The 57,671-nt window shown below is 49.2% G+C and carries 47 protein-coding genes (2 of these 47 cut by a window edge); 35 read left to right on the forward strand and 12 right to left on the reverse strand.

The annotated features are described in order from the left end of the window. From MKY42_RS02755 to MKY42_RS02775, 5 genes are all read left to right on the forward strand, one after another. A protein-coding gene (locus MKY42_RS02755; protein WP_179261944.1) for a hypothetical protein crosses the window boundary here: on the forward strand, positions 1-646 show its 3' portion. It extends 155 nt beyond the left edge of the window; only the last 646 of its 801 coding nucleotides appear in the window; its start codon lies beyond the left edge, outside the window; the stop codon is at positions 644-646. Next, entirely contained in the window at positions 643-2,103 is a 1,461-nt protein-coding gene (locus tag MKY42_RS02760) for a hypothetical protein (protein ID WP_090904172.1), read from the forward strand. Before MKY42_RS02755 ends, MKY42_RS02760 begins: the two co-directional genes overlap by 4 nt. After that, complete coding sequence (locus tag MKY42_RS02765; RefSeq protein WP_339848390.1) at positions 2,085-3,854, forward strand: alpha/beta fold hydrolase; 1,770 nt, start codon at positions 2,085-2,087, stop codon at positions 3,852-3,854. Before MKY42_RS02760 ends, MKY42_RS02765 begins: the two co-directional genes overlap by 19 nt. 256 nt (positions 3,855-4,110) lie before the next feature. Next, positions 4,111-4,743 (forward strand): NAD(P)H-binding protein, encoded by a 633-nt coding sequence (locus MKY42_RS02770; protein WP_090904174.1) that lies wholly within the window; start codon positions 4,111-4,113, stop codon positions 4,741-4,743. Between the two features lie 102 nt (positions 4,744-4,845). Further along, complete coding sequence (locus MKY42_RS02775; RefSeq protein WP_339848392.1) at positions 4,846-6,516, forward strand: NAD(P)H-hydrate dehydratase; 1,671 nt, start codon at positions 4,846-4,848, stop codon at positions 6,514-6,516. 512 nt (positions 6,517-7,028) lie between these two features. On the opposite strand, the gene MKY42_RS02780 is transcribed toward MKY42_RS02775, so the two are convergent. The 4 genes from MKY42_RS02780 to MKY42_RS02795 all read right to left on the reverse strand — a co-directional run bounded on the left by MKY42_RS02780 (position 7,029) and on the right by MKY42_RS02795 (position 12,850). Further along, positions 7,029-8,681, reverse strand: a complete 1,653-nt coding sequence (locus MKY42_RS02780; protein WP_339848394.1) for a methyl-accepting chemotaxis protein — start codon at positions 8,679-8,681, stop codon at positions 7,029-7,031. Between the two features lie 27 nt (positions 8,682-8,708). After that, on the reverse strand, positions 8,709-9,716 hold the full coding sequence (locus MKY42_RS02785; RefSeq protein WP_179261938.1) for a BMP family ABC transporter substrate-binding protein: 1,008 nt from the start codon (positions 9,714-9,716) through the stop codon (positions 8,709-8,711). A gap of 419 nt (positions 9,717-10,135) precedes the next feature. Next, entirely contained in the window at positions 10,136-11,746 is a 1,611-nt protein-coding gene (locus tag MKY42_RS02790) for a gamma-glutamyltransferase family protein (RefSeq protein WP_339848397.1), read from the reverse strand. Positions 11,747-11,950: 204 nt separating this feature from the next. After that, positions 11,951-12,850 (reverse strand): glucose 1-dehydrogenase, encoded by a 900-nt coding sequence (locus tag MKY42_RS02795; RefSeq protein WP_339848398.1) that lies wholly within the window; start codon positions 12,848-12,850, stop codon positions 11,951-11,953. A gap of 168 nt (positions 12,851-13,018) precedes the next feature. Here MKY42_RS02795 and fosB point away from each other — a divergent pair, with 168 nt between their 5' ends. Then, entirely contained in the window at positions 13,019-13,438 is a 420-nt protein-coding gene (gene fosB, locus MKY42_RS02800) for a metallothiol transferase FosB (RefSeq protein ID WP_090904181.1), read from the forward strand. A gap of 129 nt (positions 13,439-13,567) precedes the next feature. Further along, entirely contained in the window at positions 13,568-15,379 is a 1,812-nt protein-coding gene (locus tag MKY42_RS02805; RefSeq protein WP_339848399.1) for a S9 family peptidase, read from the forward strand. A 160-nt stretch (positions 15,380-15,539) separates the two neighbouring features. Here the strand turns inward: MKY42_RS02805 and MKY42_RS02810 are convergent, their stop codons facing one another. The 4 genes from MKY42_RS02810 to MKY42_RS02825 all read right to left on the reverse strand — a co-directional run bounded on the left by MKY42_RS02810 (position 15,540) and on the right by MKY42_RS02825 (position 21,312). Next, the gene (locus tag MKY42_RS02810) at positions 15,540-16,577 is read right to left on the reverse strand and encodes an aminoglycoside phosphotransferase family protein (RefSeq protein ID WP_179261932.1); all 1,038 of its coding nucleotides are present in this window, start codon (positions 16,575-16,577) and stop codon (positions 15,540-15,542) included. A 20-nt stretch (positions 16,578-16,597) separates the two neighbouring features. Beyond that, positions 16,598-17,572: an SMI1/KNR4 family protein gene (locus MKY42_RS02815; protein WP_339848401.1), complete on the reverse strand. Its 975-nt coding sequence runs from the start codon at positions 17,570-17,572 to the stop codon at positions 16,598-16,600. A 166-nt stretch (positions 17,573-17,738) separates the two neighbouring features. Continuing rightward, positions 17,739-18,770, reverse strand: coding sequence for a ribonucleotide-diphosphate reductase subunit beta (locus MKY42_RS02820; RefSeq protein ID WP_024632189.1), 1,032 nt, complete (start codon positions 18,768-18,770; stop codon positions 17,739-17,741). Positions 18,771-18,978: 208 nt separating this feature from the next. Then, positions 18,979-21,312 carry a ribonucleoside-diphosphate reductase subunit alpha gene (locus tag MKY42_RS02825; RefSeq protein ID WP_179261930.1) on the reverse strand — a complete coding sequence of 778 codons (2,334 nt, stop codon included), beginning with the start codon at positions 21,310-21,312 and terminating at the stop codon, positions 18,979-18,981. 762 nt (positions 21,313-22,074) lie between these two features. On the opposite strand from MKY42_RS02825, the gene MKY42_RS02830 reads away from it, so the two are divergent. The 7 genes from MKY42_RS02830 (at position 22,075) to MKY42_RS02860 (ending at position 27,258) form a co-directional block, all read left to right on the forward strand. After that, positions 22,075-22,401 (forward strand): MTH1187 family thiamine-binding protein, encoded by a 327-nt coding sequence (locus MKY42_RS02830; RefSeq protein ID WP_339848406.1) that lies wholly within the window; start codon positions 22,075-22,077, stop codon positions 22,399-22,401. Between the two features lie 207 nt (positions 22,402-22,608). Further along, positions 22,609-22,725 (forward strand): YjcZ family sporulation protein, encoded by a 117-nt coding sequence (locus MKY42_RS02835; RefSeq protein WP_208642743.1) that lies wholly within the window; start codon positions 22,609-22,611, stop codon positions 22,723-22,725. Between the two features lie 44 nt (positions 22,726-22,769). Next, complete coding sequence (locus MKY42_RS02840; RefSeq protein ID WP_212677023.1) at positions 22,770-22,874, forward strand: YjcZ family sporulation protein; 105 nt, start codon at positions 22,770-22,772, stop codon at positions 22,872-22,874. 164 nt (positions 22,875-23,038) lie between these two features. Continuing rightward, positions 23,039-23,344, forward strand: coding sequence for a hypothetical protein (locus tag MKY42_RS02845; RefSeq protein WP_339848410.1), 306 nt, complete (start codon positions 23,039-23,041; stop codon positions 23,342-23,344). A gap of 575 nt (positions 23,345-23,919) precedes the next feature. Further along, entirely contained in the window at positions 23,920-24,516 is a 597-nt protein-coding gene (locus MKY42_RS02850) for a sigma-70 family RNA polymerase sigma factor (RefSeq protein WP_339848412.1), read from the forward strand. Next, positions 24,513-25,493 carry an anti-sigma factor gene (locus tag MKY42_RS02855; RefSeq protein ID WP_339848414.1) on the forward strand — a complete coding sequence of 327 codons (981 nt, stop codon included), beginning with the start codon at positions 24,513-24,515 and terminating at the stop codon, positions 25,491-25,493. The genes MKY42_RS02850 and MKY42_RS02855 overlap by 4 nt, the downstream gene beginning before the upstream one ends. Before the next feature lie 241 nt (positions 25,494-25,734). Further along, the gene (locus MKY42_RS02860; protein ID WP_090904189.1) at positions 25,735-27,258 is read left to right on the forward strand and encodes an HD domain-containing phosphohydrolase; all 1,524 of its coding nucleotides are present in this window, start codon (positions 25,735-25,737) and stop codon (positions 27,256-27,258) included. Here MKY42_RS02860 and MKY42_RS02865 read toward each other — a convergent pair. After that, positions 27,251-27,904, reverse strand: a complete 654-nt coding sequence (locus MKY42_RS02865; RefSeq protein WP_090904190.1) for a phosphatase PAP2 family protein — start codon at positions 27,902-27,904, stop codon at positions 27,251-27,253. The two genes, MKY42_RS02860 and MKY42_RS02865, sit on opposite strands and share 8 nt — an antisense overlap. A 232-nt stretch (positions 27,905-28,136) precedes the next feature. Between MKY42_RS02865 and MKY42_RS02870 the strand changes: the two genes are divergently transcribed. From MKY42_RS02870 to MKY42_RS02885, 4 genes are all read left to right on the forward strand, one after another. Further along, positions 28,137-29,552, forward strand: a complete 1,416-nt coding sequence (locus MKY42_RS02870) for an ATP-binding protein (RefSeq protein ID WP_339848417.1) — start codon at positions 28,137-28,139, stop codon at positions 29,550-29,552. 208 nt (positions 29,553-29,760) lie between these two features. Further along, complete coding sequence (locus MKY42_RS02875) at positions 29,761-30,918, forward strand: MFS transporter (protein WP_256222440.1); 1,158 nt, start codon at positions 29,761-29,763, stop codon at positions 30,916-30,918. A 20-nt stretch (positions 30,919-30,938) separates the two neighbouring features. Next, the gene (locus MKY42_RS02880) at positions 30,939-31,619 is read left to right on the forward strand and encodes an oxidoreductase (RefSeq protein ID WP_256222415.1); all 681 of its coding nucleotides are present in this window, start codon (positions 30,939-30,941) and stop codon (positions 31,617-31,619) included. Positions 31,620-31,767: 148 nt separating this feature from the next. Further along, positions 31,768-32,142, forward strand: a complete 375-nt coding sequence (locus MKY42_RS02885; RefSeq protein WP_024632179.1) for a RidA family protein — start codon at positions 31,768-31,770, stop codon at positions 32,140-32,142. Between the two features lie 99 nt (positions 32,143-32,241). Here the strand turns inward: MKY42_RS02885 and MKY42_RS02890 are convergent, their stop codons facing one another. Then, positions 32,242-33,000: a tryptophan-rich sensory protein gene (locus tag MKY42_RS02890; protein ID WP_090904194.1), complete on the reverse strand. Its 759-nt coding sequence runs from the start codon at positions 32,998-33,000 to the stop codon at positions 32,242-32,244. Positions 33,001-33,655: 655 nt separating this feature from the next. Between MKY42_RS02890 and MKY42_RS02895 the strand changes: the two genes are divergently transcribed. After that, positions 33,656-34,651, forward strand: a complete 996-nt coding sequence (locus tag MKY42_RS02895; RefSeq protein WP_177185873.1) for an arsenic resistance protein — start codon at positions 33,656-33,658, stop codon at positions 34,649-34,651. A 165-nt stretch (positions 34,652-34,816) separates the two neighbouring features. Here MKY42_RS02895 and MKY42_RS02900 read toward each other — a convergent pair whose 3' ends face one another. Together MKY42_RS02900 and MKY42_RS02905 are read right to left on the reverse strand one after the other, a co-directional pair. Further along, positions 34,817-36,448: a response regulator gene (locus MKY42_RS02900; RefSeq protein ID WP_339848423.1), complete on the reverse strand. Its 1,632-nt coding sequence runs from the start codon at positions 36,446-36,448 to the stop codon at positions 34,817-34,819. A 5-nt stretch (positions 36,449-36,453) separates the two neighbouring features. Then, the gene (locus MKY42_RS02905; RefSeq protein ID WP_339848425.1) at positions 36,454-38,280 is read right to left on the reverse strand and encodes a sensor histidine kinase; all 1,827 of its coding nucleotides are present in this window, start codon (positions 38,278-38,280) and stop codon (positions 36,454-36,456) included. Positions 38,281-38,423: 143 nt separating this feature from the next. On the opposite strand from MKY42_RS02905, the gene MKY42_RS02910 reads away from it, so the two are divergent. The 16 genes from MKY42_RS02910 to MKY42_RS02985 all read left to right on the forward strand — a co-directional run. Beyond that, the gene (locus tag MKY42_RS02910) at positions 38,424-39,305 is read left to right on the forward strand and encodes a sugar ABC transporter permease (RefSeq protein WP_063567994.1); all 882 of its coding nucleotides are present in this window, start codon (positions 38,424-38,426) and stop codon (positions 39,303-39,305) included. Beyond that, positions 39,306-40,142 (forward strand): carbohydrate ABC transporter permease, encoded by an 837-nt coding sequence (locus MKY42_RS02915; RefSeq protein ID WP_076290578.1) that lies wholly within the window; start codon positions 39,306-39,308, stop codon positions 40,140-40,142. A gap of 606 nt (positions 40,143-40,748) precedes the next feature. After that, on the forward strand, positions 40,749-42,047 hold the full coding sequence (locus MKY42_RS02920) for an ABC transporter substrate-binding protein (RefSeq protein WP_090904199.1): 1,299 nt from the start codon (positions 40,749-40,751) through the stop codon (positions 42,045-42,047). A 486-nt stretch (positions 42,048-42,533) separates the two neighbouring features. Further along, entirely contained in the window at positions 42,534-43,124 is a 591-nt protein-coding gene (locus MKY42_RS02925) for a TetR/AcrR family transcriptional regulator (protein ID WP_339848428.1), read from the forward strand. Between the two features lie 78 nt (positions 43,125-43,202). After that, positions 43,203-45,224: an alpha/beta fold hydrolase gene (locus MKY42_RS02930; RefSeq protein ID WP_339848430.1), complete on the forward strand. Its 2,022-nt coding sequence runs from the start codon at positions 43,203-43,205 to the stop codon at positions 45,222-45,224. Positions 45,225-45,452: 228 nt separating this feature from the next. Beyond that, a complete protein-coding gene (locus MKY42_RS02935) occupies positions 45,453-46,403 on the forward strand; it encodes a DUF1177 domain-containing protein (RefSeq protein WP_090904202.1) in 951 nt (316 codons plus the stop codon). 96 nt (positions 46,404-46,499) lie between these two features. Continuing rightward, entirely contained in the window at positions 46,500-47,171 is a 672-nt protein-coding gene (locus MKY42_RS02940; protein WP_339848431.1) for an AroM family protein, read from the forward strand. Positions 47,172-47,190: 19 nt separating this feature from the next. Beyond that, positions 47,191-48,141 (forward strand): aminopeptidase, encoded by a 951-nt coding sequence (locus MKY42_RS02945; RefSeq protein WP_179261914.1) that lies wholly within the window; start codon positions 47,191-47,193, stop codon positions 48,139-48,141. A gap of 229 nt (positions 48,142-48,370) precedes the next feature. After that, a complete protein-coding gene (locus MKY42_RS02950; protein WP_090904204.1) occupies positions 48,371-49,003 on the forward strand; it encodes an aspartate/glutamate racemase family protein in 633 nt (210 codons plus the stop codon). Between the two features lie 396 nt (positions 49,004-49,399). Further along, positions 49,400-50,932, forward strand: coding sequence for a PucR family transcriptional regulator ligand-binding domain-containing protein (locus MKY42_RS02955; RefSeq protein ID WP_339848433.1), 1,533 nt, complete (start codon positions 49,400-49,402; stop codon positions 50,930-50,932). Between the two features lie 312 nt (positions 50,933-51,244). Then, positions 51,245-52,255 (forward strand): ABC transporter permease, encoded by a 1,011-nt coding sequence (locus tag MKY42_RS02960; RefSeq protein ID WP_170867904.1) that lies wholly within the window; start codon positions 51,245-51,247, stop codon positions 52,253-52,255. Between the two features lie 51 nt (positions 52,256-52,306). Beyond that, positions 52,307-53,182 (forward strand): ABC transporter permease, encoded by an 876-nt coding sequence (locus MKY42_RS02965; RefSeq protein ID WP_063568004.1) that lies wholly within the window; start codon positions 52,307-52,309, stop codon positions 53,180-53,182. 263 nt (positions 53,183-53,445) lie between these two features. Further along, entirely contained in the window at positions 53,446-55,029 is a 1,584-nt protein-coding gene (locus MKY42_RS02970; RefSeq protein ID WP_090904207.1) for an ABC transporter substrate-binding protein, read from the forward strand. A 95-nt stretch (positions 55,030-55,124) separates the two neighbouring features. Beyond that, complete coding sequence (locus MKY42_RS02975; protein ID WP_257031636.1) at positions 55,125-56,462, forward strand: ArgE/DapE family deacylase; 1,338 nt, start codon at positions 55,125-55,127, stop codon at positions 56,460-56,462. A gap of 59 nt (positions 56,463-56,521) precedes the next feature. Further along, positions 56,522-57,499 (forward strand): ABC transporter ATP-binding protein, encoded by a 978-nt coding sequence (locus tag MKY42_RS02980; RefSeq protein WP_339848437.1) that lies wholly within the window; start codon positions 56,522-56,524, stop codon positions 57,497-57,499. After that, a protein-coding gene (locus MKY42_RS02985; RefSeq protein WP_090904209.1) for a dipeptide ABC transporter ATP-binding protein crosses the window boundary here: on the forward strand, positions 57,496-57,671 show its 5' portion. It continues 787 nt past the right edge of the window; the window shows 176 of its 963 coding nt (coding positions 1-176); the start codon lies at positions 57,496-57,498; its stop codon lies off the right edge, out of view. Before MKY42_RS02980 ends, MKY42_RS02985 begins: the two co-directional genes overlap by 4 nt.

The following is a 57,671-nucleotide window of genomic DNA, read 5'->3' on the forward strand; positions in this document are numbered from 1 at the left end:
ATGGAGTGATGCAGGTTCCATGACGTATTGGAAGGATCGGATTCAACCCATACTTGAGTCACTCGAATGGGATGCTCTATATGCAACGTTTCCTGTCTCATTTCCATGGGAAAAACTTGGATTACGGGTGGATGTTCTTGCGCATAGGCATCGATTTATCGGTAAGTTGAAGGATATCCCGGCTTCTGATATTCCTGATGATGCTGCAACATGGATTTCTACACTGGGACAGGCGGAGGGGGTAGCGCAGATTCTTTTGGAAAGCGATCCCTCCTGTCCCGGCTTGGAAGCTGCACGTCAGGCAGTCAAAGATATCTATAGAGGAGCATATGGAACTTTGCTGAAGGGGTCCGGATTGGTTGAATTAGAGGGGCAACAGATGGGAGCTTGCTTACTCAGTGATGAGTTCGGATCTGTATTGATTGCTCATATATGCACAGTACCTAATGTGAAACGTAAGGGCTGGGCGCGCTGGCTTGCTGCTTACGGTCTTCAACGATGTATAACAGAACAATATGAAACGGTAAAAGCTTCGCTCGATGCGAACAATATCGGCAGTTATCGATTAATGGCTTCACTGAATTTGCAGCAGATTCCCGAGCCTGCACAGGTATGCCGGATTACGAAAGAGCGTGATTGCTCATGATCCCTGTATTACTTGAGAGTACGCAATATCGTGATCTGCGAAGCAATTGGCTTCGTTCGAGTCATGAGCCTGGGCTGTTTGTCGCTCAAGGGGAGCCGGACGCAGTGAAGCATGAGGTCCAAAAGCTGCACACTCACTGGCAGGATCAGGCTATTGTAATATCGGTGGATCATCCGTATTATTCTCTTCCCATCATCTATCAGCTAAATGCAATTCAGCCTTCCGGCGATCTTGTGGCCTGCAAAAACGCCTTATTAAGATTCAAAACAGCGGGCTGGGCTCCGGGTAATAGGAAATGGGTATTGGTGGAGGTAGCGTCCCATTTACATGCATCTGATCTCGGGGCTATCCACCATCTTCTGTATCGTCAGAAACTAAGAGGGGTCAGTGTACTGGTATTTTTCCACCGATATCCTTCCAAAATGCCGACACGCGGTGAGATGCACTGGCTTCCAATTTCGCTTGTCAGAGAAACACCGGACCATACCCGAAGTTCATTGGATAAACATCTTGCCATGGCGAGAAAAAAAGGCGGACAAGAGAAAACATTGGCGCTCTACAACAGGATGGCCTGGATTTTGCTGTCCAAGTCGGATGATCCGGTCCGGTATAAGGCTTGTTTGCATTTTTTTAAACAGAATACATTATTTCAACGTTTGTCAGCGGCTCAGCAAGCGGTTTTATGGTTCGAATTGGCACAGCTGCTAACCAAAAAAGGCAGGGATTATTCGGGAGCACGATACTGTTATTCAGAAGCTCGAAAGCTGCTCTCACATAAGGAATTAACCGAGTCTTTCCGGGTTGGGAAATGCTGTGCGCTGGATAATGGTGAAGCATTGATTGAACTGCAGGAAGGCAATGCTGATCGTGCAATTGAGCTGGAACGGCAGGCCAGTCGGCGTATTCAGTTGCTTCCTGATGGTCCTGAGCAGCGTACTTTTCAGATTCAGACTGCGTTAAATATTGCAGGGTTGCAGCTTAGATCAGGCCAATGGGCTGAGGCTCATACAACTCTGCTGGCAGCGGAGAAACTGTGCACTGAGCAGTATGTCGATTGGCTCAGTCCCATACTCGATTTAAGAATGGAAATACATCGGCAGTGTGGTGAAGAAGAGAAGGAGTACCAACTGCTGATTCGGTTGCTTCGATTAAAGACTGCCTCCGTCAATGCCAAGCGGCTCCGTCGTGCGGTGGAGATTGCTGGAGAACAAGTACGCCGAGGGTCAACCGACCTGGCTACCGAGGTTTATCACCTATTAATGATGTCCCTTCCTGCTGCCAATCTGCCACAAATTGAGAAGATCCAGCAGGCCATAAGAGAGCTTGAAACAGATGTCTCACCTGAAACTTCTGTCCTGGATCAATACATCAACAGATTACGTAGCCAGTTGGAGGAGTGGGAGCAACTGAAGCTCTGGAATGAGAGGAGGGAATCCAGTTGCGTCGTACCTTCCTGACTCGAATGAGCATTAATCGGGAGCGGACTGGAATGCTGTTGTCCTATGATAATGGTCATACAGAATGGTGCACACTTGATGAGACAGGTCAGACAAAAGACAGGCATTGGCTGTATGAACATACGTCAGATTCAATGGATCGGACGGAGCATATTCAGTTTATTGCACCTAATCAGGTTCTGATAATCACTCAAGGAGATGCCGGGAAACGGCTGCATCTGTATGAAATGCAAGCTCAAGTGAAGCTTGTCCATACCTGTGCGCTGCAATTACCTTTTGCTGTTCTACAGGCGGCTTGGCAAGACGAAAAGTTGCAGTTGCTTTTTGCCATCCGAAATAAAGGGGGTTCTGTTCGATTAGGGCTTTACGATACGAAACGAGATGAGGCTAGATGGATTACAGCTAATCTGAATCATCCGCAATTGGCTTTCTGGTCGGGAATTGAACAGGAAATCGGTCTGAATGTTGATGGACAGGGGAGAGTGTATTCATACAGGGACAAAGTCGTTCAAAGTGCAGAATGGATGTATACGGCATATCCGTATCCAGTCATGGACAAACAGGGGGATATCATTGCGGTATCCATCCCTTCAGAGCAGGGATTCAAACCGGGATGGCTGAAACAGGGTGAGGATGTTGTGCACGAATTGTTCCCACAGTGTGAAGCGTTCTCTGAACTGGTAAGGGTACAGATTGATCTAGATACACAGAAAATCCTGTGTGAAGGTATAACTTGTGGCAGATGGCATTATGTGCAATATGCATTACAGGAGAAAAAGGAAGTATTTCAGCTGCGAGATTATCCAGGGACGCTGACACAGGCTGTTCTCAGCAGGGACAAGCAGGGGCTGGTGGGCAAATACGAGACTATCGCGACAGCTCCGAGACCAGGTCTATTTCGTTTTCAAGATCAAACCAACACCATTCCTTGGGTTCAAGGGCAGCAGGAAGTTATAACTAACGGTCGCAACGGTGGAGAACTGAAGGTGGAATACGGGGAAGCCTCCTATCGGTCCGAGATCATTCCCTATCTGGATATCCATCCAAAAGGTGCTGTACAGGCCGTCATTTACCTGCACGGAGGCCCACATAACTGTCTGTTCGACAGTTATAGTCCAGTAATGAAGAGGTTATCCGAGGCTGGTGTACGGGTGATCGGGCTCAACTATCCGGGCAGCTCCGGCTTTACTGGTGGATACAGGAGTCGTAATGAGAACGATTGGGGCGGTGTGGACGCAGATGTGGTCCGGTTTATTCGGGAACAGGTCTTATCCTCCTATTCAGACGTAGCTCTGTATGGCGTCAGTTATGGCGCCTATCTTGCATTGCTGGCTGCGGGCAGAGACCCAGTACTGTGGAGTGCTGTGGTAGCGTGTGCCCCCTTTACGGATTTGGGCAAGCTGTATACAGGAGGAGGGGCAAAGCTCAGATCTTTTTTGCAAAAAGAGATCGGTGAACTTCTTGAGGATGAATCCGCGCTGAGGACCCGAAGCCCGGTAGCCTACGCTTCTGCGCTAAGCGGAAGTGATATCTTGTTTATTCATGGGCAAGCAGATCAACTTTGTCCGGTGGAGCAGACGGAACAAATCTATCAGGAAATATTGAAATACAAGCTGGCTCTGGACGAACCCTCAGGCAGACTGGAACTTCATATCATTAAAGACTTAGAGCATGAAATTTATTCGGAACGGTTCTGGGCCCAGAAAGCAGTCGATTTTTTAACCTTTACCAAGGTGGGACAGGCAAAATAGAGGTAAGCTGCCAAAGCCGCTTTGCGGCTTTTTTGGCATGGGTTGGGGTGTCTTTTTGAACGGAAAAGGGAGTTGTGATTCCTTGTTTTAATAACGAATGTACCCGGGAATGGGGAGATGAGCTAGACTCATGGTTTACAAGAGAGTGAAGACGGTTTAAGATGGCGTGAGCCGTTTAAGGTATATAACAATGGGATTAAGTATTAAAATAACGGTAAGTTGACAAGATGATATCTACTGAAAAGAGGGATTTGATATGAAAGTTGCCATTTTTGGAGCAACCGGAGCGATTGGAAAGACGATACTGTGGGAGTTGATGGACCGCGGACATGAGGTAACGGCGATTGTTCGTGATCCTTCGAAGGTTGAGATGGAGCATGAACGTTTGCGTGTGGTAGAGGGGGATTTGCTTAACCCGGACCAGGTTGCCGATTTTACAGCCGGACAGGAAGCTGTTGTGAGTGCCTATGGACCGAAGTTTGGTGCGGAGGAAGAGATGCTGGAAGTTACACGTTCATTAATTGAGGGTGTTCGCCGTGCAAAAGCAGGACGTTTGGTTGTCGTTGGCGGAGCAGGAAGCTTACTTACGGATTCTGGAGAAATGCTGATGGACACACCAGGATTCCCTGAGGAGGTTAAACCATTGGCGAAAGCTCATGTTGATGCGTATAACCTGATCGAGGCATCGGATATCCACTGGACTTACATGAGTCCTGCCGCTACGATCACAACAGGAAGACGGACAGGCCTGTTCCGGGTTGGCATGAATCGTGTGATTACCGATGATCTGGGTGAGAGTTCGATTTCCGTTGGTGATTTTGCAGCCGCTTTGGTGGATGAACTGGATGATCCGCAATTTATTCAATCCCGGTTTACGGTGGGCTATTAATCGTTATTTGTTTAAACCAGATCGATGAAACGGAAACTCAATAGTTAAGGCTTGCTAGGCAGAAATATTTCGAAAAGGGTTGTCACCGGGGAGGGATGAACGTTGTTTATCGTAACCGCTGAACAGATGAGAGCTGTGGATGAGCATACGATTCAGACGCTTGGCATTCCTGCTGCCAGTCTGATGGAGAACGCAGGCAGAGCCATCGCCGAGGAGGTTATCCGGCTGTGCCGGGAAGGCGATGTTGACCATCGTTCGGAGCAGAATGCCTGCTGGAACGATGTAAACGGGAAGTGGGCGCACACCGGGCCCGGTGATCGGCCTGCTCATGGTGGCGACATCATCGCCGATCCGGCGCTCGTGATGGAGCAGCCCGGCGATCAGCAGTGGTACATGCTGATCGGCAAGGGTAATAATGGCGGCGACGGGCTGGTTGCGGCGCGCCATTTGGTTGAAGCTGGGCTCGGCGTGACTTTAGTCTACGCCGATGCGCCTGATGCATTGCGGGGCGAAGCCGCAGTGCAGCGGGATGCCGCCGCGCAGCTCGGCATCCCTGCTCTGGTCCACGGGCGCGAAGCCGTGGACTTCAGCCGGTGCACAGGCATCGTAGATGCGCTGTTGGGCACCGGCTCGCGTGGGGCGCCGCGCGGAGCATATGCGGCGCTGATTGCGGCGGCGAACGACAGCGGCAAGCTGGTCGTGTCCGCCGATGTGCCAAGCGGGCTGAATGCCGACACCGGGGAGGTATATGAGCCCTGCATTCAGGCCAGGGTAACTGTATGTCTCGCGCTGCTTAAGCGCGGACTCGTGCAGTACCCGGGTGCCTCTGCCGTGGGGCGCATCGTGGTGCGCTCCATCGGCATTCCCGCGCGGCTTGCGCCGCAGCATGGCCCCTCGGTCCGTCTGCTGACGGAAGAGGTGCTGCGCAGCGCGCTGCGCGTGGACACGGGCCGCCTCCGGGCACCGGACGGCCACAAGGGCACTTACGGCCATGTGCTGCTGGCCGCAGGAAGTCTGCCGATGAGCGGCGCAGGCCTGCTCTCGGCCAAGGCTGCGCTGCGCGCTGGCTGCGGGCTCGCCACATGGGCGCTGCCCGCGGCACTGCTGCCGCATGTCATCGGCACCGTGCCCGAGCTCATGCTCGCTGCCGCCGCAGATGGCGACAGCGGCGAATGGAACGCGGCTTCCGCGGACGCCGTGCTGCGTCTCGCGGAAAGCCGCGACGTGCTCGCGACCGGCCCGGGCCTCGGCCGCTTCAAGGACGACACAGACTGGCTGCGCCGTCTGTGGCAACATTCGGATCGCCCGCTCGTCATCGACGCGGACGCCCTCAACATGCTGGCAGACGCTGGCCCAACAGGGCCCCGCGACTGGGGCAAACGAAGTGCGGCGACTATCCTGACGCCGCACCCGGGGGAGATGGGCCGACTGCTGGGCATGTCGACCCCCGAAGTGCAGCGTGACCGAATCGGACACGCTGTACGGTACGCCCGCGAGCAGGGCGTGACCCTGGTGCTCAAGGGAGCACGAACGGTCATCGCAACGCCATCCGGCGAGGCGTATATCAACACCACCGGGCACGCCGGCATGGCAACCGGAGGTGCCGGAGACGTATTGACCGGCATTATCGCCGGTCTGCTCGCCCAAGGGCTCAGCGCGGAGCAGGCTGCCTCCTTTGGCGTGTTTCTACACGGTCAGGCAGGGGAGAGAGCCGCGCTGCTGCGTGGTGATCCGGCATCCCTGCTCGCCGGGGATATCGTGGATGCACTATAAATCTTGAGCATGATTGGTGCCGCACTCTTGGTGCATTCGTTACTGCATAAGCTGCATTTACACGGCTTTGAGCTCGTGTGACAGGTGCAGTTAGAGAGTGCATGTCCTTCATATGCTGCTTGTCTCTGCACACAGCATAATGATATAAACCATTCATAACATTAAGAAAGGGATGTCCCGCAAGTCATCAACATGACGTGGACATCCCTTTTTAGTGTGAATACCGTTTAACGAACCGAGCACACGCTATGAGCTGCATTTTCCAATGATCTGCGTTTTAACGAATCACAGCGACGTTATTTTCACTGATCGGCAGGCTCTGGCCCAAGTCTGTACCAGTATAACGAGAATAACGTGGCTGAAGTTCGTTAACCTGTACATTCGATCCAAATCCCCCAATTAAGGTGTGGTCGATTCATTAGAATTGATTAGCGATTCGAGACGAGAAGGGAAGTCTCTTCCAGCCTTCGGTACAATCGCTTCTCTTCTTTCTTTCTTTCATCCTGACTCCACTACAACCGGAACCGTAAAAGCTCCTGATGCATCTCTGCACTGATATCCCGCAGGGTTTTCACCTTAGTGCTTGCTTCGGCGAACGAACGTTGCTGCTCGGCCGTTGAAGCTGTAATTTCCTCACTGCTTGCAGCCGATTGTTCCGTTATGGCACTTATATTTTCAATCGCCTGCTGAACCTGTGCGCTAAGTTCACTGGACTGCTGCATGTCTTCCGTAAGCTGATTAATACTTGTGCTGATCCGCTCTACACTGTGACGAATTCCGGAGAAGGATTCGCCGGTTTTTCCGGTGGCCTGCTCCTGTTCTGCAAAGAGCTGGATGCTCTGTGTCACAGAGTTTTTCACTTTGCCCATAGCTGCTGTGATTTCGCCGACAGCCGCAAAGATATGCTGTACCGATTGCTCAGATTGCTCAGCCAGTTTCTTCACTTCCCCCGCGACGACAGCAAAACCGCGTCCCGCTTCACCAGCACGTGCCGCTTCGATGGAAGCGTTCAGAGACAGAAGGGTTGTCTGTGTAGCAATGCTTGATACATAGCCGGTCATCGTTGCGATCCGGGAGGCGCTCTCCTCCAGTTCCTGGACAGTCTTCTCTACCTCAGACATGGCAATCCGGTTTACTTCAGCCAGTCGAAGCTGTTCCTGTACGGCAATATGTCCCTCCTGAACGGAACTCAAAACTTCGTTACCATAGATGGCCGATTGTGAAGTCGCCTGTAGATTGCTTTCAAACATATGCTGCATCTTGTCCACGACCATGACCGTGTCACTTAGATCCTCAGCAATTTTCTGACTGCCAATCGACAGTTCTTCGGTTGTTCTAGATACTTGCTGAACAATGGCCTGCACGGTATCATTGCCGCGATCAATGTCCTGCGCCATCCCATCAACACGGTTTCCTGCGGCACCAATGGATTGAATGATACTGCGTATGTTCCCCGTCATAAGACGGAAGGAGCGGTTTAAGTCATCCAGTTCATCTTTGCCACGTGTCTCCGTAAGCTGCTGCGTAAGATCGCCGTTCGCAATTTGTCCTGCAGCTTCCTTCAAGGTGCGAATGCGCCCCGCCAATTGTCGTGAAGTGTACATGTTGAACAGCAGGACAGCGACCAGCAGGACGATGGCTCCGACGAGAGCAATCTGCCAGGTTCGCTGGATGTCTTGTTCAAGATCTACTGTGTATTGGTCATATCGATCCCGGGTCACCTCATCCAGCATATAGATATCATTTTGTATGCCTTTGACCCGTGAGCTGAAACGTTTGGCGTCCGAACTGTTCATGGCTGTGATGGCTTCGGTGGCGCCCGTGTCCAGAGCCGTCAATTTGGTTTGGATCGATTGGATCAGGCGAAGCTGTTCATCCGTTTCCAACAAGCCTTCTGTGAGCTGCTTTACCATGGTTTTACCTTCATTCAGCAAGCGTGCTACATTATCCTGATTGCCAGCTGTCATGGAGAACGAGTACACATCGAGCGCCTGTTCGGTCTGTATCTGGTTAGCGTTCAGCTCCGTGACCTTCAGCATGGCAGGCACCAGATTTTGATTTTTGGCATTCATGTTTAGCAATTGAATGATGATATAGGCTACTAGCAAAAGGCATAACAGTAACGATACGATGGCGTTCAATATCAGCTTTCCCTGCAATTTCATAAGCGTGCCTCCATATTAGCAATTGGTTTATTGATCTAGGGTAATTTTGGTTTTGCCGGAAGCGATCTGTGCTTTCAAATCTTCGAATGTTTGCTGTTGTTCGTCCGTGAGTGTGATGTTATGTAGGGCGGTTAAACCTACGCCGTTTTCTGCCAGACCATAGAACATTTCTTTTTCGGGAAATGAATGCTGGTTCTGAATGAACGTATTAATGGCGTTATGAAGAGAGACATCTACATTTTTGAGCATGGAAGTGAGTACTGCTTTTTCTGCTAAAAAGAACTGATCCTGGTCCACGCCAATGGCGTATTTACCCAATCGCTGAATCTCTGAAAGTGAGCCTATACCGGTAAGTCCGGCAGCAACATAAATCACGTCAACTCGTTGTTCTTGAATCATCTGTGCTGCGAGCTTACCTCCAAGATCAGGATTGCCGAAATCCCCGGCGTACATGACATGCACTGCGGCATCGGGATTAGCGGCCTTTACACCTTGCTCAAAACCTTGCTGGAAATCGTGAAGCACCGGAATATCCATTCCACCCAAGAAGCCTACATGGTCTTCATTTGTTGCAAAGCCAGCAATGATACCTGCAAGATAGCTGCCTTCTTCTGCTTTGAAGGACATGGAGGTCACATTGGGGAGATCGGAATGCCCGTCAATGATGAGAAAACGCTGATCGGGATATTTTTGAGCAACCTTCTCCAAATCGGCTTTTATCGTGTCGCTTAGACCAATAATCAGATCAACCTTATCCTTCGCAAATTGCTCAAAGGCTGCCTCGGATGTCAGATCCTTTCCCGGTTCCTTGTAATCAAACACAATACTGTTCTCGTTTCTTGCCTGTACCAATCCTTCAAAAGATGCGTCACTGAAGGAATGATCACCCAGGCCGACATCTGTAAGAACGATTCCGACTTTGGTTCGCTGATCTGCGGGGGACACCTTATCGGTTGCCGAGCATGCTCCCAGGACCATAATAACCAGAACCATCATCATGGTGAACCAGAATTTGATTTTCCCTTGTGTTTTCATGTGCGTATGCCCTCTTTTCTATAAGATGGAGATGACGTGTGAGGTGAGCAATTCCTCTATATGTATATCGGACGGGAGCAGAGTCTCTGTAATGGGAAGGATGAAAATTTACGGAAAATCTATGAAAATAAAATGAAAACTATGAATTATACATGGGATTTACATTTGAAGAGACATGAATTCTATACAGAACCTGTAATACGTCTTGCTGGTCAACGGGGAAAAAAGATAAAAAAAGCAAAGAAGAGACCGATCAGATCTCTTCCTTGCCTCTTTCCTGAAACCAAACGAATGATGAATGACTACATATCATGAATCAAAAAATTCATATATATGAACGGTTTTCCCTGTTCCCCTTAGCATATGCAATACGCCTGAGCGTTACGTTCCCGCTCTCATTCAGCTGCACTTGCAGCCTATTACCACGCTGCTACCGAGCCATCGGCCCGGCTTTCCGTACCGCCGCACAATACGCCGTTGTCCGGGTTGCGCCAGATGATCTGGCCGCGACCAAACATCGACGGATCGAGGGCGACTTGTATATCATGCCCTTTGCGGGCAAGTGCCTGTGCAATATGCTGAGGGAATCCGGGCTCAACCAGGATCGTTTTGCCTTTGGTCCACTGCCAGCGCGGAGAATCGAGCGCAGCCTGTGGGTTGAGGTGGAAGTCCACCGTATTCATGACGATCTGCACATGACCCTGGGGCTGCATGAAACCGCCCATGACCCCGAATGGTCCGATCGCTTCCTCGCCGCGTGTCAGAAAGCCCGGGATGATCGTATGATATGTCCGTTTGCCCGGCGCTAGCGCGTTGGCGTGATCGGGATCAAGTGAGAAATTATGTCCCCGGTTTTGCAGGGCAATGCCTGTGCCTGGCACAACTAGTCCGGAGCCGAAGCCCATATAATTGCTCTGGATGAAGGAAACCATGTTGCCCTTACCATCTGCCGTTGCAAGATACACCGTTCCGCTTGCCTTTGGATCGCCTGCTTCAGGTGGAAGTGCCATATCACCAATGAGTTTGCGCCGTTCGTCTGCATACGCTTCGGATAATAATTCCTGCACGGTTACGCCCATCTTGCGTTCCTCGGTAATGTATTTCTCCCCATCGGCAAACGCCAGCTTCATGGCTTCCAGCTGCCTGTGGTATGCCAGGACGGATTCCTTTTCTTCAAAATCAAAGCCCTTTAGCAGATTGAGCGCTGCCAGAGCAATCAGCCCCTGACCGTTCGGTGGGATCTCCCACACGTCATATCCGCGATAGGAGACCGAGATCGGATCAACCCATTCAGGCTGAAATGCAGCCAGATCTTCTTTGGTGAGGTAACCTCCGTGTTCTGCCATAAAAGAGTGAATACGCTCCGCGAGTTCACCTTCATAGAAGTCTCGCGACTCGCTCTCGCCAATCCGGCGCAGTGTTGCCGCATGATCCGGCGAACGCCACATCTCGCCCACGGCGGGAACACGCCCGCCTGGGGCAAACGTCTCAAACCACGCCCGCCCGGCTTCCGCATCGCCTTGGCGTGCATAGATGTCGGCTGCCCGTGCCCAATGGCGGGCCAGCCCCGGCGCAAGCGGGTAACCTTCTTCCGCGTAGCGGACAGCCGGTTCCAGCGCTTCCGCCAGCGTGAGCCGCCCGAATCGGCGGCTCAGCTCAGCCCAACCAGCCGGTGCGCCAGGCACCGTCACCGGGATGACCCCAAGCTTCGGCATCTCCGAATAGCCTGCCGCCTTGAGCGCCTCAATCGATATACTCTGAGGCGCAGGCCCGCTGGCATTCAGGCCATGCAGCTTGCCCTCGGTCCAGACGAGGGCAAAGGCATCGCCCCCAATGCCATTGGACGTTGGCTCCAGCACGGTGAGCGCAGCAGCGGTGGCGATCGCGGCATCAATGGCGTTGCCGCCCTTTTTTAACACGTCCAGACCGGCTTGTGCAGCCAACGGCTGTGAAGTGGCGACCATACCTTGTTTGGCATAAACGGGCACACGGTAAGACGGATACGGTTGGTAGAGTGGATCGTAGTTCATCAGGTTGTTCAGCTCCTTGTCGCAAGATGTCAGGTTCCGGCTCGCCGGATCATTTACTCCTAACCCTCTTCGGAACAGATGACGTGTTCTCCTGCTGCCAACGCGAAATCCAACCTGACATGGCTCGTGAACGGGGATGATACAGTTGAATTCATATCAGTGCAATTATATTTTTTTCAAAGATTTGAGGTGTTCTCCAGATGACTAGGTTGTTACCATGTCGCCGCCATTGACATGAATGCACTCACCAGTGACATAGGAGGAGTCGCGAGATGCAAGATAGACGTAGGCAGCCGCAAGTTCATAAGGTTGGCCTGCCCGGCCCATCGGCGTCTCGGTTCCAAATACCTGTACATCTTCAGCGGAGAAGCTGGATGGAATGAGTGGTGTCCAGATGGGTCCCGGAGCCACGCAATTCACCCGGATTCCTTCCGATGCGAGCGATTTGGCGAGTACACGAGTCAGGGAGACGACAGCCCCTTTGCTGGATGAGTAATCGATCAGCTGCACTTCACCTTTATAGGCCGTAATGGAAGCTGTATTGATGATGGATGCTCCTTTGCACAGATGCGGGAGAGCCGCCTGAATAAGAAAGAAATAGGCAAACACATTCGTTTGGAACGTATGGTACAGCTGTTCTTCCGTAATATCGACAATGCTCGGCTGTACGTACTGCACGCCATGATTGTTAACAAGGACATCGATCTTTCCGAAGGTTTCCATGGTCGTACGGATGACAGCCTCGCAGTTTTTCTTCAACCGCAGATCAATCTCGATTAACAGACACCGTTGTCCCAGCTCTTCAATGCGTTCACGTGTCCTTTCGGCGTCGGTCCGTTCATATAAATAAGCGATGGTGATATCTGCACCTTCCTTGGCAAAAGCAATAGCTGCTGCTCTGCCGATTCCACTGTCACCACCGGTTATAATCGCAACCTTGCCTTCCAGCTTGAAGCTGCCAATATAAGCAGGATCTTCGCTGATCGGTTCAGGCACCATCAGGGTTTCCAGACCTGGCTGCAGGTCCTGATGCTGGGGCGGGAAAGCCAGCTTCTGTGGCTTGCACACCGTTTTCTCACCGTAAAAAGGATAGACAGGATTCATTCGGTTTACATCCTCCTCGCACGTTCGTTCATACGTCTATACTATGCATTCGCCCAGAAGAAGGTGCGGCAGGAGCAAGAAGGGCATTTGTTTTTGGCGCAAAATATACCATAATAAGGGTGTAGTTATTGCAGCAGTTCATTAAAATGTGGAGGTGTCAGGAGCCAAATGAATATTCAGGGGATTAATCATCTGTGCTTTTCCGTATCCAATCTGGAGCGGTCCATTACCTTTTATGAGCAGGCTCTCGGTGCCCGTATTCAGGTGAAAGGCCGGAAGCTGGCATATTTCGAACTTGCCGGACTGTGGATCGCATTGAATCAGGAAGACGTCATTCGCAACTATACGGAACGAACGTATACACATATTGCCTTTACCGTAAAAGAAGAGGAATTCGACGAATCTGTGCAGCAGCTGCGAGCAGCCGGGGCTCACATTCTTCGCGGAAGACCACGTGACCCTAAGGATGCATTATCTGTGTATTTTACCGATCCCGATGGACATCTGTTCGAGCTACATACCGGAAATATGAAGCAAAGGCTGGAATATTACAGGGAAGACAAACCCCATATGACCTTTTATACGTAATCAATGAGTTAAAATGGAAAAAAATGTGCCATATCTATTGTGCAAACAATGGATGTACATATAATATGGACAAATATACCCTTAATTTACCACCGTTTGATACTTAGTTCATACTTAAGGAGGTTTGTCATGATTCAGTTTCCCAAACCGGATGTAGAACAGTATTTCCAGACGTATCGGATTTCCCATTTTGCCGTATCGGCCGATGAGAAACGTTTGTTTTTTGACAGCAATCTGAATGGCCAGCCCAATATCTGGGCGATGGATCTGCCGGGTGGCTACCCGTATCCTTTGACATATTTGAATCAGAGCAGCCAGTTTATCAAACCAGACCCAGAAGGACGTCATATTCTCACGGCGTTTGATCGGGACGGGGATGAGAATTATCATCTGTATGCACTTCAACCGGAAGGCGGGGTCCCATTTCCTGTCGTTCCGGCAGAGCCCAATGATCGTTGTTATTTCTCCCATCTGTCCGAGGATGGACAGCGTCTTTATTATATGACAAGTAGGGATAACCCGAACTATCTCAATTCACGCCGGATTAACCTGGAAACGGGAGAGGATGAGCTGCTGCATCAGGGGGAAGAGGTCACAAGCAATCTGGTTACTGTGAGTTCGGATGAACAGGCCTATGTGATCTTGAATGTATACTCCAATACCTACCAGACAGCATACGTGTATCGGAACGGTCAGTCAGAATCCATTATTCCAGTCTCCGAGCGGCAGAGTCAGGTCTCGTATGTCTTATTTGCAGACAATAATCGGCTTCTGATGATTACAAATGATAATGAACCGTACACCTATGTGGCCGAATACCGGCTGGATACTCATGAATTTCGTCCTCTGTGCAAAGTGGAGGGAGAAGACGTGGATATCATCCGCTGGCACAAGGATTCAGAGACGTTATACTTCTGGACGTTTACAGGTCCCGAGAATCGGATGTACGCGCTGGACAAAGGTTCGGAGCAGCCTCGGCGTGTGGAAATGCCACTGGATACGGTGGAGGATGTGACGGTTACCAAGGCTGGAAATGTGTATATTTTGGGGCGTGGAGCGATCCAGCCGCATAATATCTATCGGTTGATGGCAGGTAGTAAGTCCTGGGAACCGCTGACTGACAATCGAGTAACAGGGCTTGATCCGAGCGATCTCGTCTACCCGGATGTCATTCGATATAACTCCTACGACGGACTGGAGATCGAAGCGCTTTTTTTCAACGCGAAGCCGGAGCAGGCGAATGGTTACACGGTATTTTGGCCGCATGGGGGTCCACAGGCATCGGAAGCGAAGTTCTTCCGTCCGATGTTCCAAATGATGCTGGCTCAGGGTTATCATATTTTTGCTCCGAACTTCCGAGGGAGCACTGGATATGGCGCCGAGTTTGGCAAAATGGTCGAGAGAGATTGGGGTGAGGGCCCAAGGCTGGACTGTGTTGCGGGTATAAACTGGCTGTTTGACGAGGGCATCTCATCACCGGATCGCCTGTTCGTGGTGGGGGGAAGTTACGGCGGGTATATGACCTTGCTGCTGGCAGGGCGTCATCCGGAATTATTCCGCGCTGCGGTTGATATTTTTGGACCAAGTAATCTGTTCACCTTCCTGGAATCCGTGCCGGAAGACTGGAAACCGATGATGGACAACTGGCTGGGTGATCCGGTCCGTGACCGCGAACGTTTAACGAAGGATTCGCCAATTACGTATCTCGACCAGATGGTGAACCCGATGCTGGTCATTCAAGGGGCCAATGATCCAAGGGTCGTCAAGGCAGAATCGGATCAGATCGTGGCCGCGTTGCAGGGGAAAGGGGTAGACGTGGAATACATCGTTCTGGATGATGAAGGCCATGGCTTCTCCAGGAAAACGAATGAGATTCTCGTTTATCGGCGGATGCTGGAGTTTTTGCAGAAACATCAGGAGTCACCCGTCACACAGGCTTAAGGTGAGCGAGGTTTCGTCTTGGAACGAAATATATATTGGTATGACAAAAACCGCCAGAGATCATCCTAGATCTTTGGCGGTTTTATGCGTGCACCCGTATGTTAGGCGACATATTACGATAGTTTGGTGGGCTGTTATCCATTAAGCGACCTGTCCAAATCTACTCATCCAGCAATGCGAGAATCGAATCGATGGACTGCTCCGCCCATTGTGCAAAAGGCAGGTCAGCTGCCCACGTCACTTGTCCTGTCGCTTTGGCTTCACCCCACCATAAGATACGTTGATACAGCAGATGCACGCTGAGGCGTGCACGGAAGTGTTGGTTTTTCTCTTCATCTGCTGTACGGACCAGATCCCGGTAGCAGCGAAGGAACTGTGCGGCCAGTTCTGGTTGACCCTCACGAACATACCTGGTGGATATTTTGGTTAAGTCGGCTGTGCCGTCTCCGAAATAGGAGGTTGTAAAATCGAACAGACCACTAATCTGCCACCCTGAAGAAGGGCCGTCCAGATTTTGAATCAGAATATTCTCGACCTTGAAGTCTCCCATGACAAATCCCGGAACAGCTTTGGAACGAAATGCCGGTTCAGCATTCTTGAATTGCTCGTCCACCCACTGCACATCTTCATCCGTAATCACCGAATACTGTTCAGCATCATGTAACCAGTGACGAATGGTTCCGTACAACCAGTCCAGATAATCGCCTGCAAAGGAAACAATCTGCTTCGCTACAGGGTCATACTCCCCGGCATCAGGCACCTTCCAGCGGTGCAGTTCAGCCAAAGTATGGGCAAACATACAGGCGATCTCTTCCTGATCTTGCTGTGACAGTGAAGCCTGGAATGTTGGATCATACAGGTGATTCCCGGGCAGGCGCGGCATTATCGCATAACTCCAGCCTAGCAGATGAGTATCTTCATGTAATAAATATGGATCAGGGACAGGAATGGACGTATGTTTCGCCAGTTGTTCTACAAAGAACTTTTCTTCCTGTAACTGTCCTGCATATAAAGGATTGCCTTTCAGAACATACTCTCCACGGGAAGAGCGAATGAGCAGGGTCTGACCCATAACCCCTTTATCCGTTCGTCGATAATCTTCAAGGGTTCCCAGGTCAAGCTCATTCAGCGCATCCTGCAATGAAACTGCGGCCACTTCGCCAAGTTGATTGGAACCAAAATATATACGGGTTGTCATATGGTCGGACCTCCTGGATTTTAGTCCTCATTCTCTTCGTCAGACAGCTCATACGTTTCCTCATCGACCAATCCACGGATGAAAGCTTCAAAATTCGGCGCAAGATATGTAATCTCATAATCATTTTCCTGATCCACATGAACTACACAGGGTTCACCTTCAGGACCACAGAAGCGATAATCCAGCATAACAACATCATGACCAGCGGATGGACAATCACAGATCACAATCCCCAGATCGGGGTATCCCCAATCTTCGATCATGAACCGACTTCCCAGCTCACCAGCGAGTGCGTATATTTTATCGTGTCCGATTCCCATAAGGCTTGAAATGGCGATGTGATCCTCAGCCCATGAAGTTGCTTCTTTGGTGGGAAATACAGTGAGCGCAGGTATACCGCCGTTCTGCGTATTCATCAGTTGAATATAGGATGCGGGCAGCTTGTAACCTAGTTCTTGCTCAATAGACACAATTTCTTCTTCGTCAAATGGGTCTGATACATGATTGTCCTGCGCATAATCGCTCTGTACCCAGAACGTTGCAGGATCATAAGTCCCTGAAGCGGCTCTTAGCTGGTTCTGTATACCGCTCTGCTTGAATGCGGCAAGCTCCTCTTCATGACGCTGGCGATCTCGACGCATCTTGTCCGCTTCGGGACGAATCTGACGAAGGAATTCCAAGGTAGATTCATCGTGTGGCATGAGTTCGTCCGCTCTCTCAAAAGCCAAAAGTGCTTGTTCATAGTTGGCGATATAACAGTACGCGTAACCCAAGCGATATTGCCAGAGCGGGTCAGATGCCCCTTGTTGATGAACAGAAAGCAATTGCTCGACAGCTTCGCGATAACGCCCTGTATTATTATAAGCTCTGGCGAGCTGGCCGATGAGATTATAGTCTCGTTCCGTTTCCGGTATAGCTTCAATACGTTCAATGATACGTCCAAATTCATCCTGCTCATGCCACGATTGGAGTTGTTCCAACAGTTCACTTTGCATTACGTAGGCCTCATTTCAGTAGGGGATGAGAATCTCTTCCAACTATTTTACAAGGTTCAGAGATAAAAAAACACTCCTGCTTGTAGACAACCACGATGGCTTTCTACTAACAAGGAGTGCTTTAATGTAATAATTATGAATGATTGAAGAATGCAATTAGCTGGGTTTACAGATCGTCAAATCCGTTATCGTCGCCGACTTTGCCGTAGTTACGGGATTTGGCTTCGAAGAAGTCTGTTTTCGTCGCATTCAGCGCTTCGTCGGAGAATGGTTTGATCCAAGGCATGCAGTTCACATCCACGCCTTCATAAGCTTTTTCCATACCCATCAGACGCAGACGTTTGTTAGCGATGTACTTGATGTAGTCTTCCAACTCATTCAGGTCAATTCCGCGTACATTGCTGAGTGTGTAGTGCGCCCAGTTGGTTTCGAGTTCAACGGCACGGTTAATCGTTTTGTACACATAGTCCATGTTCTCTGGTGTGTTCAGTTCAGGGAAGTCTACCAACAGCTGTTTGTACACTTCAGCGAAGAAGTAGCAGTGTTGGTTCTCGTCACGCTGAATATAAGAGATCATTTGGCTGGTTGCCATCATCTTCTGGTCACGGGCCAGGTTGTAGAAGAAGGCAAATGTACTATAGAAGAAAATACCTTCAAGTACCAGATCGGCTACCATAGCCTGGAAGAACGTCTGTGGAGACGGGTTATCCCGGAAGGTTTGGTAGATGTCGGCGATGAACCGGTTACGGTCAAGCAGCACCGGATCATGTTTCCAGTATTCAAAAATTTCCTTTTGCTCCCGATCGGATACGATGGAGGACAGAACGTAAGAGTACGATTGGTTGTGTACAACTTCCTGTTGTCCGATGATTGCCGAGATCGCTTCCAGTGAGGAATCCGTGAAATAACGTTTCACGTCACCTACAAACATTGTTTGCATGGAGTCCAATACAGCGAGCAGGGAGATATTGACTTTGAATGTACGCTGTTCTTCCGGGTCCAATTGGGCAAATTGGGAAGCATCCTTGGACATTGGAATTTCATCCGCGATCCAGTGGTTGAGCAGCAGTACTTTATATAGTTTGTACATATGAGGCATACGAATATCGTTCCAGTTCAGAATGCCTGAGCATTCCCCTTCAATGATACGGGTAGACTGGTTAGGCGCTTCGGTATTGAAAATTTTCTGCAATTGCATAATCCGTTCACTCCTTGAATGAATTTACACTGTAATATTATTTCAACTTATATATTAGGGGCTGTGTTGTGGCATCTATATCAACATCTCGTGATGTTGTGATCGTGTTTTGGGCAAAAAAGTACCAGGGCAACGCCATTTTGCAATCAAAACAGGATGCCCTGGTGGTCATCGTAGATCTAGTGAGCTTTCAGCATCACGATAAACATTAGCTTGCGCAAGAATCGCATTCTTCAATAGTCAATGCCCGACTGCGGACATAATAAGTTGATTTAATGCCGGCTCTCCAGGCGTGCAGATGCAGTTCCAGGAATTCCGTTGCTTTGATATCTGGACGAACATACAAGTTGAAACTTTGTCCCTGATCGACGTGACGCTGACGGGCGGCAGCCATATTGATGGAAGCATGTTGATCCACCATGAACGCTGTTTTGTAGTACCAGATCGTTTTTTCGGACAGGTCAGGTGCCGGGTTGGCAATCTTATATGTCGTTTTCTCTTCATAAGACAACAGTTCGTAAAGCGGATCAATGCTGGCTGTTGAACCGGCAATGATGGATGTTGAACCATTTGGTGCAATGGCGAACAACCAGGCGTTACGTACACCGTTTTGCTGTACTTGTGCTTGCAGTTCTTTCCATTGTTCAGTTGTAACGAATTGACCTACGCGTTCACCAGTCGTGTAATCCCGTTGGTCGAAGTATTTACCCGTTTGCCAATCGGAACCTTGGAATTTCGGATAATGTCCTTTTTCCTTGGACAGCTCCATGCTGGCTTTTACGAGCAAATAGTTAATTTTTTCATACAAGTTATCGTTATAAGTGACTGCTTCTTCCGATTCCCAACGAATGCCTTCAAGAGCAAGTAGGTGATGGAGTCCGAATGTTCCCAGACCAACCGCACGGTATTGACTGTTGGTGTATTGGGCTTGCAGTACTTCAATGTTGTTAATGTCGATTACGTTGTCCAGCATACGAACCTGAATCGGTATCAGACGCTCCAATACATCATGAGGTACAGCACGTGCCAAGTGAATGGAGTTCAGGTTGCAGACTACGAAGTCGCCCGGCACTTTGGAAATCACGATGCGGGTTTGTCCATCTTTGGTTACGAGCTCTTCCTTTTCAACGACAGTTGCAGATTGGTTCTGCATGATTTCCGTACAAAGGTTGGAAGAGTACACCATGCCGTGTGCACTGTTCGGGTTCGCACGGTTAACCGTATCCCGGTAGAACATGTAAGGCGTACCGGTTTCCAGTTGGGATTTCATGACACGTTTCATGATGTCAATCGCCTGAACCGTGATCCGGGACAACAGCGGGTGGTTGACCGCTTCTTCATATTTCTCACGGAACGCGCCTTCGCCTACGGACTCATCATAGAAATCTTCCAGTCCGAGTGGACGACCGTTCTCGTCTTTCCAGCCCATCACTTTTTTCGTTTCATGCGGGCAGAACAGACTCCATTCGCCGCGGCTCGCTACTCGCTCCATGAACAGGTCAGGCAGGCAGATGCCGTGGAATACGTCATGCGCACGCATCCGCTCGTCACCATTGTTCAGCTTCAGATCAAGGAAGGCCAGAATGTCTTTGTGGAAAACGTCCAGATAAACGGCGATCGCACCTTTACGTGTTCCGAGCTGGTCTACGCTGACCGCAGTATTATTCAGTTGACGAATCCAAGGGATTACGCCAGAACTTGTGTTTTTGTGACCACGGATGTCCGAACCGCGAGCTCTGACTTTACCGAGGTAAACGCCGATGCCGCCGCCCATTTTGCTGAGACGTGCTACATCTGTGTTGGAATCGAAGATGCCCTCAAGGGAATCATCCACGGTATCAATGAAACAGCTGGAGAGTTGTCCAGCCACCTTTTTGCCCGCATTGGACATTGTAGGTGTAGCTGCCGTCATGTACATGTTGCTCATTGCCCAGTAAGCTTCTTTAACGAGATCCATACGTCTCTCAGCAGGCTCCTGATGCATCAGGTACATCGCGATAACCATGTAACGCTCTTGAGGCAGCTCCATGACTTTTCCGTCAAAATCATGAGCCAGGTAACGTTCTGCCAGTGTGAGCAAGCCGATGTAGTCGAACAACAGATCGTTTCGGTAGTCGATGCATTCAGCAAGTTCGTCGATTTGCTCTTTGGTGTAACATTCCAGCAGTTCTTCGCGGTAGATGCCTTTCTTTACAAGATCCACTAGAAGCGGGTGGAAAGCACCGTAAGGCTCTTCTGGGTAAGATTTGTATCTGCGGTTGGTTGCCGCTTTCTTGTAAAGGGAAGTAAGCAGGGAGCGTGCCGCTGCAAATTTCCAGTTAGGCTCTTCCTTCGTTACCAGTTCCAGCGCGCTCATCATAAAAGCGTTGCTGATCTCGTCTCCGGTCACTTCGTCACGACGGAGCTTGCTGTTTACCCCGCGTACCAGACGTTCCTTGTCGAGCATGTCCAGTCCTTCCAGAATACGATCTGCATATACCGAGATGCGCATATCATCAAAGGCAAGCTGGCGGTTGTTCGGCTTGGTCACAACTTGTGGCATGAATATTCCTCGCTTTCGCATGTTTAAGAGATAAATTGGAGAAATTCTTTATATAAAGAATTGAGTGTCTTCTTACGGTGAGATAAAGAAAATAGCTGCATATTGCGGACTGAACGGCGGTGATCGCGAGTCTTGCCTTATCTTGCACATAGGAGCAGCACGCAGAACATGTTCACATAAAAAGCATTCTCTCTGCCTATTGGCTGAAAATGCCCATGGATGTTCTGAGTTCCTTGCTGTCTTTAAAGGTTCATAAAGAGACAGAAAAGGGTGCTTATGTAATCTTTTGTCTATAAGCAGACACGCCTGTAAATAGAGGATACCGGTGCAGTCCAAATAGCCCCGTTGACCTCCGAGTCAAGTCTGTTTCGAGAAAACGATTTACACCTACAGGGACGTGCCTTTGGAGGTGATTTCATCCTGTTTTTCGCGAGATTTCAGAAGATGACTAATAGAAGTGGGGTAATTCAATTTTACTACATTTTGTTGCTGTTCTCTAACTGTAACCCAACATATAGTGTTTGTAAACAGGGTCAACACAGTGAAACGTAATTCCGAGTATACCATTTAAGCTGGGATTCCGCAAAGGAAAAGGACTGGAAGATTTGAAGATTTATCAAAAAAAATTTTTGGTCAAATCAGATGACGTTATCACGTCAGTTTGAATTATGCCTCACTCAACTGGTAGAATAAAAACAGGCAAAAATCGACTAAAAATGAGCGGCACCGGTAACTTGCGGGGCCCAAGGGAGGCGGAGCGAAATGGCAATAGCAGAAGTGACCGTAATTCCAATTGGCACCGGGACAACCAGCTTGAGCAGTTATGTGGCAGACATGCAGAAAGTATTGGAAAACCAGCGGGGCATTACATATCAGTTGACCTCCATGAGTACCATTATCGAAGGCCCGCTCAATGAAGTATTTACAGCCATTGCGGCTCTGCATGAAGCTCCGTTTCTATCGGGAGCTCAGCGTGTCTCCACCTCCGTCAAGATTGACGATCGTCGTGACAAACCGGATGCCTCCAGTGTGCAGAAGCTGCAATCGGTTCAGGAGAAACTGGCAGCCCGTCAGGCACGGCCGAACTAACGGAAGTCAGCAGCGTACGGAAAATGGCCTTATACAATGTACTGCAAGTCTCTGTCTGAGGCTTGCAGTTTTTTGCATTCAATGGGAACAGCGGAAAAGGCATTTTGCTTTCCTTCATAGTGATCTGCCCAAATTTAACCAGAGCCCGATCTAGCGTGTGGTTTTTGCATATAGTGAACTGTACCTCAAATCAAAGGAGGGTTTTCAATGAGTGGAGTAGTTGGAGGAGTAGGTTACGGTGTTGGCGGAGCATGGACATCGACTGGCGCCATTTTGGTACTCTTCATCCTGTTGGTCATCATCTCTAAAGCATTCCTGATCTAATAAGAGTATCTGGACCCTAATACTTTAGTAAAGGAGGGTTCCCCATGAGCGAAGTTGGAGGCGTAGGATACGGCGGCTGGACATCGACTGGTGCAATCTTGGTTCTGTTCATTCTCCTTGTCATTATCACTAAATCTTTCTGGGTATAATGTGTTGAACTCCGCCTTAACCGGTGGGGTTTTTTTTGGTTTAAGGACAAGCCTATATCCATAGTGAAAACGCCTATTTTGTCAAAGTAGGGCCATAGCCCGGTCCAGAGGTAGGCATAATACATAGCTTAGGGGTGTAGGCAAATGTTAAGGAGGAATGAACAATGAGCGAAGTAAAACCGAATTCACCGAACGGACAGGGACACGTATACGGATACGTGGGAGGGTATGAGCACATGCATGGATACACAGGTCATGAAATGCATGGGTACGGGTATGGTTGTGGAACAATGCCAGCGGGCTATGGCTACGGATACGCTCATCATCCCAATCATGCGCCAATGCTGCACGGTTACCACCAAGGTTGTGGAACTTCCTATGGACACAGCGGGGGAAGCTGGGGATCGATGGGTACGATTCTCGTACTGTTCATCCTGTTGGTTATTATCTCCAAAACAATGTTTATCTAAATTGTGCAACAGCAACTGTATTAGGGAGTTGATCCATACAACTCCGTTGAAAGGCACCGAGATTGTATCGGTGCCTTTTGGCTGTTTGGACACTATTTATTAAAAATGGACATGGAAAAACACCCGGAACCCAATTCCGGGTGCTTTGTGTATGTTTTCAATCTTCTCAAGAATAAGTGACATCCAAAACAACAAAAGCCCTACCTCTCTTTTGTCCTTGCGGCTCCGATGACCGCGCCAGTGTGAATGGGAACATCTTGTGAAACTCTGTACTACCGGGTTATTGTGATTCAGGTTCTTCAATCTTCATAGGTTAATGTGCATATTCGCTGCGGTCGCAGCATGAAGAAAATATTCCGGGGTTTAAAGAAGACAGAAAATCATATGAGGTTGTTTAATTACCAACTCTTATAGTATACCACAGGCTGTAATTTTTTGCAATAAAAAGGAAGGTAGAAGCTTTTTTTTGAAAACAATTGCGAAAACACTTCAGGTTTTTCTTCAATAAGGTAATCCTCTTCAAATGATTCTGCGTAGGTTATAATAAGAGGGATGACACGGAAAGGGGCCCTCGCATGACTGAATCAATAGAGGACAGCAGGTTGATGCGGCAGATTGCAGAGCGAGATGCTTTTGCACTGGAGCTTTTATATGACCGCTACGAGCGGGCGGTGTATTCTTTTGCTTATCGGATCGTTGGTGATCCAATGACAGCAGAAGAGACTGTCCAGGAATTATTCCTGCGGGTTTGGAACAATGCTGAACGATATGAGGCCTCACAGGGGAAGCTGACCACGTGGATGTTCGCCATAACGCGCAACATTGCAGTGGACATGCTGAGGCGAAAATCCAAAAGCGCAGCTACAACCTCAGTGGAGAACGAAACACTGGCGGCCTATGCCGATGAACATACAAATACAGAAGAAGAAATAGAGCGCAAGTGGGAAGGTGTCCGAATCAAGGAAGCCCTGTCCCAGTTGAATGGTGACCAGCAACAGGTCATTGAATCGATCTATTATGCAGGTTTAACCCAACAAGAGGTATCCAGCAGATTCGGGATTCCGCTGGGTACAGTAAAGAGCCGTGTCAGGCTTGCGATGCGGCAGCTTCAGAAGCTGCTCGCCGATGCTGAAATGCATCCGGACGCGGGAAGGGAGGGCATACATCCATGATAGAACGACATGAGGAATGGTCTGATCTGGCACCGGTGTATGTGCTGGGAGGACTCGAAGCGGAGGAAGTGGCAGCATTTGAAGCGCATTTGGCCCATTGTGAGTCTTGTCGCCAGGAGGTGAGGGAATTGCAGGAAGTAACAGGCTTCCTGCCACTCGCGGCGGAACCTGTTGCACCGCCGCCTGGCATGCGAGCACGTGTGCTGGGCAACGTGCTCGGACACGCGCAGGAGAGCGCCGAAGCGAAGCCGGCGGCTGCTCCTGCGCAGCCTGAAGCACCCGCGGTGCTTCAGGAGGATCTTGCGCCGCAGCATGAAGCGGCGCAGCCCGGGCAAGGCTTGCCGCCGGAGACGGCGGTGCCTGCAGCTCGGGCAGAAGAGGCTGCACAGGCACAGCCGTGGCAGCCTCAAGGGCGCGCGCGTGCGCGCAGCAGCCGCGCCTGGCGCATAGCGAGCGCAGCCCTCGCGGCAGCGGCGCTTGTGCTCGGCATCTACGCCGGGCAGCTGCAAGGCCAGGTCGATTCGCTGAAGCAGCAAGCTGCGGGCTCATCAACAGTGGAAGAGCAGCTTGCTCAGGCGCAGGCGCAGAATGCGCAGCTGCAAGAGCAGCTTGCTTCATCCCTGCAGCCTGCACAGGGAATGCAGACAGGCGAAGCCGTCAAGCTTAGTCCTGCGACACAGGACATTGTGGCCCAAGGACTGGCTACTATCGTTATTGACAGCAAAGGCACTCACCTGGTCGTACAGGCGGAGAACCTGCCTACGCTTGAAGGCAAAGAGGCGTTCCAGGTGTGGCTGATCAAGGGTGATACACCTCAGAATGCGGGGACCTTCCTGAGCCATAATGGAACGGGAGCGGTATATTATACGTTAGACTCTGCCAACGACTACGACACGGTCGCGATTACACTTGAACCGGATGCGATGGGTGATGAGCCGCGTGGTACAATGATTCTGGCTGCCAAGATTAAAGGATAAGAAATGTTTTGCCATATCAGGCTGTTTCCTACGGGAGGCAGTCTTTTTTGTATGGTTGTACGCGTACATATAAGCAGATGAGCGATTCATAGTTAATTCCAGTATGGGGGTTTCCCGTCCGTGAAATGAATTAATTTTTTAAGTCCGAATGACCGATAACAAATAGGAGGCTGTACCCTTGATCTCCCTCTGTGGCATCAATGGGGAGAACTGGTTTACACCTAGAGAGTGAGGGGTTGGGGTGGAAGTATACCGTTCATTTATCTTTCGTCTGATACGAAATTATCTTATCGGTTCGATGGCGGCTGTTTTTGTGGTAGGTACAGTGGTTATGGTGTCTACCTTACAAATACCGAATATTCAATTTGTACGCCTCATTTTCATTGTGTTGATTTCACTATTGTTCATGCTTGTTGCTGAACTGATTACGCTCTGGGCACAACTTGGCCCCATTCGGCAATTCTTTGCCGCCGAACATCATGAAGAGTCCGAACTGACGAAGATGTATGAAAGGATTCACCGGTTTCCGGGACAAACGATTTATCGTATTTTGGGTCCGCATATGCTTGGTTTTTCCCTGCCTGCTGCCGGATTGACATTATGGATGATCTCCACGGGATGGCTGGAGTTTCCTTATGGCTACGTAGCCGTTGCAGCTGCGTGTGCCTTATTGATTGCCGTGATGCATGCCCTGATTGAATATTTTCTGACGGTTCGAACCGTGAGACCGCTGCTGCTGGAAGTTCGCCGCAGAGGTAAAGAACAGCATGGTATGGAGCCCTCTCTCGGAGGACGTGTTCTGGTGTCCATTCAGCGTAAATTTCAGCTGAGTACGGCGCTGATCGGTTTATTTCCATTATTTCTGTTCTTCTTGGCTACATCGATCCGTCTTCAATATATGGATAGCGAGTTTGCGAAAGAGTATACTCTGTGGGCCATTCTTATCGTTGTGCTGGGCGGGGGCTTCGCCCTTGTGGGAAGCTGGCTGCTGATTCGGGATGTTCGCGGTCCAGTTGCGGAGCTGACGGAGGAGATGAACCGAATTCAAGAGGGAGACCTCGGCAGAAGAACGCCTGATCTCTACGCGGATGAATTTTCTGCACTCATCTCCGGATTCAATATGATGATTAATCGGCTTGAGATGAGACAGGAGCGCAATCGACAGTTGCTGCAAAGTTATTTTTCCACCTTGGCGGCTGCATTGGACGCAAGGGATAAATATACGGCCGGTCATTCCATGCGGGTGGCAGAGTATTCCCTTATGATTGGCAAGCTGAGCGGCATGAACGAAGAGCAAGCAGATTTGTTATACAAATCAGCACTGCTGCATGATATCGGGAAGATCGGCATACCCGACGAAGTGTTATTGAAAGATGGAAAACTCACCGATGAGGAATTTGCCATCATTCGCACACATCCCGTTCTTGGAGAGAGTATTTTGTTACAGATTGAACCGATCGATGCGATGGCAGATTTTCTGCCGGGTGTAAGGTCTCATCACGAAAGATATGATGGCAAAGGGTATCCGGATGGCATAGCAGGCGAAGAGATTCCGCTATTTGGCCGTATCATTGCCGTGGCTGATGCTTTTGATGCCATGACGTCTGATCGTCCGTACCGGAATGGGATGAGTCATGAGAAAGCGCTATCTATTTTGGAACAAGGAAAAGGGACCCAGTGGGATCCCTATTTTGCAAGCTTGTTTATTGATGAATGGAGACGACAACAGCATCTCCAGAAATCGTCGGAGCGAGGGGTCAGCTGATCCCCTCTGTCCACTTCGATTCTTTTCTGCGACGACGGTGCAGCGAGAGCCCGGTGATAATTGTGAAAATGCATTCACCCAGTACGACCGCACCAAGGGCGTCATAGATGACATGTTGTTTAATCATCAAGGTGGATAATATAATCAGTGCTGCCCCGGCAGCAACCAACACCTTAACCTGTTTGCGAATGCTCTGAACGGAGAGAACAGCACGCATCACCAGATAAGAATGAAGAGCATGAATACTTGGAAAACAATTATATGGACGGTCCTGGCTGTAGAGCCACCCAAGAAGAGATGCACCGAGACCTGTACCTGTTAACTCGGGACGCGGCACCATGGTCTGAAAATTAAAGTAGATCAGGTAGCAGATCCAGACACAGATGTTCATGGATAACAGGACGCGATAATAAGTGAGCCGATCCTTGGCGCATAAATAAGCCAGCACACCGAAGACAAACGGATACCAACCCAGATAGGGTATGGACATAGATGGTACATAAGGGATGATCCGGTCCAACGGGGAATTCAGCACATAGAAACCACGTTCCGGACTATTCAGAATATCATAGAACATCCCCATGACAGCCAAGGAAAGCATCAAGCTTAACGACAGCCAGTAGGATTTGCTTTTTAACACGTGCACAACACCGTTTCTCCTTTCATCCAGGTCCGCAAGGAACTGGATCACAGCAAATAAAATCGAACAACAATATATTCTACTACTTTCGGCGCACAAATTGAATCCTGATTTGTGTATTTTTGTGCATTTTTTTGACGACGAAGCAATGTCGAAGGTTGAATGGGCATGATATGATAGAGATGCATACGAACTATAGGTTTTATGTCAATGAATACACGACAACAGGAGTGAGTGAATGCAATTTTCAAAAATGTTCGTATTAAATATGGGGATGCTCATTACCATTGCTTACCTTGCTAGTGTGTTCTATAAATACATCGTAATACGAGCTTCATCACGAGTAAAACAGATCAGTTCGTTGTTTGTGCTTATTTTTGCAGGCTGGATCAGCACGGTATTTGGATTTCAGCTTAATGATGAAGTGGTTTTCGATCTTCGCTTTGTTCCTTTAATTGTTGCCGTTTTGACGTACAGACAACCCTATAGCGTTATTATTGTTGGTGTTGGGATTGGACTGACCCGTTTAACTTTCGGTATCAATGATGCTACGGTGGCTGCACTGATCAACATGTCAATCTTGGGTGTGCTGTGTGCAGGGTTAAATATATGGATGAGACGCAGTGACTACAGGCTAATTGTTAAAGGTATCATCGTCATATTGATTGTAAATGTGGTCAATAGTGTGAACATTGCTATCGTCGGCGTTATCCCGGCTACATATTTTTTCTCTCATATTATGCCGTATACCCTTCCTGTTGGCATTTTACTTAGTCTTATTTTTGCTTTTATTTTACGAGATTTCCAGAACGAACAGAATCGGATTTTGCTCATCCAGAGCACCAATCGTTTGTTGTCTGTCCAAAAAGAAGAGTTGCAGAAAGCCCAGATTGTGCTGGAAGACCGCGCCAAGCAGCTGAGTATTGCTTCCCAGTACAAATCGGAGTTTCTGGCGAATATGTCGCATGAACTGCGAACACCGCTGAACAGTGTTATTAACTTTGCCCAGATGATCAGCGAGAACGGTGATACGATGGAGCAGGAAGATGTCGTACGTTTTGCCACAATGATTGAACATTCGGGTCAGGAGCTGCTAACGTTAATCAATGACATTCTCGATCTGTCCAAAGTGGAGGCGGGCAGACTGGATATTGTCTTGGAGGATATCAGTATTGCACAACTCACGGAAGATGCCATGACTCACTTTCAGCTGGTTGCTGAGAAAAAGGGAGTAGAGCTGCAATTGGTCAAAAAGCCAGGATTGCCAGAGACCCTCTGGTCTGATCCCCAGCGAGTCCAGCAGATATTACGTAATCTCATGTCCAATGCCATCAAGTTTACGGTTAAGGGGAAGGTCACACTGACCGTGAGCACCAAGCAAATCAAGAAGTCAGGCATTCTGAGTCAATGGATTGTTTTTTCGGTGCAAGATACAGGAATTGGCATTGCCAAAGATAAACATCAGTCCATTTTTGAAGCATTTCAACAGGCTGACGGGTCCATCACCCGGAAATTTGGGGGTACAGGACTTGGCCTGTCCATTAGTAGGGATCTGGCGAGATTACTGGACGGATCGATCGAACTTGAAAGCGCTGAAGGCAAGGGTAGTACCTTCTATCTCTACCTTCCGTTGAACCGTGAAAAAATGAGTTGACAACCTTCACGCTGTGAGTAGAATTTGGGGTGACAACTAGCATCGACCGGCACATGAAACCCGGTCTAAGGAGTGTATCCCCATACAGAAGACGGTCAACGTTAACCCTCCTCCGTTTGTAGGCAAGCCACGGCGCAAGGGTTCGACACAACGCACGAATTTATCCATTGCAACATGGGAGGGTGTACCGGCAATTATTTTGCAGACGTTGCTGGGAGGCCCATTTTTAACCGGATTTCTGCTGTACCTTGGGGCCGGGTCAAGACATATTGGCTTTGTGCTCGCTATTACAACGTTTGTCAATATCGCCCAGATTGGAGCGGCTTACTGGATGCAGCGCATTCGCAGCCGCAAACGCATGCTTATATTGTTTGTGGGGGTGCATCGCATCCTGTGGAGTTCGACGGGACTCATTCCGTTCCTGTTTCCCAAGGAGTGGTGGGTAGGCATTTATATTGGTGTGTATACGGTTGCATTCATAGCCAATACGATTGGCGGGATGATCTGGACCTCGTTGATTGGAGATATTGTTCCTGCCAAGGTGAGAGGGCGTTATTTCGGAATCCGAAACACGATTCTGAACGCACTTGGAAGCGCATGCTTATTTGCGGGAGGCATCGTTCTGGATCGTTTCCCCGGAGAGACTGGCTTCTTAATCCTGTTCATTCCTGTGTGGATCTGCGCCATAGCCAATACGGTTATTTATTTCTTTTATCCGGATGTACCGTTTGAACGTTCAACTGAAAAGGTTTTTTGGGGGATGTTCAAAAAGCCGTTTCAGGATCCTTCCTTTCTGAAGGCTGCACTGTTCCTCGCGGCCTGGTTACTGATCCAGACGTTGATCGTTCCACTATTTTCCTATGTAATGCTTGACCTGCTTAACATTAATTATCAGACGGTATCCATCATTACTGTAGTGCAGACGCTCGTCATGATGGCCGGATTCTATATCTGGGGCAATCTGAACGCGAGATTCAGCAACAAAACCTTATTATTTTGGACATTACCGATCATCGCCTTCTCCTGTCTGTCATGGGGATTGATGTCGTTTATGCCTGTTTTGATAGCGCTTTTTTTATCCCATATTTTTCTCGGTATTGGTGTGGGTGGATTCAACCAGCTTGCCTTTAACTTCACAATCGGGGATACACCGAAAAGCGAAAGACCTATGTTTGTCGCTGTGTATTCGGCACTGACCGGAGTGACCTCGTTTCTTGGACCACTGATTGGTGGCTGGTTATATGAGAGAATGGAAACCTGGCCAGATGCGATGAATTGGGTTTCCGCCTATGGATTCCAAGTGGGTGTTGGTGCAGCGATGCTGGTTCTTACGTTTACGCTTGGACGTCGTGTGCTTCTGAAATAGAGAGATGTGGAGGGATGTACTTGGAGAATCACGAACGGCAAGCTCTTGTGATTGGAGCCACTGGGCTTGTGGGTGGACTATTGGTACGCAGCTTGCTTCAGAATCCGGCTTATGGCCGGATTCGTGTATTGGTCAGACGCCGGCTTGAATTGGAGCATCCAAAGCTGGAGCAGCACATCGTGGATTGGGAACAGCTTGAGGAGCAAAAAGATCTGTTTCGCGATGTTGATGACTTATATTGTTGCTTGGGTACAACGATTAAAAAAGCCGGAAGTCAGGAAAACTTCCGGCAAGTGGATTTTCACTACCCCGTTAGAGCTGCCAAACTTGCCAAGGAGCAAGGTGTATCCCAGATGCTTGTCATTTCTTCCATGGGAGCCGATGCCGGGTCACGGGTATTTTATAGTCGGACCAAGGGAGAGATGGAAGACGCGTTATCGGCTATCGGTTTACGTTCACTGCATATATTCCGTCCGTCGTTAATCCTCGGAGATCGCAAAGAAAAACGGTTGGGTGAGCAGTTGGCAGCTCATGCCATGACGTTTCTGGATCGCTGGATGAAAGGCAGAGTGGATAAATACCGGGCAATCCAAGCTGCAACCATAGCTCGGGCCATGATAAACATTGCACTTGTTCAAACCAATGGAAACCACGTCTATTCCAATGATGTTATTCATGTGCTTGGACTGGATGAGTCCTGAGATATTCATGGTTTGCCCATATCGGAATGAGAGCTAAGGATAGACGTTTCTTGCCTGGGCGGGATCATGTTATAATAAGCTTCAAAAATGAGTTCGAGGCTTGTCTCCTTGCGGCGGCAGGACAGCGAACATGAAGGAGAACTCGTCCATGAAAAAACCAATCTCTACCGATCAGGCGCCAGGCGCTATTGGTCCATACAGTCAGGCTGTTGAAGCAGGCGATTTCATCTATACATCCGGTCAGCTTGGCCTCAACCCGCAAACAGGGGAATTTGGAGCCGATGTACAGGAGCAGACTCGTTTGTCCCTGAGCAATGTGAAGGCCATCCTTGAAGCAGCAGGCACGAGTATGGACAAAGTTGTGAAAACGACGGTTTTCCTGAAAGATATGAATGATTTTGTTCCGGTAAACGAAGTGTACAGCACGTTCTTCGAACAGCCTTATCCGGCACGCAGCGCAGTTGAAGTTGCTCGTCTGCCGAAGGATGCACTTGTGGAAATTGAAGTCATTGCCCTCAAATAGGGGAAACTGATATCCGCCAAGTAAGAAAGATACATAAAAAGCCGATTTCGGGTCATATGACCGAAATCGGCTTTTTGAATTTAAATGAACAGATCCGGATTAATCCCGATCCTGATTACGGGCGAAGAACAGCCATACCGCATAAATGGCCAGTACGATCGCAATGATAATTGCCGTATAATACACGGAGGTGACGTCTTTTTGTTTGAGTGCGATGGCAATGTATGCCCATGTAAAGACAAGTGGGTATACACTATCCCGGTAAGGAAAGCTCACCAGTACAGCCAGCACCAGGCCTACAATTAACATGATGATGGTCCAGGTAGTTTCACTGAGTCCAAAGCCATCCCAGCCAATTTTATATAATAATACAGCCGCATTGATAATGGTTGCCACGCTAACCCATCCAAGATATATGCTGAACGGCAGCTTCACAAGCCAGATTTCGGCAGTTGTAGGAAGGGTGATTGCACGCGTTTTTACATACAACATGATAAGGGTGAGCAGAAGCAGGACGATGACGACTAAGGCGAGACCGATTTTGAGATTTTGAAAAGCAAAGATCCACGCTACATTAAAGGCACAACTTGCCAGAAACCAGTAACCGAGGCGGGTAATGGAGTCCCTTTTCCACGAAGAGGGAACGAATTGATAGATGACAAAGCCAGCGAGCAGCAGATAGATCAGTCCCCATATGGAGAAAGCATAGCCCGAAGGGGTGAGCAATACAGGGTACATATCCGATACTTCCTTGTTGGTCCTGCCTCCGATCGGCAGCGCGTTGGAAAGGTAGTTTACTACGATAACAGCGATAAACCCAATCGCGTTTAACCACTTGTACGGATTGTTACGTGACATTGTGTTTCCTCCTTGGTTTAACAAAAATGAATGAACCACGGGTCAGTCTATAATGAATATACCCAGTTCTTTCGCATTCTAATAAGAAGCCGCAAAAAATTCACAGGATCATTGTCTGACTGTCCTGCGGTTTGCCGCTCTCTTATTCGTTGTGCTACGTCTCAATGTACGCTGGTTGAAGCAGAGTTATGTTAATCCATGAAATTCTATCTTATTAATTTGGCTGGTAAGTTTATCTATATTTTGTTCATAACGTTCTGCTATACTCAAATTTAGGAGAAATGTAATCGGTGGGAAGACACGGCGAAGCTGCTCCGAAAGGAGGTGGAGCCGTGTCCCTTGATTTGATCGTGAAGATTCTGGACGCTTTATTAAAGATCGTCAGTATTTGTACTGGCCTGATAACTTTATTTGGCGTAAAGAAGACACGTAAAAACAAGAAAAACCACCGACGATAGGTTGGCCCCTTAATTCGGTGGTTTTTCATGCATTTGAAGTTCGCGCCGTGGTCACCCATCGGTCTTTTGTCTGGATATCCGCAATGTTAGCGCATTGCGGATATTTTCATATTACCCAGAACTGCTTTCTAATATGACAATAACATATACTACAACTCACTACAAACGTACAATTATCATTTTGATATTGTGATAAAATGCTAATTCTCAGAGGGAGAGGAAGAAGGTTGTTTACGAGAGAAACGATGGAGAAGCAACAAACGTGGTTTTATGTCGTGGCCCTATTCGTGGGAGCAGCGATTGGGCTGGGCACCCCTGAATGGGGGGCAGCGATGCATTATACGGTTTCACCTGTGCTTGCCATTTTGTTATATAGCATGTTTGCACAGATTCCTTTTTTACAGCTCAAAGAATCCTTGTCTAACCTGCGATTTATTGGTGCTTTGCTGGTCGCTAATTTTATCGTTGTACCTGTGGTTGTGTCATTGTTAACCCTGGCGTTTCCACAGCCTCCGGCCGTGCTCATCGGCGTTTATCTGGTACTACTAACCCCTTGCATTGATTACGTCATTGTTTTTACACAGTTGGGTCGGGGCAATGAGAGACTGATGCTGGCTGCAACGCCAATCCTGTTTGTTATACAGATGGTTTTATTACCGGTATATTTGTGGCTGTTCATCGGGAAGGAAGCGGCACAGGTCATGCAAGTGGGGCCTTTCGTGGAGGCTTTTCTGTTCCTGATCGTTATTCCGTTGCTGTTGGCTATTCTTACGCAATTTGTGACCAAAGGCAAGGCCGGAGGAGAACGGGTGATGAACGCAACCGCCTGGTTGCCTGTACCCCTGATGGCTTTGGCATTGATAGTGGTTGTCGCGTCGCAAATCGGGAAGGTCTACGATGATTTTGCTGTAATTGTGGATGTTCTGCCCATCTATATTATTTTTCTGATGGTTATGCCCTTCATCTCACGAATCGTAGTGGCTCTATTCCGATTGGACACAGGCGCAGGCAGGGCCGTTATTTTCAGTGCAGGGACCCGGAATTCACTTGTTGTTCTGCCATTGGCACTTGCATTGCCGCAAGAGTGGGCCACAATTGCTGCCGCAGTGATTGTAACCCAGACGATCGTCGAGCTGGCAGGAGAGTTAATCTATGTTCGTATTGTTCCTTCCGTCATACTGCGGGATCGCTGATCCCTTAGAAAAGAAGATCAGAGTGTATCCATCAATATGCATTCATATATGTAAAAGGGAAAGGGGCTATTCCCAGAGTCATGAACATGACGGGATGCCCCTTTTATCGTTTAACGAATCGAGCATGTTCTATTAGACAGATTTTCAACAGATCCGGCGTCTCAATTAAGCATTTCCGTCAGATAACGTTTTGCGGTACTCCCCCGGTGTGATGCCCTCCATTTTTTTGAACACTTTACTGAAATACTTCTCGTCCTGATAGCCGACCATCTCCGAGATTTTTGCAATTCGTAGTGAAGGATTCTGTAACAGCAGCTTGGCGTTATTGATTCGCAGTTTGCCCAAATACTCCGACCAGTTCAATCCGAACTGCTGTTTGAATTTGCGAGATATATATTCACGACTCAGGTAGAACCGTGCAGCAATCTGCTGCAGAGACAGGTCTTCCTGATAATGAGCATCCATATAACGAGCGATCTCACTCATTGGGTCCGGTGTGGCGTGATGATGTGCGGTGAGGGCTTTTCCGGCTGCGAGCAACCGCTGTTCCAGCAGGGAGCGGAGCAGGGGCAGTGATAACAGCCCATCATGATCCAAAGGCAATTCGGCGAATGGAATGGATTGTTCCTCTATCGCTCCATCTTCCTCCTTCGGTGGGGCACCGGCGGCATCGTCGAGCCAACGGCCAATCATCCATTCCATTTCATCCACCCATTGCTGTATCTGCTCCGCTGTTATGACATCGAGCCGGGTGATGGGATCAATCCATTCTGAAACGGCATTGGACACGCTGGAAGCGCGCCCGCTCATCGACGCGAGACGTAAGGACTCCTCAAAGGTAGATAACCGCAGCCCTTTGTTTCCGTTGGAGGGCTCCAATGCATCGTGAATACACTGCTTCATTTGCAAGGCATTGCGTCGCCACAACCGCAAACTGGCTTCCTGATAGGCTCCCGAGGTTCCAGTAGGGTAAAACTCACAGCTGGAGATACCAAAATGGAGACGGCGTTGGATGATCTGCTCCAGACCATCGTTCACTTTTTCGAGAATGGTTTGAAGTGTCGAGCACTGACCCCAATACAGGAGAACGACTTCATCCGGCTGATCAAGCTGGCGGAACACGACACCTTCGGCAGGTGGGGATAACATCTCCGCACAGATATTCAGAACGGAGAATACAAGAAGGTCAGGCTGGCTGCGATATTTTGCCAAGCATTGAGCATCGAGATGCGAAAGGCTGGTGACGGCCACACTGCAACTGTCGATATCCTTGGGCAGATTTAATTCATCCCGCAGCCGCTGGAATTGGGTATTGTTGCTTCCGCGTCCCACGACAAGCTCTGTGAGCAGTCTGTCATGATAATGCGGACGCATCTGATTAACCACCATGGATTGTCTTGTGGACTGCACACGAACGGCATCGGCTTCTTTCCAGGCATCGACTGCCCTAAATAAGGATGAATTCAGTTCATCTGCTTCGACTGGTTTGAGCAGGTAGTCCGTACCCCCATATCGAATCGCATGTCTGACCAGTTCAAAATCATCATATCCGCTGATGACCAGTACCTTGCTGTGTGGGGCATGAACAGATATCCATTCGAGCAGAGCCATACCATCCTTGCCAGGCATTCGCATATCGCTGAGTACAATTTGCGGTTGATGGGCCGTGATGGCAGCGACCGCTTCGTGACCATCTGCCGCTTCATACAAGGTATCAATTCCTGCGGCTTCCCATTGACCAAGCAGCTTTATCGCATCGCGGACGTGTTTTTCATCATCGACAATCAAGGCTTTCATGTTGTTCACTCTCCCGCGTATATTTTGACTGTGATCTCTACGCCATTCGGTTCCATATTGCCAATCGTAAGCGTCGCATTGTATCCCGGAGGTGAGTTCAGTTGCAGTCTGCGCATCACGTTACGCAATCCAATCGACTCAGTCTCGTCCGGTTCCTGAGAGGAATCGGAAGATATGGATGCCGGACGCAACCAACGCTGAATCTCGGACAACTTCTCTTCGGGAATGCATGGCCCGTTATTTTCCAGCCTAATCTGAATCCAATCGTCCGGCGTTCGCTGACTGGATATGCGTATCCTGCCTTTGCCAGGCTGAACATCTGCTCCATGCTTAAAGTAATTTTCAATTAAAGGCTGCAAGGTCATCCTCGGCATTTCGGCGCGCAGGGTATCTTCGGCAAAATCCAGTTCAACTTCCAGGCGGTCAGCGAACCGCTCTTGTTGCAGTTCCAGATAGAGCCGTGCATGCTCGGCTTCTTCGTTCAAAGTGACCCGGGTCTGGTCACGCATGCTGTAGCGCAGCATTTTGGATAGGGAAGAGAGCAGCACATACACCCGTTGTCCTTGCTGTTGAAGCGCCAGTGTACCGATAGATTGCAACGTATTATACAGAAAATGGGGATGGATTTGGGCTTGCAGCGCTTTGAGCTGATTGGTTTTATTCGCTATTTCAAGGCGATATTCCCGCAAAATCAAGTTGTTCACCGTATCCATCATATCCCGGAAATGACGGGCCAGCACACCGATCTCGTCCCGACTCGTTAAACGGATATCCACATGCAGGCGTCCTGCCTGAATCTGGTTCATATAACGCATTAATTGCTTGAGCGGTCCGGTGATCCGGATCGAGATGAACAGGGTTGCCACGATGACCAATAACAGTGCGGCAATAGCGATCATGGCATTATTCCACGTTAAGGTGGTGGCACTCGCGTAAAGTGTTTCATTCGGAATCTGTTTAACAATGGTCCAGTCTGCAAATTGGCTTCCTAACTGCTGGTACACATACATGGAATGATCCTGTTCAAAATGACCTGAAGCGGTCTGTGCTGTCCCTGCGCTGGAACGTGCCGAATTCAGCTCAGTCGCTGCTTCCTGCCGTAATGCATCCGTTCCGCTGACTTCCGACTTCCCCTCGTAAATAATCTGGTTTTGATTGTCGATGACATAGATCTGTTCCTTTGTCGGATCATACAGTCTGCTGCAGATTTCGGCAATGGTATCCATGTTCAAATCGATGGCGAGCACACCTAATCGTTCTGTTGATGGCACATCCTTGATCACACGGTGAAGGGTAATCACTGTTCTTGGAGGATCATCCGCTGACGCTGCCTTGAAGCCATAGGAATGACTAAGATGCGCTGATTCGACCCAGATATCCTGACTTTTAGCGTCCGATTTTCCATGAAGCGAGTCAGAGTAGGCCTGTTTGCGCTCTTCCCGCTTCGGGAAAGGGTTCGCAATTAATGTCGATTGATTGGCAGCAAAGGAGTGCAGATACAGCTGGAATACATCGGGCACAGCAGAACGTATCGTCTGCAAGGTGGTGTATACCTCGGCAACTGCACGATAGTCGCCAGGGATTTTCGCCAGATTCCGTAGAAAATTTGGATCGTTGTACACAGCAAGCGAAGCTCTTGCCACGTTATCCACGTAATTGTTGAGATTGGTGGACGCCTGGAAAATCAGGCGTTTGTTCTCTGCGACGGCCTGCTCGCGCAGGGCGGTCTTGGTCTGGATAAACGTCATGCTGATGGATGCCAGCAGCGGAATGGTTGTGGCAATGAGCATAAAAGCGATTAGCTTGGTGCGAATGCTGTAGTATTTTGACATCGTGACACCCCTTCTGGTTGCAGGTTAAGAAAGGACAATATTTTACACCCAACTGTTCACCAGGGTCGGTGTTTCCCTGTGCGAGATTGGAGTTTAATAGAACAAGAGACCAATTTCATCCATCTATAGAAGGGGAGAACGATATGAAGCATCGCAAATCTTCACAGCTGTTACAGCAGCTTGTGTTCGTGGGTCCCTCCATCGTCTTTTTTATTCTCATTATCGTGGTCCCTTTCCTGCTTGGCATGGTGTATTCCTTTACCGACTGGAACGGGGTGTCGGCGAACATTCATTGGGTAGGATTCGACAATTTCAAGCAAATTTTTGCGAATGATCCCAAGTTTCTATCTGCGTTTTGGTTTACGGTGCGCTTCACCGTGGTTGGTGTAATCTTGACCAATGTTATCGGTTTTTTCTTGGCGTATTTCCTGACCAAGCCGCTCAAGACGAGAAACTTTCTGCGCACGATCTTTTTTATGCCTAACGTGATCGGTGGATTGTTACTCGGCTTTATCTGGCAGTTCATATTTGTGAAAGGGTTTTCAGCAGTAGGCGACGTAACCGGATGGTCCTTCTTCAACCTCCCATGGTTGGGAGACGAGCCGACCGCCTTCTGGGGTATCGTCATTGTATTTGTCTGGCAGACCGCAGGGTATCTGATGGTTATCTACATCTCGTCCTTGACCAACGTATCACCCGATCTGCTGGAAGCTGCCGAAATTGATGGTGCCAGCCGCTGGCAGGTACTGCGCAGCATTATTTTTCCGCTCATTATGCCGGGAGTCACAATCTGTCTGTTCCTTGCCATCTCCTGGTCATTCAAAATGTTCGATCTCAATCTGTCGCTGACCAAAGGCGGACCGTTTGGATCAACAGAATCGGTAGCGCTGAATATTTACAATGAGGCTTTTGTGAATAATCGGTACGGCATCGGTACAGCCAAAGCACTTGTGTTCTTCGTCATCGTTGCCATTATCACCATGATTCAGGTGCGTGTGACGAAGAGCAAGGAGGTGGAGGCATAGATGGAAACGTCAAAAAATTACCGCTTCAGTACCATTGTAACCGAGATTGTTATGGTGCTCATTGGTTTATTGTTCCTGGTTCCGTTTTACTTCCTGTTTGTCAATTCAGTCAAAACATTCGGTGACCTGCTTACCAATTCGGCCGCATGGCCGGAGGTGTTCCAATGGGGCAACTATGCAAACGCCTGGGAGAAAATTAAATTCCCGTCAGCCCTGATGAACTCGCTCATCGTCACCGTAGTCAGCAATCTGCTGCTCGTGTTGATTAGCTCCATGGCCGCCTACCGAATGGTACGCAGCGATACGCGCTTCAACCGGATTTTGTTCGGCGTGTTTATTGCCGCCATGGTGATTCCGTTTCAGTCTATCATGATTCCACTCGTTACCGTAACCAGTAATCTTGGACTGATCGATAGCCTCTTCGGACTCATCATCTGTTATCTTGGTTTTGGCGCACCGATGTCCATCTTCCTGTTCCACGGATTCGTCAAATCAGTTCCGCTCGAAATTGAAGAGGCAGCTCGGGTGGATGGAAGCTCCGCCTACGGCGTGTTCTTCCGGATTGTATTCCCGCTCATGAAGCCGATGTATGTAACCGTCATCATCCTGAATACACTCTGGATCTGGAATGACTATCTGCTTCCATCCCTGATTCTGCAAAGCTCCAATTTGCGTACCATTCCGATTGCGACCTTTGCGCTCTTCGGACAATATACGAAGCAATGGGATCTTGCCCTGCCTGCACTGGTACTTGGCATCATGCCAATTATCATCTTCTTCCTGCTGATGCAGAAATACATCATTCAGGGCATTACCGCTGGATCAGTTAAAGGGTAAGTGCGAGGGAAGTCCACTCCGGGATCATGTGGGGGAGTGCGAGGGAAGTCCACTCCGGGATCATGAGCGCTTACGGTCGCTGTTGCTCCTCGGTGGCCTGAATGAATGAAGGCAAAGAAGCCACCGAGTATCAAAGGCGAGCGCTTCGCTCCTCCAGCGCATCATGATCCCTCCGCTCCGACCTCGCATGGAGGTGTGCAAGGGGAGTCAGGCCCGCATAGCGTGAGCCTGACTCCTGGGAAAAAGATAAAAACATGGGTTAACGTTCTAACGAACTCACTGCATCTTATGAGGTGAATAATTGAGGCATGGCAAAGTTTAACGAACCTCAGTAACGCTAGTCTGGTGCAAAACGGCATCAGAACCTTAAAAATCGACCATATCGGCGAAATAACGCTTCCAGGATTCGTTAGAATGCAAACCATAGCAAATAGGAGCGATTAGCGTGCGCTGGGTTCGTTAAACTGGATGAACGAGATCACTAAGTAAGTGCAGGGGTTAACGACTTGCGGAATTTCGGTTGTGAATCAATCGCCGCCTGCATCCTGGTGGCTAAAAAATGCAACGAAGCTGTTATACTGAAACTACTATAGGGAGAGTGTATGTATGAAAAGAATGACCAAGTTGACGTTGCTTATGCTGATTGCTTTTTCTGTAATGCTTGCGGGTTGTGGCAACGGAGATAAGAGTGGAAGTCCTGTCAACACAGACACCCAAGGTGGCGGAGAGGCTGCTGCAGGAGACAAAACGATTAAAATATTCCAGTACAAAGTCGAAATTGCGGAAGCGTTTAACCGTCTCAAAGCGGAATATGAGTCCTCCCATCCAGGAATTAAGCTGGACATTCAGACCGTGGGCGGCGGCAGTGACTACGGTGCTGCATTGAAAGCCAAGTTCGCTGCTGGCGAGCAACCGGACATTTTCAACGTTGGTGGTTATCGTGAGCTGGACACATGGCTCGAATACCTGGAGGATCTGTCAGGTGAAGCATGGGCAAAAGATGTGCTTGAAGTTGCCAAAGAGCCGATGACCAAAGACGGCAAACTGTATGGACAGCCGCTGGCACTGGAAGGCTATGGCTTCATTTATAACAAAGACCTCTTCCAAAAAGCAGGCATCACTGAAATTCCAACGACACTGGAACAATTGGATCAGGCTGCACAAAAGCTTCAGGCCGCAGGCATTACCCCGTTCTCCAATGGATATCAGGAATGGTGGGTACTCGGCAATCATAACGTAAACGTGGCATTTGCGAATCAGGCAGATCCGGTGAAATTTATTCAAGGTCTTAACGAAGGTACGGAGAAAATCCCTGGCAATCAGGTGTTCACGGACTGGATGAACCTGCTCGACTTGACGCTGAAATACAGCAACAAAAACCCGCTCACAACCGACTACAACACTCAGGTAACCCTGTTTGCCAGTGGGGAAGCAGCGATGATGCAGCAAGGGAACTGGACGCAGGTACAAATTGATGGCATTGATCCTAATCTGAATCTCGGCATTCTGCCGATGCCAATTACGAATGAACCGAACGACAAATTGTTTGTTGGCGTACCGAACTACTGGGTTGTGAACAAGAATTCGCAAGTGAAACCGGAAGCGAAAGAGTTTCTGGAATGGCTCGTCACATCCGACATCGGGAAACAGTATATGACCAAAGAATTCAAGTTTATCCCGGCATTCAGTTCCATTCAGGCATCCGAAGAGGATCTGGGTGACCTCGCAACGGATATCATGAAATACAGCCAGGAAAACAAAACATTAAGCTGGAACTTTAACCGTTTCCCTGAGGGTGTTCCACAAGAATTCGGCAGCACGATTCAGGCATATGTAGCAGGCAAATCGGACAAAAAAGCCCTGCTTGACGCATTGCAGCAAAACTGGGATAGTCTGAAAAAATAATCACTCGGATGAGCTATCCGTATAAGTGTATAAGTAAAATAGTGCTGTCTCATCCTTGAATGGTTATCCACATACTAGTATCCACAGGCTATTGGAGCCATTCGCAACTGATTTGATTCGATGGACAGTTCATATTATGTAATTCATATTTCGAGTATCTCGAGCCTCGAACAGGTCAGCCAGAATTTCATTCTGGTTGGCCTGTTTTATTGTAAGTGGACGCCATCATCATTGCCGAATGGAAGAACAAATGGCGAACCCGCTCTTGAAATGTGGATAACTCCATCATATGGTGAGGCCCAATGACATATTTAACACAGAGTTAATACTATATGTGGATATCCTGTGTGTACAATGTTCTAAATGTGGACAAGTACGAGAAATATTTGGGCAAAGATCATCTTTTGTTAACAACATAACTTGTATTTGTTTGATTAGTACTGTATAGTTCTATTTATGAAAAATTCAAATTCAAATTCTGCTTCTATGAAATCCAAAAGTTCCAATCCGGTTAATCGGACCAAGGCAGTCGAAGTGGCTGCTCAGTTATTTTTGCGTCAGGGTTACAGCTATGTCAGCATGGATGAGGTCGTGCGGGCAAGCGGGGTATCCAAATCGAATATTTATTACCATTTCAAAAACAAGGAGGAATTGCTCCAGGCCGTGGTGCAGTACTGGATTGCCCAGTATGAATCGGAGATCTACCTGCTGCTCAGTCAGCGTGAACGAGAGGTCACAGAACGGATCTATTCGTTTATGGCCTTACTGTCCGCAGGCATGGAAGGGCGCGATTATAAAGGGAGTTGTCCGTTTATTACATTGTATATGCAGACACCAGCCAGCGCACCCGAAGTGAAAGAGAGCATAGCCCGTTTCTTCCGTGAGCTGCAGCCGATGATGGAAAAGCTGTTGCAGCAAGGGGTGGATCGTGGCGAATTTCGTAAAGGGATTGAGCCGGGACCCGCGGCTGCTTTATTTATCGCTGCATTCGAGGGTTCACTTGTACTCGCGGAGACTGCACGTGATATAGGGATAATTGAACAGTCAGCACGTACATTTTGTCAGATGCTTCGGTAAACGAAGCTCTTTTTTTGATCATAACTAGTACTGTATAGTACTAAAATAAATAATGCTAAAAAGGGAGAGAGATTAGAAATGAGTATACATAATTCATCATCATCATTAAACGCAGGAGGTAAGACTGATTCCAATCCAGCTAAGAACAACATAGCGACTGAATCAACCACTATTTTGATGACAGGCAGTACCGGATTTATAGGCAAGGAGGCAGTAAAACAACTTGGGCACAGTGAAGTGCAGTTATTACTGCTTGTACGCTCGGAATCCAAAGCGAGGATGGTTCTGAATGCATACGGAGTAACGGATTTCAGCCGAATAACTTGTATTCAGGGAGATCTGTCAGCTCCTGGCCTCGGACTGACCAAAGCTGATCGTGAACGTGCTCTTCAGGCCAATGTCATAATTCATGCAGGTGGGACGATGGATGTCACATTGCAACCGAAGGTGGCAGAACAGATTTTTATGAATGGAGCAAGAGGGATGGCCGAATTGGCCGAAGAAATCCAGCGTAAACAAGGATTGAGGCACTTTATCCACGTGGTTGGTTTTATGAGTCCGTATGGAAGGAAGGATTCTCCGCCTATATCTTCAACGAATGAAGATGTTGGGGATAAGTCGAGCGGTCAGAAGTCATTGATTAGCAAATCCTTCCATTCGGAAAGTGCTTATGAACATATGAAATTCGAAGCGGACCGCTATATTCGACAGCACGCTGAGCAGCATTCGTATGTCTTATCTGTTGTTAACCCGAGTACAATCGTGGGTCCATATCCTACAGGGGCAACCGAACAAACGGGTGGAATTGGCATGATGATACAGGCAATGAGAAGGCGTAGAATGCCGGTGATTCCTGGTGGTCGACAGCATTGGCTGCCCCTTGTATCCAATGATGTGGTTGCAAAGACCCTTGTTTTTCTGACTCAGGACAGTCATCCATCCGGCGGGACATATCCCTTGTTGTCCAGAAAAGCGGACGGTCCGGATATGAAGGAACTGATTCGGTTACTGGCGGCAGAGTTGGATGTATCTGCACCTCGATGGTCAGTGCCCCTGCCCATGATCCATGCAGCGATGAAGGCTGGTGGCACAAAGATCAGCGGGATACCGCCTGAATCAATCGCGTTTATTACCAAACAGGAGTTTGAAGTTCAGCAAACGGAGCGGTTGTTTCAGCGAATGGGACTAAACTTGCCTGAAGTTAGCGAGCTACTGCCGTACGTAACAGCCGATTTGGATAATCGTTTCAGCTATCCTGCACAGGAGGATCTGCCTCAGAGCTGGACTCGGGCACGTAAGGGCAGTCTTGCGGCGCTGCTCCATGAGGGTCAAGGGGAGCCGTGGGTGATTGTTCATGGTTTGATGAGCAGTGCTGACGATATGATTCCGCTGGGAGATGCGCTATGGAGTATAACGGGAAACCCGGTATGGCTTGTGGATCTTGCCGGATTTGGGCGTTCTCCGGTTCATCGGAACAAGATAATAGGTGCGGCCTTCAAAGGGCAGGTCGAAGCGATGCGAAGTGTGCTGGATGAGATACAAGGTCCGGTCAAACTGGTAGGACATTCTGTTGGGGCAGCCATAGCCACGGCGGTGATGCAGGAGAGTGAACGTGAAAATATCCAGCTTGCTATGCTGCAACCCGTATGGGGAGCTCCGAAGGACGGAATGCAGCGCCTGATATCAAGGCTCCCGAGAAGAATGCTGCAAGGACTGTTATCTCGGATGACTCCACAGCAAGTGGCTGGACAGTTAAAAAGAGCAGATGTTTCGGAGATCAATCCAACCCTGCTGAAAGGTTATGCGAGAAGAGTTTCTTCTGGTTTGAAGTCTCCCCGCATCGCAGGAGCGAATGCTGATTTGCTCCACTGGATACAGTCTCATTCAAATGATAAAGTGTCGCAGACAAGTGCAGATGCGCAGCGCACACTTATGGTTTGGGGGACAAACGATAAGGGATACGCGCGCCCCGAAAATATCCATTCCTCCGTTCAACATGTGGAACTTCCCTATGGGCACCAATTTCCCCTGTTTCATGCGGAAGAAACTGCTTCGCTGCTTGTGGAGTGGCAAATGAAAAGAGGGTATGCGAAGAAATGAAGTGTGCATTCCCAAAATTACATGATATTCAAGTCGCTCGATAATAAAATGTTAAATTATATTACACATACAGTTAGATAAACGGAATGAAAACGTTATTTTCACTTCCATTTATACTTGTCGCACAATAAAACGATGCTCATTTTGGCAAGGCAGTACATTGTGAGCCTCTTCTGAACTGCGATAGACTTGATTTCAAGATCAACAGCTAAGAGGAGGATGTGTACAATGCCACTTCAAAAAACGTTATTGGCACTGGACGCGCTGGACAGCGCTTATGTAAATGGTGAAAGTGTAAAGCAACTATTTGTTCAATACCCACAGGTTTCCGTTGAAGTGCTGACCGTACAAGGGGAAAAGGGAAGCACGGATTTTGTTAAAATCATCATCCCTGGTACACAAGGCAAGCTGTCGGGAGGGCAGGCCCCGACCATGGGGATTGTCGGACGACTGGGTGGAATCGGTGCCCGTCCTACACGCATCGGACTCGTCTCGGATGCCGATGGCGCCGTTGCTGCTGTGGCAGCAGGATTGAAGCTCGCCGATATGCAGACCAAGGGTGATTCGCTTAAAGGGGATGTCATTGTAACTACGCATATCTGTCCGGATGCTCCCACGCTTCCGCATGAACCGGTTGATTTTATGGACTCTCCGGTCGACATTTTGCAGATGAACGAACATGAGGTTCTGCCTGAGATGGAAGCCATTTTGTCCATTGATACAACCAAAGGAAACCGGGTGATTAACCATAAAGGCATCGCCATTTCGCCAACGGTGAAAGAGGGATATATTTTACGGGTGAGCGATGATTTGCTCCGAATTATGGAGATGACCACAGGGCAGCTGCCTGTGACTTTCCCGATTACGACGCAGGATATTACGCCATACGGCAATGACTTATACCATATCAATTCCATTTTACAGCCAGCTGTGGCTACACACGCACCTGTTGTAGGCGTAGCAGTAACTGCTCAATCCGCAGTTCCGGGATGCGGCACAGGAGCGAGCCATGAGGTTGACATTGCAAGCGCAGTTCGTTTGGTCGTGGAGACAGCCAAGGAATTCACGAATGGCACCTGTTCTTTCTACAATGTGGAGGAATATAACCTGATTACTCGTCTGTATGGATCAATGAAAGTACTTCAGACCCCAGGGATCCAGGCAGCTCCGTCTGCATAGTTTAGTCGAGAAGTTCACGGTTGAAGCGGCAGGTGAAAATAATGCTGTGGACATACGTGGCTTCTACAGCCGATCTGATATGTAGGAGGCAATAAGATGACCAAGCAGCTTGGCATGATTACGATTGGACAAGCTCCGCGAACCGATGTTGCGCCTGTCATAGAAAAGTATCTGGAGGGGCGGGCGGAACTCCTTCAGGTCGGAGTGCTGGACGGGCTGTCGGCAACTCAGATTGCTGCGCTGGCCCCGGAACCTGGTGAATATGTGCTCACTTCCCGTCTGCAGGATGACAGTGCGGCTATCGTATCCCGTGAAAAAATCAGACCGATGCTGAATCAAAAGATTCGTGAATTCGAAGCAATGGGTGTCCCCAATATTCTGCTGCTGTGCACAGGTTCCTTTCCAGGTCTGCGTTCAGCCAAGGTGCACCTCATTGAGCCTGACCGCATTATTCCTCCAGCCGTACAGGCGATGGCCGATGGCCGCCGTCTGGGGCTTATCGGACCATTGCCAGAGCAAGCGGGACAGCTTGATTTGAAGTTTTCCTCCCTGGTCCAGCCTGCGTTTGCCGCTGCTTCTCCCTATACATCCGGGGAGGCTGAGTTCCGGCAGGCGACGGAATCATTAAAGGGGCGTGTTGAACTTATTTTACTGGATTGCATGGGGTATGATGAGCGCCACCGTCAGTGGGTTGCCAATGCCAGCGCAGGAATCCCGGTCATTTTGTCGAATGCTCTAATGGGGAAGCTAGTAGCGGAAATGGTCTGACACAGGAGGAGACGAACCAATGAACCAGCAACGAATTGACGTCAGTAAAAATGTTTTGGTGGAATGCCTTGGACTTCGCAGTGGTGAGACACTGGCTGTCGTAGCGGATGATGCCAAGAGAGAACTGGCCGAGTCCATATATGAGGCAGGCAAGGCACTGGGAGCAGATGCGGTACTAATGGTGATGAAGGAACGGAGCAAATCCGGTGAAGAGCCGCCTGCGCCGATTGCCGAAGCGATGAAGTGTGCAGATGTCGCAGTGTGCGTAACTCGTTATTCATTAACCCATACGCAGGCGCGTAAACAGGCGGCAGCTGCTGGAACCCGGGTAGCTACGATGCCGGGCATGACGGACGATATGTTCATGAACGGAGCCATTACCGCAGAATATCCCAAAGTGAAGGCATTGACAGATAAGGTTACGGCCATGCTGAGTGCAGGGAGAAGTGTCCGTATCGAAAAAGATGGACACCAGCTGTCGTTCTCCATTCAGGGTCGTAATGGCGTGCCGAGCACAGGTATGTACCTCAATCCAGGTGAATCCGGCAATTTGCCTTCCGGTGAAGCGTACATCGCCCCCGTTGAAGGCATTGGCGAGGGTGAAATCCTGGTGGATGGCTCAATTGCAGGAATAGGTGCGATCAGTGAACCTGTTCTACTGACAGTTAGAGAAGGGCGCCTTGTTACAGCAACTGGCGTTGAAGGAGACAAGTTGTTATCCATGCTGGGTGAAGGGGATGGTCGGATTCTTGGCGAATTTGGCATTGGCACCAATGACAAGGCCCGAATTACAGGTGTTGTCCTGGAGGACGAGAAAGTCTACGGTACGATTCATGTTGCTTTTGGAAGTAATAATACCTTTGGCGGCACAGTTGCAGCAGGTGTTCACATTGATGCCGTTGTGCAGAAGCCGGATGTGTACATTGATGATGTGTTGATTATGCGTCAGGGAGAACTGCTCGATCAATAACAGAGCAGAATATTCAAGGGATAACCTTGTAGATCAAAAAAAAGTGAATGAGAGCGTATGCACAACATATCCACAGTGGGGACCAATGCGTAAATTACGCGGTAGTTTTAGCGACAAATACACAACATATTCACAATATATAAAGAGATATCCACATAACCGGGGGTAACTATCAACAGTTTGTGGGTAACATATGCACAAGATATCCACAGCCTGGGGAGGAATGCTGATGTTGGGTCTTATCAGAGTGATTACGCTTCATCATGAAGAAGATATCCACAGACACGGGGCATTGATTGAAGGACGTTATGGCATTCAGGTTCGGAGTCGCTGCATTCCCGATCAACCGCTGGGGGTATATGATCAGGCCACAGAGCTTGAATCGATTCCCAAAATTGTGGATCTGGCACGAAAACTGGAACAGGAAGGCTGTACCTCCATCGGTATCAGTTGTGCAGCCGATCCGGCTCTCGCAGAAATGCGTGCCGCTGTTGACATCCCAGTCTATGGTGCTGGATCATGTGCAGCACATCTTGCGCTCACTTCAGCGGCGCGTGTAGGTGTATTGACCATCCTTGAGGAAGTGCCTCATCTAATTCGAGGAATACTAGGTGATGCCTATATTGGGATGGAGCGTCCCGAAGGTGTGGTAACTACGCTGGATCTCAACACGCCACAGGGGCGAATCGCGGCTATGGAAGCCGCCAGAAGACTGAAGGCGGAGGGCGCCGAGTCCATTGTTCTTGCGTGTACAGGTTTTGCAACGATGGGATTCGCCTTGGAAGTGGAAAAAGAACTGCATATCCGGGCGCTTGACCCGATCTATTCATTGGGAGCAGCTGTGTCTGCGTTGAATGTCTGATCTATGGAATGCCGGATGTGGATATGTGATGATTTTATATTTGGGTTAATTTGATGTTGACGCCGATGCAATGTGTATAACTGCATCGGCGTTATTTGTGTTGGATAAGGTGTTATCGGGGCTCTTGGAATAGCATGGCGCAGGTGTGCGAGGAGCGTGGATATAATTATCCTATTTTGTAATGTGAAGCGATAAAGTAATGAATTTATTTTCCATGCAATTAACTTCTACTAACAACGTATTGTTAATACTATAATTTATAAAATGAATACATAACATACGGATATCACAGAAATTCCCGTTTTTTTTGATCAGATAGTCTGGTAAACTATCCAAAAAAATTAGATACAGTATGCAAAAATGATTTGCAAATCTGGCTCAGGGTGGTCGATAGGTTTGAAAACGACAGGTATAACATTGAAAGAACTGTTGAATATTCCTATACTCAGCAAGGCCAAAGTCATTAGTGGGCACCAGGGATTGGATCGGGTTGTGCGGTTCGTGGATATTATGGAGGTGCCCGATCTGCAAGGGTGGTTGCGAGAAGGCATGCTTATGCTGACGACAGCCTATTCAATTCGTGATAATCCCGGCTTGCTCGGAGAACTAATCTATACACTTAATGAAGCAGGGGCGGCTGCTCTGGCTATCAAGCCTGCGCGTTTTCTCAAAGAAATCCCGAAAGAAGCCGTTGCAGCCAGTAATGACTGCGGCCTGCCCATCATTGAAATTCCTCCGGAAATACCCTACATGGATATTACGCAGCCTGTTATGGAATTGGTACTGGATCGACAGGCCGCACTTCTCCGCAGGTCAGAGGAAGTATATCGGACACTGATGACCATGGTACTTGAAAACAGCGGAATACAGGCGGTGGGGGACAATGTGGCTGAGCTGCTTCAGGCACCCGTGGGTGTTATCGACAATGCTGGTCAGATGATTGTGTCTTCACCGCCGGATTATGATTGGAAAGAAGCTGTGGACCCACTCGTATGGGAGATAAATCTCGATCGGCGGAAGGTTGCCCGACTGCTGGTGGACAAGGACTCCCTGGATGAAATGGAACAAGTCGGTATTGAGCAAGCCAGATTAGTATTATCCCTGGAATTGATGAGAAACAAGGTGGCGGAAGATACCGAATTGCGTCTTCGGGGCAACTTCATTGACGAACTGCTGACACCACCTCTGCTGTTGCCACATGAAGCCGAATCGAGAGGTCGCAAGCTTGGCATGAATCCGGAGCATTTATGGGAAGTTGCCGTGATGGAAGGTGAGACTGCTCCGGATGAAGACTTATTGACCGAATTGCTTGGTCAGGAGGCCAGAAAACGGAGGGTAGCGCCTCATATTGAGTTTCGGACCAACAGGGCGGTGCTCTTCTTGCCAACACCGGAGTCCCGGGATGCGGTATGGATAGATGACGTTCAATCCTGGTCTGATACGATCGGGCTATGGCTCGAAGATCCGGCCAACAAGCTTGGACAATTCAGGACAGGCGTAGGCACCCAGGTTCCACTTTGGAATATGCATCAAAGCTATGGCGAGGCCAGAAATGCCCTGCTCGTATCCTCCCGCTTGTCCGGTGGGCGTACAACCCGGTTTGAGGACGTAGAGGTATATCATTTGTTGAGTGAAACGGCGAATGATCCAGGTTTTGCGGCATTGTTTGAACGGAAGCTGGGGAAATTGCGTGCTTATGATGATGAACACAGCGGGGATTTGCTGCGTACGTTTTTTTATTATCTGGAGAGCAGAGGCAGCCTGATCGAGACTGCAAACCGCCTCTATATTCACCGGAATTCCGTGAAATACCGACTGGAGCGAATACGGGACATTACGGGCTTCGACCTGAATCACCCGCGTGAGCAATTTGTCTGTCATCTGTGTCTTGTGTATTACTACATGAAGCAGGATAAACAAGAGGTGTAGGACCTGCCAATCGGACATTTGTTTCTACAGCAATATCAACGATGAACTTTATGGTAGATATAGGTCGAAAAATAGCGAACTATGTCTTAGAATGTAATTTAACATGACATTAATAGGAGACATTAGTGCACAATCGACAAACGGTTGTGCTTTTTTTTAGCTAAAAGGGACGTAGTTCGACGCTCGGATTCTAGGTAAAATAAGCACAATTACAAAGAAGAGACGGATAAACAGTCAAGTTTTCAAGACTGGGCCGTCCACAGAGAACTGTAAAACAGCAAGTGAGACATGAGAGTTAAAGGGGTTGATCGATTGTTTGCTTATACGCTCCGAAGGCTGCTGCAGATGATTCCGGCGCTGATCGGCATTGTGGTGATTACCTTCATCCTGTCCCGCGTTCTTCCGGGAGATCCCGCCATTGTCATGGCTGGCGAACAGGCCACGGATGATGTCATTGCCAAAATCCGAATGGACATGGGATTGGACAAGCCATTATTTGTACAGTTTTTTAGTTACGTGGGACAGTTGCTCCAAGGGAATCTGGGATTTGCCTACCATACCGGTCATACGGTGCTAAGTGATTTTGCTACCCGCTTTCCGGCAACCATCGAGCTGACATTGGCCAGTGTGATTATAGCCATCTGTGTTGCGATTCCGGTAGGCATTATCGCTGCAACTCGAAAAGAGTCCTTTATCGACCACATCTCCAGAGTGTTCTCCTTGATTGGAGCATGTGTACCCATCTTCTGGCTGGGACTGCTGTTTATTTACATCTTCTATTCCATCCTCGGCTGGGCTCCGGCTCCAATGGGACGCATCAGCGGAGACCTCAATCCACCGACGCATATCACCGGATTGTATGTCGTAGACAGTCTGATGACCGGAGATATGGTTGCACTCAAAAGCAGTCTTGCGCATTTGCTGCTTCCGGCCATCTGCCTGAGCACAGGGACAATGGCAATAGTGGCACGTATGACCAGGTCCAGCATGCTGGAAGTCATCGGACAGGACTATGTGCGTACCGCACGAGCCAAGGGCTTGAGCGAAACCGCGGTCGTCGGCAAACATTCCCTGATCAATGCGCTGATTCCCACGTTGACCGTTCTTGGCCTTCAGTTTGGCGGATTACTCGGTGGTGCGGTCATCACGGAAACTATCTTTTCCTGGCCCGGCGTCGGCGGTTATGTCACAGATTCGATTCTGGCTGCTGATTATGCACCAATTCAGGCTTTCACACTGGTAAGTGCCATTCTGTTCAGCTTTATAAATCTGGCGGTGGATCTGGTCTATGGATTGATTGATCCACGAATCCGTTATGAATAGGGTCGCCGCGAAAGGAGGAGTACTGTTGTGAGTACTGCCGCACCAACTTCCATGGGAACCAAACCTGCACCAGCGGTTGTTCCCAAACCTAAAACCTTTCTGAGATTGTTGCTCCGCAATCGGCTCGCTGCTATTGGTCTGGCCTTTATCGTGATGTGGACTGTCATCGCAGCGATTGCCCCATGGATTGCCCCTTATGATCCGTACGTGACGAATACGGCTGTGAAGCTGGAATCCCCGTCAGGTGGTCACTGGTTCGGTACCGATAACTATGGTCGTGACATTCTGAGTCGTGTTCTGTATGGAGCCAGAATCAGCATCTGGACAGGCTTGATTGCTGTCAGCATCTCGTTTGTCATCGGGGTTCCGCTGGGCGGAATTGCTGCTTACTACGGCGGACGTACTGGCAATATCATCATGCGGGTGATGGATGTGTTGCTTGCATTTCCCTCGCTGGTACTCTCCATGGCCATTGCGGCTTCCATCGGCAACGGACTGACGAGTGCCATGATTGCTGTAGGGATTGTGGGCATTCCCGAATTTGCCAGATTGATGTATGGGCAGACGGTATCCCTGCGCGAAAAGGAATATGTGGAAGCCAGCAGAGCGATTGGTGTGAGGGACAGAGTGATTCTGTTTCGCCACATCTTGCCGAATGCTTTGGCACCGCTGTTGGTACAAGCTACGCTCGGTATGGGCTTTGCCATTCTGACGGCATCCAGTTTGAGCTTTCTCGGTCTTGGCGTCAAACCGCCTACAGCCGAATGGGGAGCCATGATCTCTGAAGGCCGGGAGTATATCATTTCCGGACAATGGTGGCTCGTGACATTCCCTGGACTGGCTATAGCCACATCCATTCTTGGCTTTAACCTGCTCGGAGATGGTTTCCGTGATGTACTGGATCCAAGGTTGCGTTCGGGAAAATAGAGGTGGGTCACCATCAGCCTCTACAGAACCGATTCATAGATAGCTAGCTGGCGGAACCGACTTGCGGGGAATGCCTTGGACTAATGGCATGCAAGGTTCCATCGCCGGCAGTAGGCAGAATGAATACTGCTGCGGTTGGTATCAGGAAATGGGTAAGTTGCTTTCCAAGGTACTGGTGCACACATTTACTTTGTCTAATAAAAGCTGCAACGTTTTACAGTATCACATCATAAGACTGGTTCAAAAAGGGGAGGAAACTAAACATGAAAAAGCTCAAATGGTTTTCTGCAATGATTGCTCTTACCGTTGTTCTTGGCGGCTGTGCCAGCAATGCCAACCAGCAGCCTGCGGCATCCGGCTCAGGAGAGGAAACAAAACCCGCGCCAACACTGACGGTTGCTTATTCTGAGGGGGGAACCACGATGGACCCGGCGGAGGCGAATGACCTGACCTCGGATACCTTGGTACTGGCAACCTATGACCAGTTGGTAACCTATGGTGTCAAAACGGTGGATGGTGCTGACGTAGCCAACACGGAGGATATTCAGCCGATGCTCGCCGAGAGCTGGGAAGTGTCTGATGACAATACAACGTATACGTTCAAAATCAAAAGCGGTCTGAAATTCCAAAGTGGAAATCCGGTCAATGCGGATGCGGTTGTGTACTCTTTTGACCGTGTGGCGAAGTCCAGCTCCGGCAGCTTTCTATACGGAATGGCCGACATCAAGAGCGTGACCGCCAAGGACGACTCCACCGTGGAGATCGTACTGAATAAAGCAAACCACATGTTCACCCAGATCATTGCCATGTATACCTTCTCCATTGTGGACCAGAAGCTGGTCGAGGAAAAAGGTGATGATTATCTGAAAACGAATGCTGCCGGATCAGGCCCGTTCACGCTTGAAAAGTGGGACCCGGCCAGTGAAGCAGTCTTCCAGGCTAACAACGACTACTGGCAGGGTGCACCGAAGCTTAGCAAAGTCACGCTGAAATTCACGAAGGAAGCCTCCAACCGTGTTCTGCTGCTGAACAAGAGTGACGTGGACATGGCGATCGAGATTCCTCCCAAAGATGTTGCAGCTTTGCAGGAGAACAGTGATTTGACCATCAAGTCCAATGCGAGTAACCGCATTTTGTTCTTCGCGATGAACAACAATGTCAAACCGTTTGATAATGAAAAAGTGCGTCAGGCCATCAACTATGCTATCCCTTATGATCAATTGATTAACGATGTTATGTACGGTCAAGCCAAAGAGATGAAAAGTGCTGTAGCAAGTAACACACCAGGCTTTACGGATGCAGGCTATGTGTACGAGTACAATCTGGACAAAGCCAAGGCATTGTTGAAAGAAGCAGGTTATGCGGAAGGGTTCAGCTTTGACTTTACCCTCGGTTCCGGCTTTGACGACTGGGAGTATGATGCGGTTCTGATTCAAGCAGAGCTGGCCAAGATCGGTGTCAAAATGAACATTAACAAAGTCGCTCGTGCACAGTTCCTGGAACAGCAAAAAGAAGGGAATTTAGTCTCTTACATCTCCAAATGGACTTCATTTGTTAACGACCCTGGGTACCATCTGGGCTTCCTGCTCTATGGCAAAGGCTCTTCCAACTACATTCATTACAACAATGCGGAAGTTAACAAGCTGTGGGAAGAAGCAGGTGCCGAACCGGATCAGGCGAAACGCAACGAGCTATACATGAAGGCACAGGAGATTATTACGACAGAAGCGCCATGGGCGTATCTATACGAATACAACCGGGTTGTCGGCATGAATAACAAGGTCAGCGGATACGTGTATTATCCGGATGAGGTTCTGCGTTTCTACCCGCTTAGCAAAGAGCAGTAAACGAACGGACGATCTGGGGGACAGGCAATCATGCCTGTCTTCTGACGATTCGTACGGACCACCATACAGCCCATATTGAAAGGAGCCTGAACAGGATGGATTGGAAAAGGAAGGTACTTGATGCAATCGAGGAAGGCCAGGACGAATTACTGGAGCTCTGTTCACAGCTGATTCGTTTTCCGACGGAGAACCCTCCAGGGGATTCGCGTGAGATTAGCGCTTTTATTATCGAATATCTGCATCGGGCTGGAATAGACACCAAAGTACATGCGGCAACGGAAACGATGTTTAACCTGATCTCGACGTTACACGGAGAAGGCGCGGACAAGTCAGACAAACATCTGATTTTCTGTGGTCATACGGACGTTGTGCCAGCCGGGGATCTTTCCCGTTGGGATTTTGATCCGTTCTGCGGTGAAATCAAGGACGGATATATGCTGGGACGCGGGGCATCCGACATGAAAGGCGGGCTTGCTGGCTTAATCTTTGCGACGGTTATTCTGGCGAAGCTGGGTGTTCCTTTGCGTGGTGATCTGTCGCTGATGATTGTTCCAGATGAAGAAACAGGCGGTGACCTGGGGGTACCGTGGGTTCTGGAACGTGGTCTTGCAACCGGAACTGCCGCGGTAATTGCAGAGCCGTCCAGCCCGCAGCATCCAACCATTGGACAAAAGGGAAGCTGCTGGTTTGAATTTACGGTGGAAGGGACACCGGGTCATGGCAGTCTTCAACCTATTGTAGGCGATAATGCGATTGTGAAGGCAGCTAAAGGCATTGAAGCCTTGCAGCGGCTGTGGGACATCAAACCAGACATCCCGGAAGAGGTGAAGGAGATTATCCGCATCTCGCAGGAGTACGCGCGTGATCGGGAGAAGGCAGGTCTGGCTTATCAGGTGTTCGACCATGTCACGGTGAATATCGGTTCCATTCAGGGTGGAACCAAGGTGAATGTGGTAGCGGATCGCTGCACTGTTCAGGTGGACTCTCGCGTTCCATTTGGTGTGGATTACCGGGATGTATTGGACCGTGCTCGCTCGCTTCTGCTTGAAGCAGGAATAGAATCGGAGCTGAAGCCGTTTGGCTTCCAGGGCAATGCCAACTGGACTCCAGCGCATGAACCAATCGTGAGCCAACTGGTGGAGAGCATCAGCGAAGTGAGCGGCGAAGAGGCGTACGGTGTGCTGCAATGGGCATCCAGCGATGCACGCCACTTCCGGAATCATCAGATTCCGGTATTGCAATATGGTCCGGCAGAGCTGTCCACAATTCATAATTTCAACGAAAAAGCACCCGTATGGCAGATTATCCAGTGCGCCAAAGTATACGCGCTGAGCGCGCTTAAATATTTGGGCGTGGAAGGTATGGAAGATGAAATGTCCTTGAAGAATTCGAAGACTGCTGCTTCCGAAGAAGCTACGACGTCCAAGCGTTAATTCTTTTAGAAGAAAAAAGAAAAAAAGTTCAAAACGTAATGGTAGGGGAGGGGAACAACATGGCTGAACTGCTCGAAGTTTCGGATTTGCGGACAGAATTCATCACGGATGCAGGCGTAATCCGTGCAGTGGACGGGATCAGTCTTTCCATACGGCAGGGTGAAACGCTGGGTATTGTCGGAGAATCGGGATGCGGGAAAAGTATTACATCGTTATCAATCATGCAGCTGCTCCCCAAAAAGATCGGACGCGTGGCGTCAGGGGAAGTCCGTTTCCAGGGGAAAGACATGCTTAAGCTGTCCGGGCGAGAAATTCGTCGAATTCGGGGCAACCGAATGGCCATGATTTTCCAGGAGCCGATGACCTCGCTCAATCCGGTATTCAAAATCGGCAAACAAATCTCGGAAGCGGCACGATACCATCTGAAGCTGGGCAAAAAAGAGGCTTGGGCACGGTCGGTTGATATGCTTCGCAAAGTCGGCATTCCCCGCCCTGACAAGATTGCAGAACAATACCCGCACCAGCTCTCAGGTGGCATGCGCCAGCGGGTGATGATCGCCATGGCGATGGTATGCAGCCCGCAGCTGCTCATCGCGGATGAACCGACAACAGCCCTGGATGTGACCATCCAGGCACAGATTCTGGACTTGATGCGTGACCTCCAGCGGACGGAGAATATGGCAATCATGATGATCACCCATGATCTCGGTGTTGTAGCTGAGATGTGTGATCGCGTCATGGTGATGTATGCCGGACAAGTGGTGGAAGAGACGGATGTCAAAACCCTTTTTGCCGATCCCAAGCATCCATATACTCGCGGTCTACTCGCTTCGCTGCCGCAGCTTGCAGGGGATCAGGATCGTCTTCAATCCATTCCAGGTCAGGTGCCGAATCCGGCCCATATGCCTTCCGGCTGCCGTTTTGCCCCTCGTTGTCCGGTGAAGGAAGCACGATGCGAGACGATACAGCCCGAATTACTGGAGACAGCACCAAGCCACAGCTGCCGCTGTCTGCTGCAACAGGAGGGGATTATATGAGTGCGATATTGGAAGTCAGAAACCTCAAGAAGCATTACCCTATCCGCAAAGGCCTGTTCTCCAAACAGGTCGGTGCCGTCAAAGCAGTCGATGGTGTAACACTGTCTGTGGAGCGCGGGGAAACACTCGCCGTGGTTGGAGAGTCCGGCTGCGGAAAATCCACCACGGGGCG

The sequence above is a fragment of the Paenibacillus sp. FSL W7-1088 genome, assembly GCF_037969855.1.
Taxonomy (GTDB): domain Bacteria; phylum Bacillota; class Bacilli; order Paenibacillales; family Paenibacillaceae; genus Paenibacillus.

Bases quoted from the DNA above. Each gene is read 5' to 3' on its own strand.
- MKY42_RS02760 (WP_090904172.1), top strand. From the start codon at position 643: ATGATCCCTGTATTACTTGAGAGTACGCAATATCGTGATCTGCGAAGC.
- MKY42_RS02770 (WP_090904174.1), top strand. From the start codon at position 4,111: ATGAAAGTTGCCATTTTTGGAGCAACCGGAGCGATTGGAAAGACGATA.
- MKY42_RS02780 (WP_339848394.1), bottom strand. From the start codon at position 8,681: ATGAAATTGCAGGGAAAGCTGATATTGAACGCCATCGTATCGTTACTG.
- MKY42_RS02785 (WP_179261938.1), bottom strand. From the start codon at position 9,716: ATGAAAACACAAGGGAAAATCAAATTCTGGTTCACCATGATGATGGTT.
- MKY42_RS02790 (WP_339848397.1), bottom strand. From the start codon at position 11,746: ATGAACTACGATCCACTCTACCAACCGTATCCGTCTTACCGTGTGCCC.
- MKY42_RS02795 (WP_339848398.1), bottom strand. From the start codon at position 12,850: ATGAATCCTGTCTATCCTTTTTACGGTGAGAAAACGGTGTGCAAGCCA.
- fosB (WP_090904181.1), top strand. From the start codon at position 13,019: ATGAATATTCAGGGGATTAATCATCTGTGCTTTTCCGTATCCAATCTG.
- MKY42_RS02805 (WP_339848399.1), top strand. From the start codon at position 13,568: ATGATTCAGTTTCCCAAACCGGATGTAGAACAGTATTTCCAGACGTAT.
- MKY42_RS02810 (WP_179261932.1), bottom strand. From the start codon at position 16,577: ATGACAACCCGTATATATTTTGGTTCCAATCAACTTGGCGAAGTGGCC.
- MKY42_RS02815 (WP_339848401.1), bottom strand. From the start codon at position 17,572: ATGCAAAGTGAACTGTTGGAACAACTCCAATCGTGGCATGAGCAGGAT.
- MKY42_RS02820 (WP_024632189.1), bottom strand. From the start codon at position 18,770: ATGCAATTGCAGAAAATTTTCAATACCGAAGCGCCTAACCAGTCTACC.
- MKY42_RS02825 (WP_179261930.1), bottom strand. From the start codon at position 21,312: ATGCCACAAGTTGTGACCAAGCCGAACAACCGCCAGCTTGCCTTTGAT.
- MKY42_RS02830 (WP_339848406.1), top strand. From the start codon at position 22,075: ATGGCAATAGCAGAAGTGACCGTAATTCCAATTGGCACCGGGACAACC.
- MKY42_RS02835 (WP_208642743.1), top strand. From the start codon at position 22,609: ATGAGTGGAGTAGTTGGAGGAGTAGGTTACGGTGTTGGCGGAGCATGG.
- MKY42_RS02840 (WP_212677023.1), top strand. From the start codon at position 22,770: ATGAGCGAAGTTGGAGGCGTAGGATACGGCGGCTGGACATCGACTGGT.
- MKY42_RS02845 (WP_339848410.1), top strand. From the start codon at position 23,039: ATGAGCGAAGTAAAACCGAATTCACCGAACGGACAGGGACACGTATAC.
- MKY42_RS02850 (WP_339848412.1), top strand. From the start codon at position 23,920: ATGACTGAATCAATAGAGGACAGCAGGTTGATGCGGCAGATTGCAGAG.
- MKY42_RS02855 (WP_339848414.1), top strand. From the start codon at position 24,513: ATGATAGAACGACATGAGGAATGGTCTGATCTGGCACCGGTGTATGTG.
- MKY42_RS02870 (WP_339848417.1), top strand. From the start codon at position 28,137: ATGCAATTTTCAAAAATGTTCGTATTAAATATGGGGATGCTCATTACC.
- MKY42_RS02885 (WP_024632179.1), top strand. From the start codon at position 31,768: ATGAAAAAACCAATCTCTACCGATCAGGCGCCAGGCGCTATTGGTCCA.
- MKY42_RS02890 (WP_090904194.1), bottom strand. From the start codon at position 33,000: ATGTCACGTAACAATCCGTACAAGTGGTTAAACGCGATTGGGTTTATC.
- MKY42_RS02895 (WP_177185873.1), top strand. From the start codon at position 33,656: ATGCTAATTCTCAGAGGGAGAGGAAGAAGGTTGTTTACGAGAGAAACG.
- MKY42_RS02900 (WP_339848423.1), bottom strand. From the start codon at position 36,448: ATGAAAGCCTTGATTGTCGATGATGAAAAACACGTCCGCGATGCGATA.
- MKY42_RS02905 (WP_339848425.1), bottom strand. From the start codon at position 38,280: ATGTCAAAATACTACAGCATTCGCACCAAGCTAATCGCTTTTATGCTC.
- MKY42_RS02910 (WP_063567994.1), top strand. From the start codon at position 38,424: ATGAAGCATCGCAAATCTTCACAGCTGTTACAGCAGCTTGTGTTCGTG.
- MKY42_RS02915 (WP_076290578.1), top strand. From the start codon at position 39,306: ATGGAAACGTCAAAAAATTACCGCTTCAGTACCATTGTAACCGAGATT.
- MKY42_RS02920 (WP_090904199.1), top strand. From the start codon at position 40,749: ATGAAAAGAATGACCAAGTTGACGTTGCTTATGCTGATTGCTTTTTCT.
- MKY42_RS02925 (WP_339848428.1), top strand. From the start codon at position 42,534: ATGAAATCCAAAAGTTCCAATCCGGTTAATCGGACCAAGGCAGTCGAA.
- MKY42_RS02930 (WP_339848430.1), top strand. From the start codon at position 43,203: ATGAGTATACATAATTCATCATCATCATTAAACGCAGGAGGTAAGACT.
- MKY42_RS02935 (WP_090904202.1), top strand. From the start codon at position 45,453: ATGCCACTTCAAAAAACGTTATTGGCACTGGACGCGCTGGACAGCGCT.
- MKY42_RS02940 (WP_339848431.1), top strand. From the start codon at position 46,500: ATGACCAAGCAGCTTGGCATGATTACGATTGGACAAGCTCCGCGAACC.
- MKY42_RS02945 (WP_179261914.1), top strand. From the start codon at position 47,191: ATGAACCAGCAACGAATTGACGTCAGTAAAAATGTTTTGGTGGAATGC.
- MKY42_RS02950 (WP_090904204.1), top strand. From the start codon at position 48,371: ATGTTGGGTCTTATCAGAGTGATTACGCTTCATCATGAAGAAGATATC.
- MKY42_RS02965 (WP_063568004.1), top strand. From the start codon at position 52,307: ATGGGAACCAAACCTGCACCAGCGGTTGTTCCCAAACCTAAAACCTTT.
- MKY42_RS02970 (WP_090904207.1), top strand. From the start codon at position 53,446: ATGAAAAAGCTCAAATGGTTTTCTGCAATGATTGCTCTTACCGTTGTT.
- MKY42_RS02975 (WP_257031636.1), top strand. From the start codon at position 55,125: ATGGATTGGAAAAGGAAGGTACTTGATGCAATCGAGGAAGGCCAGGAC.
- MKY42_RS02980 (WP_339848437.1), top strand. From the start codon at position 56,522: ATGGCTGAACTGCTCGAAGTTTCGGATTTGCGGACAGAATTCATCACG.